Origin of the sequence: Luteibacter sp. dw_328 (genome assembly GCF_018449605.1) — a bacterium.
In the GTDB taxonomy this organism is placed as follows: domain Bacteria; phylum Pseudomonadota; class Gammaproteobacteria; order Xanthomonadales; family Rhodanobacteraceae; genus Luteibacter.
Genome location: NZ_JAAVUW010000004.1, coordinates 230,687 through 288,357, shown reverse-complemented (window position 1 = coordinate 288,357; position 57,671 = coordinate 230,687). Strand labels below are relative to the sequence as shown.

Annotated in this window: 49 protein-coding genes and 1 riboswitch (1 of these 50 cut by a window edge); of the genes, 30 read left to right on the top strand and 19 right to left on the bottom strand. The window is 65.5% G+C overall.

Translation table 11 applies throughout. The features are described from left to right. From HB634_RS11610 to HB634_RS11580, 7 genes are all read left to right on the top strand, one after another. Positions 1–163: the 3' portion of a xanthine dehydrogenase family protein molybdopterin-binding subunit gene (locus HB634_RS11610; RefSeq protein WP_255548511.1), read on the top strand. Its footprint begins 2,045 nt before the window's first position; only the last 163 of its 2,208 coding nucleotides appear in the window; its start codon lies beyond the left edge, outside the window; its stop codon occupies positions 161–163. A 66-nt stretch (positions 164–229) separates the two neighbouring features. Continuing rightward, on the top strand, positions 230–1,054 hold the full coding sequence (locus tag HB634_RS11605) for a cytochrome b/b6 domain-containing protein (RefSeq protein WP_213948678.1): 825 nt from the start codon (positions 230–232) through the stop codon (positions 1,052–1,054). Next, positions 1,047–1,802: a molybdopterin-binding protein gene (locus HB634_RS11600; RefSeq protein WP_213948677.1), complete on the top strand. Its 756-nt coding sequence runs from the start codon at positions 1,047–1,049 to the stop codon at positions 1,800–1,802. Before HB634_RS11605 ends, HB634_RS11600 begins: the two co-directional genes overlap by 8 nt. 168 nt (positions 1,803–1,970) lie before the next feature. After that, complete coding sequence (locus tag HB634_RS11595) at positions 1,971–2,375, top strand: HU family DNA-binding protein (protein ID WP_046968653.1); 405 nt, start codon at positions 1,971–1,973, stop codon at positions 2,373–2,375. A 155-nt stretch (positions 2,376–2,530) separates the two neighbouring features. Beyond that, a complete protein-coding gene (locus HB634_RS11590) occupies positions 2,531–2,917 on the top strand; it encodes a BlaI/MecI/CopY family transcriptional regulator (protein WP_063573372.1) in 387 nt (128 codons plus the stop codon). A 1-nt stretch (position 2,918) separates the two neighbouring features. Next, complete coding sequence (locus HB634_RS11585) at positions 2,919–4,613, top strand: M56 family metallopeptidase (RefSeq protein ID WP_213948676.1); 1,695 nt, start codon at positions 2,919–2,921, stop codon at positions 4,611–4,613. Between the two features lie 78 nt (positions 4,614–4,691). Then, entirely contained in the window at positions 4,692–5,357 is a 666-nt protein-coding gene (locus tag HB634_RS11580) for an HAD-IA family hydrolase (protein WP_213948675.1), read from the top strand. Positions 5,358–6,102: 745 nt separating this feature from the next. On the opposite strand, the gene HB634_RS11575 is transcribed toward HB634_RS11580, so the two are convergent. The 5 genes from HB634_RS11575 to HB634_RS11555 form a co-directional block, all read right to left on the bottom strand. Next, positions 6,103–7,557 carry a sulfite reductase subunit alpha gene (locus HB634_RS11575; RefSeq protein ID WP_345777490.1) on the bottom strand — a complete coding sequence of 485 codons (1,455 nt, stop codon included), beginning with the start codon at positions 7,555–7,557 and terminating at the stop codon, positions 6,103–6,105. Continuing rightward, the gene (locus HB634_RS11570) at positions 7,554–8,489 is read right to left on the bottom strand and encodes an FAD:protein FMN transferase (protein WP_255548546.1); all 936 of its coding nucleotides are present in this window, start codon (positions 8,487–8,489) and stop codon (positions 7,554–7,556) included. The genes HB634_RS11575 and HB634_RS11570 overlap by 4 nt, the downstream gene beginning before the upstream one ends. Before the next feature lie 98 nt (positions 8,490–8,587). After that, positions 8,588–9,397, bottom strand: coding sequence for a DUF4198 domain-containing protein (locus HB634_RS11565; protein WP_213948673.1), 810 nt, complete (start codon positions 9,395–9,397; stop codon positions 8,588–8,590). A 12-nt stretch (positions 9,398–9,409) separates the two neighbouring features. After that, positions 9,410–9,922, bottom strand: a complete 513-nt coding sequence (locus HB634_RS11560) for a DUF2271 domain-containing protein (protein ID WP_063573650.1) — start codon at positions 9,920–9,922, stop codon at positions 9,410–9,412. Positions 9,923–9,932: 10 nt separating this feature from the next. Beyond that, positions 9,933–10,556, bottom strand: coding sequence for a PepSY-associated TM helix domain-containing protein (locus HB634_RS11555; protein WP_213948672.1), 624 nt, complete (start codon positions 10,554–10,556; stop codon positions 9,933–9,935). 150 nt (positions 10,557–10,706) lie between these two features. Between HB634_RS11555 and HB634_RS11550 the strand changes: the two genes are divergently transcribed. The 5 genes from HB634_RS11550 to HB634_RS11530 are packed head-to-tail and all read left to right on the top strand — an operon-like array spanning position 10,707 to position 14,460. Then, complete coding sequence (locus HB634_RS11550; protein ID WP_063573648.1) at positions 10,707–11,381, top strand: response regulator; 675 nt, start codon at positions 10,707–10,709, stop codon at positions 11,379–11,381. Further along, positions 11,374–12,801, top strand: a complete 1,428-nt coding sequence (locus HB634_RS11545; RefSeq protein WP_213948671.1) for a sensor histidine kinase — start codon at positions 11,374–11,376, stop codon at positions 12,799–12,801. The genes HB634_RS11550 and HB634_RS11545 overlap by 8 nt, the downstream gene beginning before the upstream one ends. A 42-nt stretch (positions 12,802–12,843) precedes the next feature. Further along, positions 12,844–13,680 (top strand): alpha/beta fold hydrolase, encoded by an 837-nt coding sequence (locus HB634_RS11540; protein WP_063572312.1) that lies wholly within the window; start codon positions 12,844–12,846, stop codon positions 13,678–13,680. Between the two features lie 4 nt (positions 13,681–13,684). Further along, a complete protein-coding gene (locus HB634_RS11535) occupies positions 13,685–14,044 on the top strand; it encodes an EamA family transporter (protein ID WP_063572311.1) in 360 nt (119 codons plus the stop codon). Further along, the gene (locus tag HB634_RS11530) at positions 14,041–14,460 is read left to right on the top strand and encodes an EamA family transporter (protein ID WP_063572310.1); all 420 of its coding nucleotides are present in this window, start codon (positions 14,041–14,043) and stop codon (positions 14,458–14,460) included. The genes HB634_RS11535 and HB634_RS11530 overlap by 4 nt, the downstream gene beginning before the upstream one ends. Here the strand turns inward: HB634_RS11530 and HB634_RS11525 are convergent. The 4 genes from HB634_RS11525 to HB634_RS11510 form a co-directional block, all read right to left on the bottom strand. Then, positions 14,457–15,827, bottom strand: coding sequence for a hypothetical protein (locus HB634_RS11525; RefSeq protein WP_063572309.1), 1,371 nt, complete (start codon positions 15,825–15,827; stop codon positions 14,457–14,459). The genes HB634_RS11530 and HB634_RS11525 overlap by 4 nt on opposite strands. Before the next feature lie 122 nt (positions 15,828–15,949). Beyond that, complete coding sequence (gene tsaB, locus HB634_RS11520) at positions 15,950–16,639, bottom strand: tRNA (adenosine(37)-N6)-threonylcarbamoyltransferase complex dimerization subunit type 1 TsaB (RefSeq protein ID WP_063572308.1); 690 nt, start codon at positions 16,637–16,639, stop codon at positions 15,950–15,952. Next, positions 16,636–17,973 (bottom strand): cell envelope integrity protein CreD, encoded by a 1,338-nt coding sequence (gene creD / locus HB634_RS11515; RefSeq protein WP_063572307.1) that lies wholly within the window; start codon positions 17,971–17,973, stop codon positions 16,636–16,638. Before creD ends, tsaB begins: the two co-directional genes overlap by 4 nt. A 123-nt stretch (positions 17,974–18,096) precedes the next feature. Further along, positions 18,097–20,022 (bottom strand): ATP-dependent DNA helicase, encoded by a 1,926-nt coding sequence (locus tag HB634_RS11510; protein WP_213948670.1) that lies wholly within the window; start codon positions 20,020–20,022, stop codon positions 18,097–18,099. A gap of 79 nt (positions 20,023–20,101) precedes the next feature. Here HB634_RS11510 and HB634_RS11505 point away from each other — a divergent pair, with 79 nt between their 5' ends. Continuing rightward, positions 20,102–22,861: a valine--tRNA ligase gene (locus HB634_RS11505; protein ID WP_213948669.1), complete on the top strand. Its 2,760-nt coding sequence runs from the start codon at positions 20,102–20,104 to the stop codon at positions 22,859–22,861. A gap of 758 nt (positions 22,862–23,619) precedes the next feature. Here HB634_RS11505 and HB634_RS11500 read toward each other — a convergent pair. Next, a complete protein-coding gene (locus HB634_RS11500) occupies positions 23,620–24,042 on the bottom strand; it encodes a DNA polymerase III subunit chi (RefSeq protein WP_213948668.1) in 423 nt (140 codons plus the stop codon). 10 nt (positions 24,043–24,052) lie between these two features. Beyond that, entirely contained in the window at positions 24,053–25,543 is a 1,491-nt protein-coding gene (locus HB634_RS11495; protein ID WP_213948667.1) for a leucyl aminopeptidase, read from the bottom strand. 97 nt (positions 25,544–25,640) lie between these two features. Between HB634_RS11495 and lptF the strand changes: the two genes are divergently transcribed. Both lptF and lptG read left to right on the top strand, forming a co-directional pair. Then, on the top strand, positions 25,641–26,744 hold the full coding sequence (lptF, locus tag HB634_RS11490) for an LPS export ABC transporter permease LptF (RefSeq protein WP_063573714.1): 1,104 nt from the start codon (positions 25,641–25,643) through the stop codon (positions 26,742–26,744). After that, positions 26,744–27,841, top strand: a complete 1,098-nt coding sequence (gene lptG, locus HB634_RS11485; RefSeq protein ID WP_063573715.1) for an LPS export ABC transporter permease LptG — start codon at positions 26,744–26,746, stop codon at positions 27,839–27,841. The genes lptF and lptG overlap by 1 nt, the downstream gene beginning before the upstream one ends. Here the strand turns inward: lptG and HB634_RS11480 are convergent. Next, the gene (locus HB634_RS11480; RefSeq protein ID WP_213948666.1) at positions 27,825–31,340 is read right to left on the bottom strand and encodes an ATP-binding protein; all 3,516 of its coding nucleotides are present in this window, start codon (positions 31,338–31,340) and stop codon (positions 27,825–27,827) included. The genes lptG and HB634_RS11480 overlap by 17 nt on opposite strands. A gap of 116 nt (positions 31,341–31,456) precedes the next feature. Between HB634_RS11480 and HB634_RS11475 the strand changes: the two genes are divergently transcribed. The 5 genes from HB634_RS11475 (at position 31,457) to HB634_RS11455 (ending at position 36,057) form a co-directional block, all read left to right on the top strand. Then, entirely contained in the window at positions 31,457–32,848 is a 1,392-nt protein-coding gene (locus HB634_RS11475; RefSeq protein ID WP_213948665.1) for a GTPase, read from the top strand. A gap of 102 nt (positions 32,849–32,950) precedes the next feature. After that, positions 32,951–33,577: a YceI family protein gene (locus tag HB634_RS11470; protein WP_063573511.1), complete on the top strand. Its 627-nt coding sequence runs from the start codon at positions 32,951–32,953 to the stop codon at positions 33,575–33,577. Then, positions 33,561–34,145 carry a cytochrome b gene (locus tag HB634_RS11465; protein WP_063573510.1) on the top strand — a complete coding sequence of 195 codons (585 nt, stop codon included), beginning with the start codon at positions 33,561–33,563 and terminating at the stop codon, positions 34,143–34,145. The genes HB634_RS11470 and HB634_RS11465 overlap by 17 nt, the downstream gene beginning before the upstream one ends. Beyond that, the gene (locus HB634_RS11460; protein ID WP_063573509.1) at positions 34,142–34,705 is read left to right on the top strand and encodes a YceI family protein; all 564 of its coding nucleotides are present in this window, start codon (positions 34,142–34,144) and stop codon (positions 34,703–34,705) included. The genes HB634_RS11465 and HB634_RS11460 overlap by 4 nt, the downstream gene beginning before the upstream one ends. Before the next feature lie 101 nt (positions 34,706–34,806). Then, the gene (locus HB634_RS11455) at positions 34,807–36,057 is read left to right on the top strand and encodes a GTP-binding protein (protein ID WP_345777489.1); all 1,251 of its coding nucleotides are present in this window, start codon (positions 34,807–34,809) and stop codon (positions 36,055–36,057) included. 102 nt (positions 36,058–36,159) lie between these two features. Here HB634_RS11455 and HB634_RS11450 read toward each other — a convergent pair whose 3' ends face one another. After that, positions 36,160–36,390, bottom strand: a complete 231-nt coding sequence (locus tag HB634_RS11450; RefSeq protein ID WP_063574376.1) for a glutaredoxin family protein — start codon at positions 36,388–36,390, stop codon at positions 36,160–36,162. A gap of 74 nt (positions 36,391–36,464) precedes the next feature. On the opposite strand from HB634_RS11450, the gene HB634_RS11445 reads away from it, so the two are divergent. After that, complete coding sequence (locus HB634_RS11445) at positions 36,465–37,847, top strand: L-serine ammonia-lyase (protein WP_213948664.1); 1,383 nt, start codon at positions 36,465–36,467, stop codon at positions 37,845–37,847. A gap of 7 nt (positions 37,848–37,854) precedes the next feature. Here the strand turns inward: HB634_RS11445 and HB634_RS11440 are convergent, their stop codons facing one another. After that, positions 37,855–38,235 (bottom strand): hypothetical protein, encoded by a 381-nt coding sequence (locus HB634_RS11440; protein ID WP_063573531.1) that lies wholly within the window; start codon positions 38,233–38,235, stop codon positions 37,855–37,857. A gap of 159 nt (positions 38,236–38,394) precedes the next feature. Between HB634_RS11440 and HB634_RS11435 the strand changes: the two genes are divergently transcribed. Together HB634_RS11435 and HB634_RS11430 are read left to right on the top strand one after the other, a co-directional pair. Continuing rightward, positions 38,395–40,065, top strand: a complete 1,671-nt coding sequence (locus tag HB634_RS11435; RefSeq protein ID WP_213948663.1) for an APC family permease — start codon at positions 38,395–38,397, stop codon at positions 40,063–40,065. 193 nt (positions 40,066–40,258) lie between these two features. After that, complete coding sequence (locus tag HB634_RS11430) at positions 40,259–41,011, top strand: DUF3800 domain-containing protein (RefSeq protein ID WP_213948662.1); 753 nt, start codon at positions 40,259–40,261, stop codon at positions 41,009–41,011. 187 nt (positions 41,012–41,198) lie between these two features. On the opposite strand, the gene HB634_RS11425 is transcribed toward HB634_RS11430, so the two are convergent. From HB634_RS11425 to HB634_RS11415, 3 genes are read right to left on the bottom strand one after another with little or no spacing between them, the layout of a single operon-like run. Further along, entirely contained in the window at positions 41,199–42,266 is a 1,068-nt protein-coding gene (locus HB634_RS11425) for a homoserine dehydrogenase (protein WP_213948661.1), read from the bottom strand. Next, positions 42,263–43,456 carry a cystathionine gamma-synthase gene (gene metB / locus HB634_RS11420; RefSeq protein WP_213948660.1) on the bottom strand — a complete coding sequence of 398 codons (1,194 nt, stop codon included), beginning with the start codon at positions 43,454–43,456 and terminating at the stop codon, positions 42,263–42,265. Before metB ends, HB634_RS11425 begins: the two co-directional genes overlap by 4 nt. A gap of 3 nt (positions 43,457–43,459) precedes the next feature. After that, positions 43,460–44,497, bottom strand: a complete 1,038-nt coding sequence (locus HB634_RS11415) for a homoserine O-succinyltransferase (protein WP_213948659.1) — start codon at positions 44,495–44,497, stop codon at positions 43,460–43,462. 94 nt (positions 44,498–44,591) lie between these two features. Beyond that, positions 44,592–44,705, bottom strand: a riboswitch (SAM riboswitch). A gap of 239 nt (positions 44,706–44,944) precedes the next feature. Here HB634_RS11415 and HB634_RS11410 point away from each other — a divergent pair. Beyond that, complete coding sequence (locus HB634_RS11410; RefSeq protein ID WP_213948658.1) at positions 44,945–45,961, top strand: cysteine synthase A; 1,017 nt, start codon at positions 44,945–44,947, stop codon at positions 45,959–45,961. A gap of 216 nt (positions 45,962–46,177) precedes the next feature. Continuing rightward, positions 46,178–47,779, top strand: coding sequence for a peptide chain release factor 3 (locus HB634_RS11405; RefSeq protein WP_063574099.1), 1,602 nt, complete (start codon positions 46,178–46,180; stop codon positions 47,777–47,779). A 104-nt stretch (positions 47,780–47,883) separates the two neighbouring features. Here the strand turns inward: HB634_RS11405 and HB634_RS11400 are convergent, their stop codons facing one another. Beyond that, the gene (locus tag HB634_RS11400) at positions 47,884–49,545 is read right to left on the bottom strand and encodes an FAD-dependent oxidoreductase (protein ID WP_213948657.1); all 1,662 of its coding nucleotides are present in this window, start codon (positions 49,543–49,545) and stop codon (positions 47,884–47,886) included. A gap of 133 nt (positions 49,546–49,678) precedes the next feature. On the opposite strand from HB634_RS11400, the gene HB634_RS11395 reads away from it, so the two are divergent. The 5 genes from HB634_RS11395 (at position 49,679) to HB634_RS11375 (ending at position 56,705) form a co-directional block, all read left to right on the top strand. Next, entirely contained in the window at positions 49,679–50,584 is a 906-nt protein-coding gene (locus tag HB634_RS11395) for a CPBP family intramembrane glutamic endopeptidase (protein ID WP_213948656.1), read from the top strand. A gap of 74 nt (positions 50,585–50,658) precedes the next feature. Next, positions 50,659–54,312 (top strand): response regulator, encoded by a 3,654-nt coding sequence (locus tag HB634_RS11390; RefSeq protein WP_213948655.1) that lies wholly within the window; start codon positions 50,659–50,661, stop codon positions 54,310–54,312. Between the two features lies 1 nt (position 54,313). Further along, on the top strand, positions 54,314–55,153 hold the full coding sequence (locus HB634_RS11385) for a CheR family methyltransferase (protein WP_345777488.1): 840 nt from the start codon (positions 54,314–54,316) through the stop codon (positions 55,151–55,153). Beyond that, on the top strand, positions 55,150–55,719 hold the full coding sequence (locus tag HB634_RS11380) for a chemotaxis protein CheB (RefSeq protein WP_213948654.1): 570 nt from the start codon (positions 55,150–55,152) through the stop codon (positions 55,717–55,719). Before HB634_RS11385 ends, HB634_RS11380 begins: the two co-directional genes overlap by 4 nt. After that, positions 55,716–56,705, top strand: coding sequence for a diguanylate cyclase (locus HB634_RS11375; protein ID WP_213948653.1), 990 nt, complete (start codon positions 55,716–55,718; stop codon positions 56,703–56,705). Before HB634_RS11380 ends, HB634_RS11375 begins: the two co-directional genes overlap by 4 nt. 1 nt (position 56,706) lies before the next feature. On the opposite strand, the gene HB634_RS11370 is transcribed toward HB634_RS11375, so the two are convergent. Further along, the gene (locus HB634_RS11370) at positions 56,707–57,582 is read right to left on the bottom strand and encodes a LysR substrate-binding domain-containing protein (protein WP_213948652.1); all 876 of its coding nucleotides are present in this window, start codon (positions 57,580–57,582) and stop codon (positions 56,707–56,709) included. Positions 57,583–57,671: the final 89 nt, after the last annotated feature.

Below are 57,671 nucleotides of genomic sequence, written 5' to 3'. Positions count from 1 at the left end.
CGAACTCGACGATAAGGCCAACCCGCTGAAGATCAAGGGGCTGGGCGAAGTAGGCATCTCCGGAGCGGGTGCATGTATCGCCAACGCCGTATACAACGCGTGTGGCGTTCGCATCCGCGACTATCCGCTGACGCTCGACAAGGTACTCGCCGGCATGACCTGACCCCATGAAAGGTATTTCGCCGCCATAAGGTCATACTGTGTATCACCCGCCGTCGGGAGCCACGCCATGACCGCAAGCCTCGTCTACCGACATCGCTGGCCCGTGCGCGTGATGCACTGGATCAACGCCATCTGCCTCCTGGCGCTCCTGGGCAGTGGCCTGCAGATATTCAACGCGCACCCTTCGCTCTCCTGGGGCAACCGCTCCGATCCTGGCAAGGAGCTCCTGGCCCTGCGCTCTGGCCAGGATGCGGCGGGTAACGTTCGGGGGATGACCGTCATCGGTGGCCACGGTTTCGACACCACCGGTGTTTTGGGTGCATCCAAGGTCAACGGCGAATGGACCTCGAGGGGTTTCCCCACCTGGGCGACGATTCCTGGCCCGGGCTGGCTGGCCATGGGACGACGTTGGCATTTCTTCTTTGCGTGGCTGTTCGTGCTCAACGGGCTCGCCTATGTCGGATGGTCGCTGGCCAGCCGACATCTTTCCCGCGATCTCGTACCCGATCGTCGCGACTGGCGCGGTATCGGGCGCTCCATTGTCGACCACCTGCGATTTCGCCATCCCCAAGGGGAAGAGGCGCTGCGCTACAACATCCTGCAGCGCCTGGCCTACCTCGTGGCCATTTTCGTCTTCGGCGGCGGGATCGTTCTGATGGGGTTACTGATGTCACCACGCATGGACGCCGTGCTGGGCGGCCTGGTCGAGGCCGTCGGCGGTCGGCAGTCGGCGCGGACCATCCATTTCTTCATCGCGATGGGGTTCATCGCCTTCGTCGTCGTCCATGTCATCGAAGTGCTGATCAGCGGGCCCCTCAATCAGCTGCGCGGCATGATCACCGGCTGGTATCGCATTCGCAGTGACCGTCACGAGGAAGATCGCCATGGGTAACCGTCGTGGATTCCTGCGCACCGCCCTGCTGGCACTCGGTGGCGCCTCGCTTGCCGCCTGCGACCGGATATCGGAAAGCGAGACCGGCCCCCGCATCCTGGATAGCGCCGAGGCGGTCAACCGCCGCGTTCAACGCTTTCTTTCGCCGTCGAAGGCGCTCGCCCGCGAATACCCCGAGTCCGAGATTTCAGCGGTATTCAAGCCCAACGGCACGTTGATGCCGGACACGCCCCTCTACCAGGGATTGATGAAGGGCGACTTCGCCGACTACCGCCTCGAGGTCGACGGCATGGTAGACGCGCCCGCCCGCCTGTCGATCGCCGAACTCCAGGCGCTCGGCACGCGAACCCAGATCACCCGACACGACTGCGTCGAAGGCTGGAGCGCCATCGGCAAGTGGACGGGTACGCCACTGGCCGCCTTGCTCGACCACGTGAAGCCGCGCCCCACAGCGCGCTATGTCGTCTTCCATTGCTTCGACGACATGGAGGAAAACACTCCCTACTACGAGAGCGTCGACCTCGAAGAAGCCCGACATCCGCAAACACTGCTCGCCTACGGCATGAACGGCGGACCGCTTCCGGTCGCCCATGGCGCGCCGCTGCGGCTGCGCGTCGAGCGGCAACTGGGCTATAAACACGCGAAATACATCCGCCGGATCGAAGTGGTGGCCACCTTTGCGGAGGTCGGCGACGGCAACGGCGGTTACTGGGAAGACAACGGTTACGAGTGGTATGCAGGCATCTGATTCGCCGTTTTTCCGCAGTGCGTCACATGGGACCGTAAAAAAAGGGCTCCAAATGCAAAAAATCTTTGCAAACCCTATTTTCAGCGGGCCCAAGCAACGCTAGAGTGAGTCGCCCGCTGGGCACCGGCCGGAAAGGCCGCCTCATTCGATTCAGTGACAAGGATAACCATGGCCACGACCAAAAAAACGGCGGCGAAGAAGGCTGCCAAGGCTCCCGCCAAGGCTGCCGTGAAGGCTGCAAAGGCCCCGGCCGCACTCAAGCCGATCAAGGATCCGCTTTCGAAGTCCACGCTCGTCTCGCACATCGTCGAGCAGAGCGGCATTGACAGCAAGAGTGTGAAGGCCGTGCTGGCTTCGCTCGAAGGCGCGATCTCCGCGTCGGTCCACAAGAAGGGTGCTGGCACGTTCACGCTGCCCGGCCTGCTGAAGATCACCTCCGTTGCCGTCGCTGCCAAGCCGAAGCGCAAGGGCAAGGATCCGTTCACGGGTGAAGAGCGCTGGTTCGCAGCCAAGCCCGCCTCGGTCAAGGTCAAGGTCCGTCCGCTCAAGAAGCTCAAGGACGCGGCAGCCTGATCTTTCGCGGCGGCTGAGGCCACCGCGTTCGACGAGGTACCCGAAAGCCCCTGCCTTACGGCGGGGGCTTTTTTCGTGGCCCCTGCCAGATGTCATGCTTGACTACACGTGTCGCCAGGCGCACGCTGCCTACATCTGTAGTCAGGAGCGGCGGCATGAGCAGGAAAACCATCGGCGACCAGGAACTCGCCTTGCTTCAATACATCGGCGAGGCGCCCAAAAGCACGGTGGCGGAAGTCTGTGCCGGCTATGGCGAACCCCGCGGGCTCGCACGCTCTACCGTACTGACGATGATGGAACGGCTTCGCGCGAAGGGCTATCTCGGCCGCCGCAAGCTCGACGGCAGCTTCCGCTATAGCGCCACCAATGAATCCGGTGAGGTGATGAGCGGCGCGGTAGCCCGCTTCGTCGAAAAAACCCTGCAAGGCTCCGTCTCGCCTTTCGTCGCATGGATGTCCGAACGCGGACAGGTGAGCGATACCGAACTGGCCGAGCTCGAGGCACTGGTCGACACGCTGCAGTCTCGCCGGAAGGGCCGCTGACATGGATGCCGTCCTCGACACCCTGCTCTCCCGCCTGGCGCACGCTTCCGTACAGGCTCTCCTGCTCGCTGCCATCGTCTATGCGGTGTGCCGGGCCGTGCCATCGCTTTCTGCTGCGGCGCGTAGCACGCTGTGGTGGCTGCTCGGTGCGCAGCTCATCGCCGGCATCGCCTGCCCCACGCTGCTTGGCGTGCCGCTGCTTCCTGCCACCACTAACGGACCGGTCATGACCACGTCGGGCCTTGGTGACACCGGCCTTGCACCGGTTGCCATGGATACCGGCTGGACCTTCTCCTGGACGTACGCCCTCCTCGGCCTTTGGCTCCTCGCCGTCCTTGCCCAGTGTGCCGTCGCCGCCGTGCGCTGGCATCGTCTGCACGGCGTGGTTGGCCGCGCCATGTCGCACGACGACGTGCGCGTGGAGACGCTGTGCGCGCGCCGTGCGCGTGAACTCGGCCTGCGCCGTTCGCCTCGCCTGGCGGTTTCCGACGAAGTCGACTCACCCCAGGTGATCGGCCTCTGGCGTCCGACCATCCTGCTGCCGCTGGAAGATCGCCTGGGTGACGATGAGCTCGACATGGCCCTCATGCACGAGCTGGCACACGTCCGTCGTGGCGACCTGATGCTCGGCTGCATCCCGGCGGCGGCACGCACACTTTTCTTCTTCCACCCCCTGGTGCACTACGCGGTGCGTGAGTACGCGTTGTGCCGTGAAGCTGCGTGCGACGCCCTTGTCGTATCGCGTGGCCGCCAGGCGCCGAAGAGCTATGGGCGCCTCCTGCTCCGCCTGGGCGTCACCCCGCATCCGCACCATGCCTTGCCGGGCGCCTCGCCCACCTTCCAGACACTCAAAAGGAGACTCGACATGCTAGGTCACGCCACCGACGCGCCGCCGCGCATGCTCACCGTCTCGCTTGTGATCGCCATCGCCGCCATTGGGGTGATGCCCTGGCGCGTCGTTGCCGCGGACAGTGGCAGCAAACCCAGCGCTGTTTATGCCTCGGTCCCGCCGGTCCCGCCTGCCGCACCCGCCGCACCCGCTGCCCCCGCCGCACCCGCGGAATCCGCGCTGCCACCGTTGCCTCCCGCACCGCCGGCACCTCCTGCCCCGATCCAGCCCGTGGAGGGACGCAACGGCCAACCCTCGCATGCCCTGGTCTTCTTCGGCGACGATGTCAGCGTGATCGATGGCAGCAGTCATGACATCCGCCGTGCCGAATCGCAGCGCAACGGTTCCGACGACTACGTGTGGTTCCGCAACGGCGACCAGGCCTGGGTGCTACGCGACCCGGCCTACGTGAAGCGCATCACCACCGCGCTCCAGCGCAGTGCGAAGCCAGCCGACATGGGCAAGATGAGCGCGGACAAACAAGCCGCGATGGATAGTCAGCAGGCCATGCTCAATGAACAGATGGCCAAGCTCGGCGAACGCCAGGCCGAACTCGCCGTCCAGGAGACCGACCCAACCCGGCCGAGCGACCCCGGCGCCTATGCCGCTGGCCACGCCGCGCTGAGTCGCGAGCAGTCCGCCATCGCGCAGAAGATGGCCCAGATCGGCCAGCAGCGCGCGATCGAGGGCAAGACCCAGGCCGAATGGGGTCGTCGTCAGGCCGAAGCCGCGCGGCAGGCCACGAAGGAAGTGAATGACATCCTCGCCGAAGCCGTCCGCAATCACGTCGCCCAGGCTTCCCGCTGACGGAATCGACGCCCTCCGGTATGGTGAAACCCTTCACGCGTCCCCACGTGTTGAGTCTTTCCCTGTACCGGAGGCGTCATGCGACTTGAATCAGGCACGGTCATCGAGGCTCGTGCATTGCTGTTCGACATGGACGGCACGCTGATCGACTCGCGCGTCGTCGTCGAGAAAATCTGGAAACGCTGGTGCGATGAGAACGGCATCGACTGGCACGCCGTGCTGCCACGCCTGCACGGTGTGCGCATGATGGATTCGGTGAAGATGTTCGCCAAACCCGGCATGGATGTCGATGCCGTATTCCAGCGCCTGTATCGCGAAGAGGTCGAGGAAGTCGATGGCATCGTGCAGATTCCCGGTGCACACGCCCTCCTCGCTGCCCTGCCACCCGAAGCGTGGACCATCGTTACGTCGGCCGACACGGTGCTGGCCAAGGCCCGCCTGGGCGCCGCCGGCATCGTCCCGCCCCCGTTGATGGTCACCGGTGAGATCGTCACCAACGGCAAACCCGATCCCGAGGGTTACCTCCTCGGTGCGAAGCGCATGCACGCCGATCCGAAGGACACCCTGGTGTTCGAGGACGCCAAGGCCGGCATCGACGCGGGACTCGCCGCGGGCGCACGCGTCATCGCTATCGCCGGTGATCATCCGGAAGAGATTCCCGGGAACGTCGAATGGATTACCGACCTGACAGCGTTGCGTGTCGAGGGTGTCGTTGGTGGGAAGGTGCGTTTGCTTGTCGTCTGAACGATCCGGCGCCGTCTCTCTTGAAGGACAGCCGCTTTACGGCTCATGTATTGAGCGGCGTTCGCCGCCTCACGCTCGTGCTGTCGTGTGAGTCGCGGTCGGGTTGGCCCTTGGGGCCGCGGCGCGGCTCTTCGAGACGGGCCGTAGGTGGCGCGATCGCTTGCACGAAAACTGGGCGGCCCTCAGCTTAGGCGGCCCCAAGGGCCAACCCGACCGCGACACCGGACGTTGAGGTTGCGTGTGGCAAATGCGCAACGCCGCTTCGTCGCTCAAGGTCTAATGAGCGACCAGGCCGTTTTCTGTAGGAGCCGCTTCAGCGGCGAAACCTCAGGTTGTCAGACGTGCGAACGAGGCCTTGTGGTGATTGGCCGGACGGTTGAACGCCCGCATGATGCGATGCAATGCCTCGTTCGCGAAGATTGGCGCTGAGGGTTCGCCGATGAATCGGCTCCTACAAAAGCGCTGCGTTGACTGGTTGTTTGCTCGGCCCCACGCAACCTCGGCGTTCGGTGCCGCGAGGGGCAAGGCCCTTGGGGACGCCTAAGCTGAGGGCCGCTCAGTCCACATGGAATGCGAAAGAGGAGCTACGGCCCGTCTCGAAGAGCCGCGCCGCGGCCCCAAGGGCCTTGCCCCTCGCGGCTTCCGCCACGGACACAGGCGTGAGGCGGCGTAAGCCGCTGGTTACATGGGGCGCGTCGCGACCGTCCTTTCGCCGATGAATCGGCTCCTACAGAGCTGTCCGGCGTTAGTACACGTCACGCCGGTACCTGCCGCCAGCCGCCAGCTTCTCGACGAGGTCCTCGCCGAGGATGCCGCGCAACGCGGCGTCGACGCCCGGGGCCATGCCGGCGAGGCTGCCACAGACGTAGATGCTTGCGCCGTCGGCCACGTAGCGATGCACTTCGTCGGCCATGACCCGAAGGCGGTCCTGCACGTAGCGCGATCCACGCGACTGGCGTGACCAGACCAGGTCGAGGCGCTCGATGCTGCCCGCCTCGTGCCAGCGTTCCAGCTCGTCGACGTGCAGCCGGTCGGCCTCGGCATGACGCTCACCGAACAGCAGCCAGTTGCGCGTGTGGCCTTGGGCGATGCGCGCCTTGAGCAACGCGCGCAGGCCGGCGATGCCCGTACCGTTGCCTATGAAGATGGCCGGTCGACCGTCAGTCGGGGCGTGGAAGTTTTCGTTGCGGCGCACTCGCAGATCGACCATGTCGCCGACCGCGGCGTGCTCGGTCAGCCAGCCCGAGCCCAGGCCGAGCGTTCCGTCCGCCGCGCGCATTTGCCGGACGACGAGATGCAGGGCGCCGTCGGCAGGAACGGAGGCGATCGAGTATTCGCGATGCGGCAACGACACGGATTCGCCATTCGCCAGGCGCGGACCGATTTCGACCACGTCGCCGGCGTGCCAGTTCAGCATCGTGGCGTCGTCCGGTGCCAGCGCCAGGTGGAAACAGGGGCTGCCGACGCTGCCCGGATTGAGCAGCCTGCGTTCCAGCAGTCGCCACGACTGGTAGGCCGGCCGCGACCAGTCCGGTTGCGACGACAAGCCCGATAGCTGGGCAACGTGGTGCTGCCAATGTCGCAGCGCGCCCTCGTCGCCGTTGTCCACTTCGACGAGGTCGAACAGCGGCAACGCACCGCTCGCATGGAGCCAGTGTTCAAGATCGTGGCCGAACGCGCAGAAGTCTTCGTAATCGCGATCGCCCAGCGCGAGTACGCCATAGGCCAGTCCACGAAGCGGCAGCGGCGATGTCATTGCCTCGCGACGAAATGCGGTGGCCATGTCGGGTGCATCGCCCTCGCCCGTCGTGCTGACGACGAACAGTGCACGCGTGGCCTGGGTAAGCAGCGCTGGCGTCAGCGCTGCCATGTCACGCAGGTCGACGGTCAGGCCACCGTTGCGAAGCAGTTCGGCCGTGCGCTCCGCCAGCTCGCTGGCAAATCCCGTCTGCGACGCGTGCACGACGAGGATCGTCGCTGGCTTCGCGTCCGCCGACGCGACATCGATCGCAACCTCTTCGCGCTTCCCGCGCGCCAGCACGACGGTCATCGCCGCCCAGGCCACCCCGAGCGCACCCGCCCACCCTGCGCGCGGCAGCGACGCGGCATGGATGCCGGAAAAGTCATGCATCCCGGCAAACCCCAGGACAGAAGCGAGCAACAGCGCGCCGATAGCGATCTGACCGAACGTGGCTTTCACTGCTTTAGTGCTGCCGCGAAGGCCGGCGACATCCGTTCGCTGAACGTGCCGTCGTTACCATAGAGAATGAACAGTGCAGCGATACCATGCTCCTTCGCATAAACCATGCCTTCGTCCGGACCCAGCACCGTAAGCGTCGTGCCGAGCGGATCGGCGAGCATGCAGTCCACGGCAATGACACTGACCGACGCGACACGATGGGTCACCGGATAGCCGGTGCGGGGATCGATGTGGTGCGAGAAGAATGTGCCGCCACTTTCAAAGAAATGGCGGTAGTCGCCGGAGGTCGCGATCGCACGGTCCGTCATCGACACGATGCGCTCGACTTCGTCGGGATTGTCGACCGCCCCGGCCGCCGCCCCCGGCCGTTCGATGCCGACGTGCCAGTTTGAGCCATCGGGCTTGTGTCCACGGCCGCGCAGCTCGCCACCCACCTCCACGAGATAAGCATGCACACCGGCGCGGTCCAGGTAATGCGCCACCTGGTCCACACTGAACCCCTTGGCCACGGAAGACAGATCGACATACACGCCACCGGGCTGGAAGGCTCGGTGACCGGCATCGTCGAGCCGGATCTTCGCCCAACCCACCCGCGCCTTCGCCGCGGCGATCGCCGTGGCGTCGGGTGCCTCGCGCGGGCGCTTGTCCGGCCCGAATCCCCAGAGGTTCACCAGCGGTCCGACCGTCGGGTCGTAAGCACCGCCGGACGACTTCGCCAGGTCCAGCGCGTAGCGCAACACGGTGTAGAACTCCGGCGGCAAGGTCTGCCACGTACCGGCCGGCGCGCGATTGAACCGGCTCAGGTCCGAGTCCGCTTCGTAGGTGCTCATCTGCGCAACGACACGATCCACTTCGGCCTGGATGCCGCGCTCGATGGCGCGGTCATCCGCGCCATCCGGAAGTACGGCGTTGACCGACCAGGTCGTGCCCATGGTCTCGCCCTCGAAGCGGCGCACGTCCTTACCGAACGCCGTCCCCGAGACCAGCAACAAGACAAATAGCCATCCTCGCGCGCGGATACGCATGCGGATTACTGCGGCAGCACTTCAAGCGTCGCCGTATAACCCAGACGGCGCTGCTTCGCTTCCTTCACCGAGGTCTTGTCGTCCTCGCTGGAAGCGTTGACCCAGTACATGCCCGCGGCCGGCCAGGTAAAGGAGAATTTGCCATCCTTGTCCGTGGTGGTATCCATCTCATCGGGCGCATTGCGATAGCGCGTGGCGCCATTGATCGCGGCAACCTTGAGGTTCGCAGCGGGCTTGCCATCGAGCAGCAGCTGGAACGTGGCCTTCTCGCCGGCCATGAGGTCGTTCGGCTTCGTCACGGGGACGAGTTCGAGACCTTTGTTGGTCGGCTTCAGCGCACCGTCGCTGGGCGTACCCTGGGTGACGAAGGTTTCGACGCGCGAGGACATCTCGCTGACCTGCACGTTCTTCGCGTTGGCGGGGATCGCGGCTTTCAATTCGTCCGCCTTGCCGCGCCAACGCTTCTTCTGCCCGTCCACTTCGTAATTCGCGAACACACCCTGGTTGACCAGCGCCAGCCGGTAGGTACCCTTCTGCGGCACTGCCAGATCAAAGGTACTGCGGTATTTGCCGGTGCTCGCATTCTCCGGTTTTACCGTCGTGCCGTCCGGCGCGGTGATGACCAGTTGGTCGAGCTGGGCCGGGAAGTGGTCGGGGTAGTAAAGGTCGTTGGACACGGCAGCGTCCACCGTCACCCAGGCGTCGTCGCCGGAGATCACGGTGGCCGAAGGCACCATCCACATCTTGTGCGCCTGCGCGGCGAACGGCAGGACCAGGGCCGCGCAGAACGCGGCGCGAACGACTACATGTTTCATGGATAACTCCGGTTACGGATTGAGGTCGAGACTGATCTGGCCGAGTTCGTCCGTGCCCTTGGCGGACAAGTGCGTGGGCACCTTCACAGGCCAGTCGAAGGCGATGCGCTGCGCCTCGCGACCACCCACCTCGCGCGCGGCTTCCACCACCAGCTCGTAGTGGCCAGGCGCGAGCGCGCCCAGTGGCGGCTTGCCGTCGATGAAGCGCAACTGGTGCTGGCCCGCCGGGCGCGTCGCACCCGAAACGCCGTCGATCGGCATGGTCTGGTCGCGGCCGCTACGGCGCCACCACTGACGCATGTCTTTCAGCCATTTGGTGCCTTCGCCATCGGCCTTCTTCATGTCGTACCAGACCGCCAGGTTGGCGGCGACGCTGTGGTCCTCACGCTCAAGCCAGACGGCGACGTAGGGGCGGTGGTATTCGGCCACCTTCAGCTGGGGGATTTCTACGGTGAGATTCAGGTCGGCGGCGGCGACAGGTGCCGTCACGGCGACGCACAGAAGTATCGGAAGCAGACGACGCATGGCGGATCCGTCAGTGAATGAAGATGAGAGCGATAACCACCGGGAGCACGAGACCGAGGGCCACCATGGGCCAGGTCATGCGGCGCTGGCCGGCATGCATCTGCAGCAGGAGCAGGCCAGTGAGCGCAAAGACGACACAGGCGAGCGCGAAGATGTCGATGAACCAGCTCCACACCGGCCCGGTGTTGCGGCCCTTGTGCAGGTCGTTGACGTAGGCGAGCCAGCCGCGGTCGGTGGTCTCGTACTGAATCTCACCGGTTTCCCGGTCGATGCTCACCCAGCCATCGCCACCGGGGCGCGGCAGCGACACAGCCACCTCGTCGTCGCTCCAGTCTCCCGGCCGTCCTTCAACCGGCGCGCCGGTGTTGCCGGTGACGAAGGCCGCCACCGGCGTCGGCAGGGGCGCGGATTTCGGACGTCGTGCGACGAGTTGCGTGAGCAGGTCGGCGGGCAGCGTCGCGACGCGTCGCTCGACATGCGGTGAGGCTTCGATACGGGCGGCATGATTGAGCGTGAACCCGGTGACCGAGAACAGCAGGAGCACCACCAGCGAGATAGCCGAACTGATCCAGTGCCACCGGTGCAGGTGCTTGAGCCAGAACGCGCGGCGGTGCCGGTCGACGGTGTCGCGCATGCGTGGGAGGGCCCCTGAAGCCGTGGTCGGAAAGCGGGCCGATGTTAACAACAATGCGAATCGTTCGCAATTGGAGCAACGTGAACGGCTGCCGAAATCCTGCCGTGACAACATGCGTGCGCGCCCTTCCGAAGCGTATCCTTCCCGACCATGCGCATTCTCCTAGCCGAAGACGACGCCGCCATCGCCGCGGCCGTGCGTTCCTCCCTCGAACAAGGGGGGCACGCCGTCGACCATGTTTCCGATGGCGCCAGTGCCGATAACGCCCTGCGCGATCACGACTACGACCTGCTGGTGCTCGATCTGGGCTTGCCCATGCTCGATGGCAGCGAAGTGCTTGCACGCGCGCGTAAGCGCGGCGCCGTCCTTCCGGTGCTGGTGGTCACCGCACGCGAGGGCCTGAAGGAGCGCGTACGCGTACTCGACCTCGGCGCCGACGATTACCTTGTCAAGCCCTTCGCATTAGCCGAGTTCGACGCACGGGTGCGCGCCCTGCTCCGTCGGCGGACCAGTCATGGCACGCCTGAGTTCCGCATCGGTCGCCTGCGCCTGGATATCCCCGGTCACCGTGCGTGGATCGGCGAGGTGCCGCTGGACCTGACGGCACGCGAGTTCGGTCTGATCGAGGCGCTCGCCATCCGCGCCGACAAGGTCACCAGTCGCGCGCAACTGGTCGAAGCCCTTTGCAACTGGGACGAAGACCTGACCGACAACGGCCTGGACATCGCCCTGCATCGCTTGCGCCGCAAGCTGGGGGGCTCGGGTACCAGCGTTCGCACCATCCGCGGCCTGGGTTACCTGCTCGAAGAATCCGCGGATGCCTGAGCGTCGCCACGCGGGGTACCGTCCGTCCCGGCCCAGCCTGCGTCGTCGCCTGCTCACCTTCCTGCTGGTACCCGTCCTCGGCGTACTCCTGCTCGACGCGGTGATCGGCTATTTCGTCGCCCTGGCCTACTCCAACCGCGTGCACGACTCGGATCTCTCCGACTCGGCGCTGACCCTGTCCGAGATGATCGGTAACGATGCGCTACGCGGAGAACTCACCGCGCAGGCGCGCTTCCTGCTCGAATACGATCCGGACGGGCGCAACTACTACACGGTTTTCAGCGACCGGCACGGCCGGCTGATCGGCAATGCCGAACTCCCCGGCCCCGAAGGCAGCGTGCCCGCCGATGGCCCGCCGCGGCTCTACGACACAGCCTTGGGGCGCAAACCTTTGCGCGCGGCGGTCATGCGCGTGAGCAACCGCCACGAAGCGGGAGATGTCCTGACCATCACGGTGGCCGAGAGCCTGCGCGACCGGCATACCCGCGCGCGCGAAATCCTCTTCCTGACCCTGCCCATGCAGGCCCTGCTGATCGCGGCCGTACTGTGCCTGGTGTGGTTCGGTGTGAGCCACGGACTGCGCGTACTGGATCCACTGACCGCACGCCTGAGCCGGCGCGAGCACGACCTCGGCCCCATCGGCGAAGAAGACGTGCCGATCGAGATCCTTCCGCTCACCCGAACCATCGATGACCTGTTTGCACGCATGCGGAATATGCTCGGCCTGCAGGAGCGATTCATCGCCGACGCCGCGCACCAGTTGCGGACACCGTTGGCCGGTATCCAGTTGCACGTGGAATCTTTCGACGGCGCCACCGATGACACCCAACGCAGCCAAGCCCTGGGCCACGTACATCGCCTGGCTGCCCGCGCCGCCCGGACCTCGGCGCAGTTGCTTGCGCTCACCCGCACCCAGGCGCCAGACCTGCCCGATCACGACGGCATGGAGGTCATCGACCTGTCCACGGTGGTACCGGAGGCCGTGGCCATGCGCGTGCACCAGGCGCTCGCCCTGGGCGTGGACCTCGGCTACGAAGGCGGCGACGGCGCCTGCCTGGTCCGCGGCGACGCACTCCAGGTCCAGGAGATCATCGACAACCTCGTCGACAACGCGTTCCACTACGCCGGTCGCGGCTGCACCGTCACCGTGCTGCTCGGCCGCCACGTGGACGAGTTCGTGCTCGCCGTGGAGGACGACGGTCCCGGTGTTGCCGACGCCTTCCTTGCCCTGCTGGGCGAGCGGTTCTTCCGCGTCCCCGGTGGCGATGAGGACGGGACGGGTCTGGGCCTGGCCATCGTGGAGAGCATCGCCGAACGCCACGCGGCGCAGGTCGCCTTCCTGCGCGCGGCCTCGGGCGGGCTGCGCGTGGAGGTCCGCTTCCCCGCCGTGACAGGAAAGCCAACTGAAACCACGCACTGAGACCATGCTCTTCATGAGCAATCCAGGCTACGAGGCTTCGGCGTGAGCAGCACCGCGGAATTCCGGTTCGAAGGGGGGCGCGACGGCGTCCTGCTGATCCACGGCCTGACGGGCACGCCCACCGAAATGCGCATCCTTGGCAAGGGCTTGAACCGCGCGGGTTTCACTGTCGTCGGCGTGCGCCTGGCCGGCCATTGCGGCACCGAGGAAGACCTCCTCGCCACGACGTGGGAAGACTGGTACGCCAGCGTCGAAGCCGCCGCGGAGGAACTTCGCGGGCGGGTCGACCGCGTCTTCGTGGCCGGCCTGTCGATGGGCGCCCTGCTCGCCCTGCGCCTGGCTGCCGTTCGCCCCGACTGGGTCGATGGCGTGGGCGTGTTCGGCGCTACCTTCCGCTATGACGGCTGGTCGATCCCCTGGACAGGCCGATTCTCGTTCATGCTGCCGATGTTCAAGCGCCTGGGCATCGGCAAGAACCGCGTTTTCATCGAGCAACCCCCCTACGGCATCCGCGACGAGCGCCTGCGCGCGCAGGTCAGCGCCGCGATGTTCTCCGGCGATAGCGAAGCCGCCGGCCTCCCCGGCAATCCCTGGGACGCCCTGGCCGAGATGGTCGAACTGTCGCGCGACGTGCGTCGTCGCCTGCCCGATGTCGTCGCGCCCTGTTTTGTCGCGCATGCGGCGGACGACGATGTCGCGAGTGTCGCCAATGCGGACCTCGTCGCGCGTCGTGTTCGCGGACCGATCGAAATGCTCCTGCTCGGCGACAGCTACCACATGATCACGATCGACCGGGAGCGCCGCATGCTGATCGAGCGCACGGCGGATTTCTTCAGTCGCGTCGCCCGCGACGCACGACCTGCGCGCATGGCAGCCTGATCGGATGCATGGGCTGGCCCTGGCGCTGTGGATCGCCTATGTCCTGCTCGATACCGGTGGGCAACTGGCCTTCAAGGCGGCCGCCGTCGACGACCGCGCGGGCGATGGACTGGCACGCTGGCGCTACATGCTTGGGCGCGCATGGATATGGATCGGCATCGGCTGCTATGTGGCCGTGTTCATGGTCTGGATCGCCTTCCTGTCCCTGGTGCCGCTTTCCGAAGGCGTGCTGCTCGCCGCGATCAACATCGTCGCGATCATGGTGGCAGGGCGATTCCTCTTCCATGAGCGCCTGACTCCTTTGCGCGTTACCGGCATCCTGCTGGTAGCGGCGGGTGTCGCCATCGTCGGGGCCGGCTCGTGAAGCGCTTCTACCTCATTGGTTTTACGCTGCTGCTGGCCTTCGACACGCTCAACCTGCTCTGCTTCAAGGCGGCCGGCGCACATGCCCTGCCGCTGGAGATGAGCACGGCCTGGCTGCTCCGCGTGTTCTCGCACCCGTGGGTCTACGGCGCGATCGCCGGCTACATCGGCGCCTTCGTCACCTGGATGAGCCTGCTCAAGCACGCACCGATCGGCCCGGCGTTCGCCGCGTCGCACCTGGAAGTCGTCACCGCGATGGCGTTGTCGTGGTGGGTGTTCTCCGAACCGGTCACCCTCACGCAGATCGCCGGCGCAGGCGTCATCGTTGCCGGCATCGTCTGCCTGGCCCTTGCCGAAGGCAGCGCCAAGCCTGCAGGAACCGATTCATCAGCGAACGGGTGCTTGCCCAACACCTAGGTCGCGAGGAAGCGTTCGACCGTCACGCGGTCCGGATTGGAGCTCCCCGCGCCGTCACCGCTGAGTAGTTCGAAGGTCAGGTGATCGTCAGTGACATCGATGCCAAAGAAGATGAAATTGAAACCCTTCCGATCGAACGTGACGGTGTAGAACCCCTTGAGTGTGCCGGTTTCGTCGGGCTCGCCGAACGAGCGATCGAGTGCGCCCGACGGGAGGTGTCGCCCGATCACCGCCTTCTTGCTCTCGATCGTGCCGTCGTAATAGGGGCTTCCGATCACCGCGACGCCACCATGGCTGGAAGTCTGCAGGTGAATGGGCATGGCGATACCGTCCTTGGCGCCTATGCCACCGTAGTGAATCTCCAGCAGCTTGCCGCCATTGAAGCCCGGCGCGACATGTCCTGTGTCGTCCAACGCGACGAGCAACCCGACCTTGGGACTGCGCGTCATGATGGTCCCGGCGCCCCACAAGCCGGCTTCTCCCGACCAGGCCAGTTTCTCGATCTCGTTCCGGTCGGCGCTGTCACCGGCGACCACGAACTCGCCATTCGTTCCGAAGGCGGGATCGGGCTGGCCTGTCGGGAGCAGACGCAGAATCCGTGCATTTCCGCCGGACGTTGCCGTGCTCAGAACGATCTTTCCATCGTCCTGAAGTACGGCATCCGTGATCCGCCCGCGAGGGTTCAGGGGAACATCGACCAGCGCGTAACCCTTGCCGGCAAAGGCCGGGTCCAACCGGCCTGAAGCGCCGAAGCGAAACACGATGCCGCCGTACCGTCCTTCGACATTCTTCGTCGTCCCGACGAAGAAGAAGCCATCGTCCTGTGCGGGAAGCGCGAACCCCTTGACGACCCCCGGCTCGGCGGGCGGGCGAATGCCGTTCAGATTGACGTAGCCGTTGATGCCGAATGCCGCGTCGAGTTCACCGGTACCCGTCCTGCGCGTGAGCATCCACGTATCGCTTGCCTGCGACCTGAGCACCAGTACCGTGGCGCCGTCGGCCATCGGTAACGGTTGGGCACCCTGCAAGGTCTCTTCAGGCAACGGAGGCTCGACAACGACACCCTGCTCGCCAAACGAAAGGTCGAACTGGCCGGTGGGTGTAAGCCTTGCCAGGCCGTACTGCCAACCGGCACGCGGACTGATGACACGCGGGAGAAACCTCGACAACCAGGATCGCCACCCGCGCAGGGCTGGAAGGCAGCCCATGGCCAGCATGATATGTCCGTCTGTCGTCCGCCGCATGGCGCGAAGGAGCTCACTCCCGCCCGGCTCAACGTGATAACCGTCGACCTTGAGTTCGGTTTCCCCACCGTTGCCGAAGGACGTGTCGCTCTCGCCCTGCTTGCGCGTGTTGGAACCCTTCATGACGATCTCCTTTCGTCCTGGTGGCTATCCCTGGCACCCGGCGACGATTCATTCGCACCGGTACCCGCACGCTAAAACCAAACGGTGACATCCACCATAGCCCGAAGGTTGTAGGCGGTCGTTCAAGCCCGTCCCTGCTCCACCAACGTCAGCGCCACCTTATCCCTCAGATACACCGGCAAAGCCAGTTCCGGCGCCACAGCCTCGCCATCACGGAACGCCCGCGCCGCCACTTCGGCAACGTGCCGCGCCTGCGGAAAGCGCGCACCGTCCGCCGACCGGATCGGTGCGGCGATGCGTTCCCGGAGAATCGCCTCGTAGGTTGCCCAGCCCGTGCCGACAACGTGCCATGCCGTGGCCTCGGGCAAGATCAGCGCCGCAGCGGTATCCACCCGCTCGCGGTCGATCAGCGTGATGCTGCCATCGTCTTCGCGGCGCCATGCGGCGACATAGATCTCACCCATGCGCGCATCGATGACCGAAAGAATCGCGGCATCGTCTTCGGGGGCTTCCAGTGCCAGCGCCTGCAACGATGAGACGGTGACGACAGGCACGTCGAGAGCCATCGCCATGCCCTGGGCCAGCGACACACCAAGACGGACCCCGGTAAATGCGCCGGGGCCGCGGCCGACCGCGATGCCGTGGAGCGAGGTGCGACTCAGACCGGCTTCGGCGAGCAGCGCGTCCGCCATCGGCAGGACGAGTTCGGCGTGCCGGCGCGGCGCGATCTCACTGCGCTCGATCACCTCGTCACCGTGGACGAGGGCGACCGAGCAGGCTTCCGTGGAGGTTTCGATGGCAAGGAAGTTCATGGCGTTTCCGACGTGGGGTTGAGCGGCACGCCCTGGGCGTACCAGTCGATCCGGCGAGTCAGGTACATCAGCAGCGCGATGACTGCCACGAGCACGACCGAACCGATCAGCAGCGCGTACTGTTCCGCGCCGATCAGGCCATACAGTATGGCGTAAACCAGGGTGAGCACGCCGCCAAGCGCCAGTCCGGCCGCCCGAGCACGCAAGGCCGCCATCGCGTAGCCACCCACGATCAACACGACCGTCGCGGCGGCGACGGCGTAAGCCGGGCCGAATCCGATCTGTTCAGAAAGCGCCAGCAGAAGAACATAGAAGCTTGTCATCGCCGCACCGACCAGCAGGTATTGGACGGGATGGAGGCGCAGGCCCTTCAGTACTTCGAAAAGGAAGAAGGCCACGAAGGTCAGCGCAATGAACAGCAGGCCGTATTTGCCGGCGCGATCGTTCTGCTGGTACACCCCACCAGGCTGATAGAATTTCACGCCGAAGGCCGAGGGGGAGAGGCGTTCAGCCACCTCCGGGTTTGCCGCGTCCCAGTGCTGGCCATACGCACGGTTGAGGTCGAGGATTTTCCAGGAGGCATCGAAGCCGGTGGCCGTCACGCTGCGCCGGGTGGGCAGCAGCGAACCGGTGAAGCTGGGATCCGGCCATGACGAACGCATCTGTACGCTGTTCGTACGGGCCAGTGGCAGCGACGAGAAAGACTCCGTGCCGGCGACGCTGAGCTTGAGTTCGAATTCGACCGGCGCCTCGCGGTCCGGCTCGATAATGATGGGCGCCGCCAGCACCGTGTAAGGCCCCATGCGTGCGGTGGACGACGACAACCGCACCGCATGGCCATCGACGACGACCGAGGTAATGCCCTGCAGTCCGCGCGTATCGGCGATCAGCACGCGGACTTCCGCTTTGCCGGTGAACCAGGTGGACCCCGCTTCGGCGGCAAACCTTCGCAGATCGGCAGGAAGGAAATGACCACGGATGCTGACCTCGCCTGTGTACGTCGGCACCACGTACATGCCGGACGAACGCTTGTCGACGGTGAGATCGGCGACCGTGTCCAGGTCATCGGCCAGGACGATTTCCGTCCCGTCGACCACCTTCGCGACAGCGCCCGCGGCATCGTGGGTCTCCCGCTGCGTCGGCACGGCGAGCACGAGGCCGCCGATCACTTGCGGTCCGCCCCAGCCATCCGCGACGCGGCCGACGGCGGTATCCCGCATGGCCTGCCGTTCGCGCACCAGCCCATCGGCCTGCGTCAGCGGAATCAACATGAGCAGCGCGAGCAGCCCGATGCCAAGGACCTTGGCGGTAATCGATTGCATCCAGCGAAACATCGGTCTCTCCCTTCCTGATAGATGGGAACGATGCTGGGCCGGTCATGGGTGCGCCACCGGCGCCGGCCGTGGCGAAGCGCGGGCGAGGAGGGGCGAAATGGTGTCGACCAGGTCCGGGAGGAATCAGGCCTGGGAAGGAACCGGGGCGAAAAACGCCGTGACGTCGCCGAGCTCACGCGTGCGCGGCATGGGCGGCAGGCTGGCAAGAAACAGCCGTCCGTAGCCTTTGGTGCTGAGCCGCGGATCGCACAGCACCAGCACGCCGCGATCGTGCACGTCGCGGATCAGGCGCCCCGCACCCTGCTTGAGCGCGATGACGGCGGTGGGTACCTGCCAGCCCATGAAGGGATTGATGCCGGCTTCTTCGAGCGCTTCGAGCCGTGCCTGGAGCACGGGATCGTCCGGCATGGCGAAGGGAAGCTTGTCGATGACGACCACACTCAGGGCTTCGCCGGCGACATCCACGCCTTCCCAGAAGCTTGCCGCACCGAGCAGCACCCCCCGGCCGCTCGCGCGGAATTCCTCGAGCAGGCGATGTCTCGGTGCAGTGCCCTGTACGAACAACGGCCAGGGCACGCGACCTTCCAGCAGTTCCGCCGCACGACGCAGCGCACGGTGCGAGGTGAACAGGAGAAACGCGCGGCCGTCGGAGGCGTCCAGCACGGGGCGGATCGCCGCGATGACGCGGTCGGTGTAATCGCGTGCCGCGGGATCCGGGAGATCCTTCGGCAGATAGGCGAGCGCCTGGCGCTGATAGTCGAAGGGACTTTCGACATGCAGCGTCTGCGGGTCTTCGATGCCGAGCTGGCGGGCGAAGTGCGCGAAGTCACCGGCAATCGAAAGGGTGGCCGAGGTATGGATCCACGCGGCATCTGTCGCCATGCGCATCGCGCGCAGCGGCGTGGCGAGATCCAGCGGCGTCGCGTGCAAGGCGAAGCCCCGTGGCCAGGTTTCGTACCAGCGCACGTCGGAAGCGGAATGCTCTTCGGCAATGCGATCCAGGCGCAGACTGAGCATCTGCGCCCGTTCGAACACGTTGGCCAGCCCGCGCGAGCGCTCGCCGAGGGAGGAAAGCAGATCTGACAGTGCGGCCATGACGTCGCGCAGCTCGCCGAGAAGTTCGTGCACCACCTCGTCGCGGTCGAGCGCGCCAAAGGGACCACGCGACGGCAGCGGATCCATGGCCAGGCGCAGGCGCTTGATCAGATCCTGGACCACTTCCACCGGTTCGAGCAGCTGGCTGGTCGCGCCGGTGACGCCCTGCGCTTCAGCCAGCGCGTCCTGGGCGAGATCCGTCATCTGTCGCGCGCTGACACTCTGCGAGAAGAACTGACCGGCCAGCTCGGGAATCTGGTGCGCTTCGTCGAGGATGAAGGCATCGGCGCTCGGCAGAATTTCGCCGAAACCTTCCTGCTTCAGCGCGAGATCGGCCATCAGCAGATGGTGATTGACCACGACGATGTCGGCCTCCATGGCCTCGCGCCGGGCCTTGACCACATGGCAGTCCTCGAAGAACGGGCACTCCGTTCCCAGACAATTCTCAGGCGTTGAGGTGACGCGCGGCCATACCGGAGAGTCCTCCGGAATATCGATCATCTCCATGCGGTCGCCTCGCCGGGTGCGCGCCGACCAGGCGCGGATGGCGGAGAGTTGGCCGACCAGCTGGCGGTCCGGGTTGCCCTCGCGGACAGCCTGGTCGAGCCGGTACAGGCACAGGTAATTGGCCCGCCCCTTGAGCAGGCTGGTCTTGGCGCGGCTGCCCAGCACGGCGTGCACGCGCGGCAGGTCGCGGAAGAACAGCTGGTCCTGCAGGGCCTTGGTGCCGGTGGAAACAATGACCTTGCGCCCCGACATCAAGGCGGGGACCAGGTAGGCAAAGGTCTTGCCCGTGCCCGTGCCGGCTTCGGCGATCAGGACGTCGCGGTCCTCGATGGCCGTGGCCACCGCTCCGGCCATGCGCTCCTGCGCCTCGCGGGGCGCGAAACCGGGTACTTCACGGGCAAACGGGCCCTCCGCGCCGAGGATCGCGGCCACATCGGATGCAGTCATCGCTCAAGTATCGCCTACAATGGCAGTCTTTTCGTCTTCCAAAGCGCGCCCCTTCGCGGCGCGAGCCGAGAGCCCACGCATGGATAAGAGTTTCGAGCCCAGCCCGATCGAGTCGAAGTGGTACGCCCAGTGGGAGGCCAACGGCTATTTCAAGCCGTCGGGCAAGGGCACCCCCTACACGATCATGCTGCCGCCGCCCAACGTCACGGGCACGCTGCACATGGGTCATGCGTTCCAGCACACGATCATGGACACCCTGGTCCGCTACCACCGCATGCGCGGCTTCGACACGTTGTGGCAGCTGGGTACCGACCATGCCGGTATCGCGACGGAGATGGTGGTCACCCGCCAGCTCAACGCGGAAGGCAAGCAGCGCTCGGACTTCGACCGCGACGCGTTCATCAGCCGCGTGTGGGAATGGAAGGCCGAGTCGGGCGACACCATCGGCCGCCAGATGCGTCGCATGGGCGTCTCGGGCGACTGGAGCCGCGAAGTCTTCACCATGGATCCGGGCCCGTCGAAGGCTGTCGTCGAGACCTTCGTGCGCCTTCACGAGGAAGGCCTGATCTACCGTGGCCAGAAGCTGGTCAACTGGGACCCCGTGCTGAAAACCGCCATCTCCGACCTCGAAGTGGTCAGCGAGGAAGAAGACGGTTCGATGTGGTCGATCCGCTATCCGCTCGCCGATGGTTCGGGCGAACTTGTCGTCGCCACCACCCGCCCGGAAACCATGCTGGGTGACGTCGCCGTCGCCGTGCATCCGGAAGACGAGCGCTACGCGCACCTGATCGGCAAGATGCTTAACCTGCCGTTGTCCGATCGCCAGATCCCGATCATCGGCGACGACTACGTGGAGAAGGACTTCGGCACCGGCTGCGTGAAGATCACCCCGGCGCACGACTTCAACGACTACGCCATCGGCCTGCGTCACAACCTGCCGATGATCAACATCCTCACCGACGACGCGAAGATCAACGACGCAGCGCCGGAGAAGTACCGTGGCCTCGATCGCTACGTCGCGCGCAAGGCCGTGCTTGCCGACCTGGAAGTCGCCGAGCTGCTGGTCGAAACGAAGAAGCACAAGCTGCAGGTGCCGCGCGGCGACCGTACCGGCAAGGTCATCGAGCCGTACCTCACCTGGCAGTGGTTCGTGAAGATGGACACGCTCGCCGCTCGCGGCCTGCAGCTGGTCGAACAGGGCGACGTGAAGTTCGTCCCCGAGAACTGGATCAACACCTACCGCCACTGGCTTGCCAACATCCAGGACTGGTGCATCAGTCGCCAGCTGACCTGGGGGCACCAGATTCCGGCGTGGTACACGGCCGACGGCACGATCGTCGTGGCACACGACGAGACCGAGGCGAAGGTGAAGGCTGCGGAGCTCGGTTACACCGGCGCACTGCGCCGCGACCTCGACGTGCTGGAAACATGGTTCTCCTCGTCACTGTGGAGCCACTCCACGCTCGGCTGGCCCGATCCACAGGCGCAGGCCGAGCGCGGCTTCGAGCGCTACCTGCCGACCAACGTGCTGGTCACCGGTTTCGACATCATCTTCTTCTGGGTCGCCCGGATGATCATGATGACCGACCACTTCACCGGCGAAGTGCCGTTCAAGGACGTCTATGTCACCGGCCTGATCCGCGACAAGGACGGCCAGAAGATGTCCAAATCCAAGGGCAACGTGCTCGATCCGCTCGACCTCATCGACGGCATCACGCTGGACGATCTCGTGGCCAAGCGCACGAGCAGCCTGATGCAGCCGAAGATGGCCGAGAAGATCGAAAAGGCCACGCGCAAGGAGTTCGCCGAGGGCATTCCCGCCTTCGGTGCCGACGCGCTGCGCTTCACCTTCGCCTCGCTCGCCACGCATGGCCGCGACATCAAGTTCGATCTCGAGCGCGCGGCCGGCTACAAGGCTTTCGTCAACAAGCTGTGGAACGCCTCGCGCTTCGTGCTGATGAACCTCGGCGAGGACGCCAAGGTCGTTGCGACGAAACCGACGACCGAAGCCGAACGCTGGATCCTCACCCGTTTGCACGACACGCTCGCCACGGTGAAGGAGCAGCTCGCGGGCTACCGCTTCGATCTCGCCGCGCAGGCGCTGTACGAGTTCACCTGGAACGAGTTCTGCGACTGGTTCCTCGAGCTGTCCAAGCCGGCACTGAGCGGCAACGATGCCGCTGCGGTGGCGTCGACGCGCTACACGCTCGTCCACGTGCTTGAAACACTGCTCCGTGCGCTGCATCCGATCATCCCCTTCGTTACCGAGGAGATCTGGCAGAACGTGAGGCCGGTGCTCGGCATCGAAGGCGAAACCATCATGCTGCGCCCTTACCCCGAAGCCACGGACGTCGAAGCCGACGCCACGGCAACGGCCGAGATCGAATGGGTCAAGGACGTGCTCACCGGCGTCCGCCGTATTCGCGCCGAGATGAACATCTCGCCGGGCAAGGTCATTCCGCTGCTGTTCGCCGACGGCGACACCGCCGATCGTGGCCGCGCCGCGAAGTTCGCCGCACAGATCGCCTTCCTCGGACGGGTGGAAACGCCCGTCTGGGTCGACGGCGAAGAGCCCGCTGCTGCTGTCGGCGTGGTCGGCGGCATGCGCGTGCTGATTCCGCTGGAAGGGCTGATTGACGTGGGTGCCGAAAAGGCGCGTCTGGCCAAGGAAATCGCCCGCATCGAAGGCGAAGTCCGCAAGTGCGAAGCCAAGCTCGGCAACGCCAACTTCGTCGCCAACGCCCCTGCGGAAGTCGTCGAGCAGGAGCGCCAGCGCATCGCCGACTGGACCCACCAGGCACAGGCCATGCGCGAGCAGGCGTTGAAGCTCGGCGGCTAACTGAGACGGGGTCGGCTCACTCGCTTTGCGAGTGCGTGTTTCAAGCGGCTCGCGCGCCGCCGATTACGTCAGGGGTGAGGCGCAGAGCCTTCGGTGCCCACCCTCGCTGCTCAGACACGTCCTCCGCGTTTCGTACCGGAAAGGCCGCTGCGCGGCCGTGTACTTATTTGGCCTACGGCCGCTCCACTTGTGCGGAACTCGCCTCGAGGGTGGGCACCGAAGGCTCTCCCGCACCCTGAGGTTCGCGTGGTCGAGCCAAAGCGCGGCAGCATCGTCGGCAGCCTCGCAGCCACGCCAATGGAAGCGCAGACGCGAGGAAGGGGTTCGGCAACCGGGTATCAGCAACGGCTTCCGCATCGCCCGAGGCTCCGGGACCGGCCGGACCCGACGACGGCCCCACGCCAACGGCTCTCCTTCCACTCCACCGTATCGTCGTGAGAGACCTTGGTGTCCACCCTCGATGCGAGTTCCGCACAAGTGGAGCGGCCGTAGGCCAAATAGATACACGGGCCGCGTGAGCGGCCTTTCCTTCTCGAACGCGGAGGACGTGTCTGAGCAGCGAGGGTGGACACCAAGGTCTCCCCGCGAGACGCCCAAGTGTTGAGAGCGATGGCAACGCCGAGCCCCGCGAAGCCGAAGGCGAGCCATGGGCGAGGTGCTAGGTGCGAAAGCCGAGCGCCCGGGCCCCGGTAATGGGTGAAGAACCAAAAAAAATCCCGCCGAATGGCGGGATTTCTTAGACACCGGGACCCAAGGCCTCACATGTCGTGCTTGTTCACTTCGAAGCCGGCTTTCTTGTAGTCCGTCCACCGGCTACGCGACCCCTCGCGCTCCGCGGGGTCCGCCGCGACCACCTCAAGCACGCGGTCGAAACGCCCCGGCGCGCAAACCTCGCGCAGGTTGATCACCATGGGCCGGTCCGCCACCTCGACGCCCGGCGGCACGATCAGCACCGCCGTGTTCGCGTCATCGTCGTCACCGGCGAGCTGGTGCGGAATGAAGCTGTCCTCATCGAACGACCAAAGGTACTCGTCGATGGCCTCGGCCTGCTCGAAATCGCGGGTGAGGATAAGGGTCGGCTGCTGGGCCCCGAACGCGCGCTTGGCCAGTTCGCATACCAGCAGCAGGGGATCCTCGCGAAACCGCGGTTTATCGATCAGGTAGAAGTCGGCGCGCGGCATACGGTCGGGATCAGCCGGCTGCGACGCGGTCGAGCAGCCACTGCGTCAGCAGCGCCACCGGACGACCCGTGGCCATGCCCTTGCGACCCTCGTCCCACGCCGTGCCGGCGATGTCGAGATGCGCCCAGCGACGGCCTTCGGTGAAGCGTGCCAGGAAGCAACCCGCGGTGATGGCGCCGGCGTACTTGCCACCGATGTTCGCCACATCGGCGAAGCCCGAGTCGAGCTGGCTCTGGTAATCGTCCCAGAGCGGCAGGCGCCAGGCGCGATCCAGCGTCGATTCGCCGGCGGCGAGCAGCTCGGCCGAGAGCGATTCGTCCTTGGTCATCAGTCCGCTGGCGTGCTTGCCGAGGGCGACGACGCAGGCACCGGTGAGGGTGGCGGCATCGATCATGGTGTGCGGATCGAAGCGCTTGCCGGCATAGGTCAACGCGTCGCAGAGAATCAGACGGCCCTCGGCGTCGGTATTGAGCACTTCGATGGTGATGCCCGACAGGCTGGTCAGGACATCGCCCGGGCGGTAGCTGTCACCGTCCGGCATGTTTTCCACGGCGGGAACCACGCAGACGAGGTTGACCGCCAGCTTGAGCTTCACGGCCGCGACGAAGGCACCGAGCACGCCGGCGGCACCGCACATGTCGAACTTCATCTCTTCCATGCCCGGACCCGGCTTCAGGCTGACACCACCGGTGTCGAAGGTGATGCCCTTGCCGACGAAGGCGTAGGGACGCTCGCCGTCCTTGCCACCGTTCCACTGGAGGATGACCAGACGCGGCGCGTTGGCCGATCCCCGGGCCACGGCCAGCAACGAGCCGAAGCCCTCACGCTCCATGTCGGCACGATCGAGGGATTCGAAGGTCACGCCTTCGTGGGCATCGGCAAAGGCTTTGGCCTGGTCGGCGATGTAATCGGGATTGCAGATGTTCGGCGGCAGGTTGCCGAGTTCCTTGGCATAGCGGACGCCTTCGGCGATCGCACGGGCTTCGGCCAGGCCAGCCTCACCGTCGGCGGGGCCGACGAGGGTCATCGTGGCGAGCTCCGGCAGGGCCTTGTCGCGCGGCTTCACTGTCGCGGTGTAGCGGTAGGCGGCATGGTCCGTGGCCAGGGCAGCCACGCGCAGGCGCCAGGCGGCATCGCGGCCCGGGACCTCGACTTCGGGCAGCCAGTTGACGGCCTCCGTGACCGGCAGCCGGCCGACGGCGCGGGCGGCCTCCAGGATCACCCGCTGGTAGCGGGCGGCGTCGAAGGTTTTCTGCGCACCGAGGCCCACGACCAGCACGCGGGCAGCGGCGACGCCGGCCGGGTGGAGCAGCGTGACGAGGTTGCCGACCTTGCCGGTGATATCGCCGGCTTCGACGAGGCGCTTGATCGCCCCGCCCGCCGCGGTGTCGATCCGCGCGGCGGCGCTGGTCAGGACACCGTTCTCGTAGACGCCGACCACCGCGACCGGGGTCGCCGTGGATTCGGGAGCATTGGAACCGAGGCTGAACTGAACCGTCATAGCTAACTGTCCTGCAAAAGCCCGCCGGGGCCCGGACAGGCTAGACTTGTGGTTTGCCGGCCAGGACTGACGCGGCACGAACCGCCAATTCTACCAAATGCTCAGCATCCTCGACCGATACTTCCTGCGCGAACTTGCCTACGGTGTCATTGCGACCGCCGTGGTCCTGCTCGTCATCTTTGCGGGTGGCGCCTTCGCCACGGTGCTGCAGAAGGTGGCCAACGGCAGTATCCAGCCCAGTGTGATGTTCGAGGTACTCGGCCTGCAGATGGTCGACCTGCTCTCCACCCTGCTGCCCATGTCGGTCTTCCTGGGCACCCTCACGGCGCTGGGCCGGATGTACCGCGAGAGCGAAATGCACGTGCTGGCATCGTCCGGCATGGGCCCGCGGGGCCTGCTGCGCCCCGTCACCCTGCTCGCCGTCATCGCCACCATCGTGGTTGGCGTGGTCTCGCTCTGGCTGGGGCCGCTCTCGGCCCGCTCGGCCGACACGATCATCGCCGCCGCGAACAAATCCGTGATCGCCGCCGGACTCGACGCTGGGCGCTTCACGGAACTTCCGGGCAAGGGCGGCATCATTTTCGTCGACACGCTCAGCCGCGACGGTACGGTTCTGGGCAAGACCTTCATCGCCACCGACCGCGTCGACAGCGACAATCGGCCGCAGGTGCGCGTGGTCAATGCGAAGAGCGGCCGCATGTACCAGGAAAGCGACGGCGTGAATCGCTTCCTCGCCCTGTACGACGGTTGGCAGTTCGAGATCCCGCTGGGCATGGACAACTGGCGCCGTATGAAATACGAGCGAAACGACCTCTCGCTGTCGAACATCTCCGACGATGACGACGACACCGATCCGGCGCATGAATCGACCACGACCGACCTGTTCAGGACACCCACGGCCGATGGCCTGGGCGAACTGGTCTCGCGCTTCGCCGCGCCGGTCAGCACCCTGGTGTTGATGATGATGGTGCTGCCGATGTCCCGGCAGGCACCCCGCGATGCGCGCTACGGACGCCTGTTGATCGCGGTGCTCGCCTACTTCCTCTACGTGATCTGGCAGCTGATCGCGCGCACCCAGATCATCAAGGGGCACCTGCATACCTCGGCGCCGATCTGGGTCCTCCATATCATCGTCTTCGGCGTGGCGGCGTGGTTCTTCTGGCGGCAGAACTCGCCGCGCCAGACAAAGGCGATCGCGTAATGGCCACGCTGACCATCAAGCGGGCCGACCGTCTCATCGGCATGACCGTGCTCGGCACCCTGCTCCTGGTCTGGTTGGTCCTGACCGGTTTCGACGCGCTGACCCAGTTCGTGCGCCAGCTTGGCAACATCGGCAAGAACGGCTTCACGCTCTACGACGCCATCGCCTACATCATGCTGACGGTGCCCCGGCGCCTCTACCAGATGTTCAGCAACGCCGCCCTCATCGGCGGCCTGCTCGGCCTTGGCAGCCTGGCCGCCACCGGCGAGCTCACCGCCCTGCGTGCGGCAGGCATGTCGAAGCTGCGCATCGCGGCCTCGGCGGCTGGCGTCATCGCCATTCTGACCGTCGGTGTGGTCGTGATGGGCGAGACGGCGGGGCCTTACGGCGACCAGCACGCACAGGCCATCCAGGTACGCATGCGCTCGAGCAATCTCGGTGCAACGGCCAGCGGACTGTGGGCACGCGACGGCGGCAAGATCATCAACGCCAAGTCGGCCATTGCCTTGCAGGAAGAAGACCGTACCACCGTCAAGCTGGTGGATGTGCGCGTGTACACCTTCACTCCCGACGGTCAGGTGCTGGAGTTTTCGCACGGCGACAGCGCCATCCATGACGGCAACCGCTGGGTCATGACCAACGTCCGCACCACCACGCTGGACGAAAAAGGCACGCATGCCACCGAACTGGCAACGCAGACCTGGGCATCGCATCTCAATCCGCACGTGCTCGAGCAGTCGGTCATCCACCCCGAGTACCTCTCGATGGCCGACCTTCGCCGGAACATGCGCTACCTCGAAGCCAACGGGCAGAATCCGGGCGCTTACGCCGTCGCTTTCTGGGGGCGCGCGTTGTTCGCGGTGAACACGCTGATCCTGGTCCTGTGCGCGATGCCTTTCGCCTTCGGCTCGCTGCGCTCGGGCGGCTTCGGCAAACGCCTGTTCCTTGGTGTGATCATGGCGATCGGCTGGTACTTCCTGCAGGGTGCCATGGTCAACTTTGGCACCGTGTACGGACTGCCACCCCTGTTGGCTAACCTGTTACCCACGGGGCTGTTGGTCATCGGCGCACTCACCTACTTCAGGCGATTCGGCTAGCCGGTTCCTGCGCCGGCAACGACACCGCGTCGAGCACGGCGTCCAGTTCTTCACCGGTCATCGGCTTGCGCAAAAGCGCATTCATGCCGGCATCGCGAATCGCTTTCATTTCGTCCCCGGCCGACCGTGCCGTCACTGCCACGATGGGAAGGCTTGCGAGTCGAGCCATGCGACGCACCATGCGCGCCACCTGGAAGCCATCGACCAGCGGAAGGTCGAGATCCAGCAGGACAGCGTCGTACGTATTCCTCGACACTTCGGCCATGGCCGCCAGACCGTCGCCCACGATGGTGACGCGATGCCCACGCTGGCCGAGCAGACCCGCCATGACAGCGGCAATCACCGCGTCGTCCTCGACAAGAAGCAGCCGTCGGCTGGTACTTGTCCGCTGCGCCGAGGGCGACATGGCGCGACGACGCCCTTCGCATGCACACGCTCGTAGCGGAAGTCTCACGATGAACTGGCTGCCCACACCGGGCTGACTCTCGACGACGATGTTTCCGCCCATGAGTGTGCATAGCTCGTGGCAGATGGCCAGCCCCAGTCCCGAGCCCTGGGCACGCTCTGGCGAGCCACCCTGCTCGAAACGCGAGAAAAGGCGACCGCGCAACTCGTCTGAAATACCCGGCCCCGTGTCGGTCACCGACATCGCCAGTGTCTGGTTGTCGCGGCGAAGGTGAACGTCCACCGAGCCGGTGTGGGTGAACTTCAGCGCGTTGTTGACCAGGTTCTGCAGGATCTGGCGCAGCCGAATGGCGTCGCCGCGAATCGTGATCGGTACGTCGGGATCGATGTGTACCGAAAGCGCCAGGCCCTTTTCCCGTGCACTCCCCGAGGCCAGGGCGATGACTTCGTCCGCCAGCGCATGGACAGCCACGCACTCGACTTCCAGCAACAGGCGCCTGGACTCGATCCGGGTGATATCGAGCGCGTCGTTGACCAGCCGTAGCAAGGTCGTACCCGAACGGCGCACGGCATCGACGTAACTACGCTGCGTCTCGTCCAGTGGCGTTCTCGCCATGAGCTCGGCCATGCCGAGTACGCCCGTCATGGGCGTTCTGATCTCGTGCCCCAGCGTGGCCATGAATTCGGTTTTCGCGGCATTGGCTTCTTCGGCCAGGCGTTGCTGTTGCTCGGCGAGCCGGAGCCGAAGTGCCTGCCGCACGCGACGACGCGCCGCGACCATACCCCCGCCCACGAGCACCAGGACGACCACGGCGTAGATCAACCACGCCCACCACCGTTGCCACGGTGGGGCATCCACGATGATCGTCAGGGGTACCGGCACGCCAGCCATTTCGTGTTCCGCGCCGGAAACGGACAGGCGATGCGTGCCGGGACTCAACGGACCGAACGTACGCTCGCCTTGCTTGCCCGTTCGCAGCAATGCGGTCGTGCCCTCGTGATCGAGGGCGAAATCGATGTGGTTCCGCTCCGGATTTACATAGGACAAGGCACGTGTGCGCACGGCGAGGTCACGGTCATTCCAGGCGAGATGCAGTGTGTTCTCGACGATCGGCAGGGAGCGACGGGTGCCACCGCGCGACACACTGGCACCGAGCACGACAATGACGGGTCGGCGCGGGTGGTCGCGCTGCTGGTCGGGCCGGAAGCCGACCAGACCGCCCAACGTCGCGCCATACATGGTGCCGTCCGCCAGCAACACGGTCGTCGCGTTGGTGAATTCCCCATTGGCAAGGCCATCGGCCAGCCCGAAAGGACGAAAGCTTCCCGGCACGCGATCGAATCGCCAGACGCCCGTCTGTCCATAGAGCCACAGACGGCCCATCAGGTCCTTGCGCACGTTGAGGATGTCTGCCGACGGGAAGCCCTGCGCACCACCGAGGCTTCGTTCCAGACGTGCTCGACTACCGTCCCAGACGTAATGCTCCAGCGCGGCGGGACGAACGATCCAGAAGCCGTCACCATCGGGCTCGAAGGCACTGACACGCCCCGGCGCCACACCCTCGACGTAGCGCATCTGCCCGACCGCGCGATCCAGACGAGCCAGACCGGCGGCACTGGCCTGCCAGAGATCCCCGTCGACCATCTCGATCTGCCTCGTATCGGCGCCGCCTCGCCGCGCCTCGGCGAATGGCACCGCGGTGGCGGCGGCAAGAGCCGGATCCAGTGCGAACAGCCCCTGACCGACCGCCGCCACGTACACCGTGCCGTCCGCCGCGGCGGCCATCGACGTCACGGCATGGTCGATCGTGCCGCGAAACAGAGGCCGTACGACGCCGGCGGACGCGACCGACAACCCGTCCACGCCACCCGCCAGAAGGCGTCCATCCGCCAGTTCGAGCAGGCTCTGCACCCGCGCGGCACCCAGGTCGAAACCGCCCGAGGCCCGCCCTGTCGACGGATCGAAACGACGGATCCAGCCGCGGAATCCACCGACCCATAGCTCCCGATCGCCATGGGCCGCGACCGCCGTCACGGCGCGGCCAGGAAAACTCCAGGGGTCCGTCGCGACGTGCGCGAATCGCGTGAAGTCTTCCCAACCGGGGCCCAGATAGGCCACCCCGCCGTCGCTGAGCGCAAACCACAGGCCGTGTTCTCGGTCCTCGATCATGTCGCTCACGGTGCGACCGGGAAGCCCGCCCGGTGCGGTCCATGAGTCGGCGATGACGTGCCGCCGTCCGAGGCGGTCGATCATGGACAGGCCGTCGAGGGTGGCGATCCAGACAGTGTCATGGCTGTCGACCAGCGCGCCGCGCACGTGCTGCGACGCCACGCGCGTATCGCGCGAGATGCGCCCGTCTCCGGTGAGGCGATAGAGTCCGGCGTCGCTCGCGAACGTCAACTCACTGCCCCTGCCGGCGATGCGAGTGACCCGCGGCGCGGCACCATCGGCGAACGGCACGGGCCGCGGTAGCCCATCGCGGTCGATGACGTCCACGCCGGACTCCCCGGCCACCCAGACGCGGCCATCGTCCGATGCGTACAACGCCCGAATCGTCGTCGACGACCTGTCTGGGCCCATCGCCAGGTGCTCGAAGCCGCTGCCATCGGGCCGCATGCGGTCGAGGCCCTTCGACGTAGCCACCCAGATCGATCCGTCTTTGGACTGCGTCACGGCGCGCACGTCGTCGTCCGACAGACCGTCCCGCCATTGCACGAAGCCACCGGTGACGGGGTCGTAACGCGCCAGACCGACGTCGGGACCACCGATCCAGATGCGATCGTCGCGATCCACGTAGAGCGCCGACAGCGCACTGACCGGCATCGGATGGGCTCGTTCGGCACCGATGCCGGGTGCGATGAACTCAACGCCATCGAAGCGTGCAAGCCCCAGCGCGGTCGCTACCCAGATAAAGCCGCGGGCGTCCTGCGCCACGGCCTTCACCTTGCTACTGGGCAGGCCTTCGTGCAGCCCGAAGCCGCGAAACTGAGGAGTGGGAACCGGTGGCATGGCCGTATCGGCCATGACGGGGGTGACAACGGCCAGAAAGACCGCGGCCACGAGAATCCATCTCGCGAAGAGCGTGTGGTGCATACGCTTTATTCCTTGTTCGATCCCGATGATGCCATAGCTTCGTCGAGGCAGAACAGGCGCAATGGACTGATTATCCGTAGGCATTCGCCGGGGCACTTGCCTCTAGAATGCCGGGCATGTCACGCCGACTTCGTACCCTGATCGCGGCCATCGGCATCGCCGCCTTCGCCTGGCTGCTCTTCGCCGCGCTGGAGCGCGCGCTATCGCTGGCGCAGCGTTTCATGAGCCTGCCCGAGGGCCTACGCTGGGTGATCGGGGGCCTCCTTGCCCTGATGGTCGTCCTTGGCGCGGCCGCGGCCGTGTGGCTGCTGCGTCCGCGCAAACCGCGTGCCCCGATCATTGCGCCCGATCGTGCATCGCTGGAGTCGCGCATCGCCGTCCTCCGCGAATCGGACGCCAACGTTGAGGAACTTCGTAGCGAACTCGACGAACTCGACCGTCGTCGGCTGTCCTCCTCGATCTACCTCGCCGTTTTCGGCGAGATCTCCACCGGCAAGTCGACGCTGATCGCCGCACTGGTGCCGGGGTCGACGCCGGCCAGCGACGTGCGCGGCGGAACCACCCGGGAGGTCACCCATTACGAAGGCAACGCACCGACGGGCGAGCACTGGACGGTGGCGGATGTGCCGGGCTCGGCCGAGGCCGAGGGTAACGATCGCGAACGCGTGGCGCGCGAGGAGGCCCTGCGTGCGCACGCGGTACTTTACGTCTGCGCAGGCGACCTCACCCGAACCCAGGCGGCGGAACTTCGCTGGCTGGGTGATTTCGGCAAGCCCTTGCTGCTTGTCGTCAACAAGGTGGATCAATGGACCAGCGGAGAACGCGAACAGTTGATCGCGCGCCTGCGCGAACGAAGCGAAGGTATTCCTGACGCGATCCTCCTCGTCAGTGCACGCCATGCCGATCTCGGCTCGTTGCCAGACGCCCTTCGCCGTCTGCTCGCGCCGGGCGCGGCGGCGCTCGAAGGCCAGCGCGAAAATGCGGTACTCGCAGGTTTGCACGAGCGCACCAGCGAAACGGAAGCCCTGTGGCGCGCCGCGGAAGCCGAGCGCATCGTGCACCGCTACGCGCGGCGTGCCGTCGTCGGCGCGATGGCTGCCGTGGCGCCGGGCACGGACCTGGTCATCCAGGGCGCCCTGGCGGCCGGCCTCGTCCGCGCCTTGGCCGGGTTGTACGGCGTTCGGGTCACCGAGGTTGAAATCGAGGACCTGTTGCGCCAGGTCCGCCTCACCCTGCGAACGGGAACCACCGTGGTCCTCGCCGTCGCTGGCAACGCGATGAAAGCGTTTCCCGGCCTCGGCACGCTGGGCGGGGGCGTGTTGCACGCCTTTGCCTACGCCTTGATCTTCGACAGCCTTGGCCGGGCGCTTGCCGCGAGCCTCGCGGAACGCCACGCCCTGGACCAGGCGGACGCCGGTGCGCGCCTGCACGACCTGCTTGCCGATGCAGGCACCTCCCGCCTGCGCCGGCTCGCCGAACTGACCGGCGACGCGCTACGGGATCGCTGAGTGAACGATGCGTTCCCGGCGCATGGGCTGACAAGGCGTCCGCCGTCGGCCACACTGCTCGTCATTGGCCCCTAGCGGCCCCGTCGGAACAGGCCCTTACGCATGCGTCTTGCCGGTTTCCTCCTCCTCTTCGGCCTGGCTGTCGTGCCAGTCGCCGCACGCGCCGAAGCGCTCAGCTATCACATCGATCCGGTACACAGCCAGGTCGTGTTCAACGTCGAGCACAACGGCTTCTCGCGCTCGTTCGGACGTCTGCGCGTCACCGACGGCACGATCCTCTTCGATCGCGACGACTGGTCGAAGTCGTCCGTCGACGCCACGATCGACGCCACCTCGGTGGACATGGGCGACGCCGACTGGGACAAGGCCGTCCAGGGAAGCGACCTGCTGGACACCGCCCACGCACGCACGGCGCACTATGTCAGCGATACCGTCGAAAAGAAAAACGACGACGAAGGCGTCGTCCACGGCAAGCTGACGCTTCGCGGCGTGACGCTGCCACTCGACATCCCGTTCCGGGTCAATCGCATCGGCAAGACCATCTATGGCCTGCATACGGTGGCCGGCTTTTCCGCGCAGATATCGATCGATCGCACGGCGTACGGCATGACATCCAATCGCAACTCGATCGGCACTAACGTATCCGTGTGGCTCGAAATCGAAGCGATTCGCGGCGGCGAGCGCACTTCATCCAACGACAAGGAAAAAACCGATGCCCCTGCGCAGTGACCACACCCGCTGGAGCACGGCCGCCAAGACCTTTCACTGGGTGATGGCGCTGCTGATCCTGGGCAATGGCGCATTCGCCCTCTGGATGGACGGCCTCAAGCCGTCGTTGCAAAAGATCAACATGTTCGCCCTGCACAAGTCGATCGGCCTTACCGTACTCGCCCTGTTCCTGCTGCGCGTGCTCTGGCGCGCCATCGACCGTCGGCCGGCCGACGTGCCCGCACCGCATTGGCAGCACCTCGCCGCGAAGACGGTGCACGGTTTCCTCTACCTGCTGATCGCGGCGATCCCGTTGTCGGGCTGGGCGTTCAACTCCGCCCACGGCTTCCCGCTGCAGTATTTCAAGCAGTTCAATCTTCCGGCACTGGTGGAAAAGAACCCGGGGCTGTCCGATACGCTGGGGACAGTCCACGTCTACCTGTTCTGGTTTCTGTTACTGGTGCTCGTCGCCCATGTCGGCGGCGCGCTCAAGCATCACTTCATCGACCGCGACGACACGCTCCGCCGCATGCTGCCGTTCGGCCGTGCGAAGCGGGCGCCCCCTACCTCTTCCGGAGACACGCCATGACCCTGACCACCCGCCGCCTGTCCGCACTTGCCTTCGCGCTCGCTCTTCCCCTCGCCGCTTCCGCGGCCGATTACAACGTGGGCCCGGGCAGCACGCTCGGTTTCAGCGGCAAGTTCCAGGGCCAGCAGTTCGACGGCACGTTCGGCAAGTTCACCGCCTCCACGATCAGCTACGACGCCGCTAACCTGGCTGCCTCGAAGTTCGATGTCACGGTGGATATGTCCACGGCAAAGACCGGTGACGGCGATCGCGACAATGCGCTGCCGGGTTCCGATTTCTTCGACACGAAGAAGTTCGCCACCGCGCACTACGTCACCACGGGCTTCAGCAAGAACGCGAAGGGCGACGTTATCGCCAACGGTAACCTCACGCTGCACGGCGTGACCAAGCCGGTCGCTCTCAAGGTCGCCTTCTCGCCGAATGCCGGCGGCGCGCGCCTCTCCGTCACGGGCACGCTGAAGCGTCTCGATTTCGGCGTCGGCAGCGGCGAGTACAAGGACACCTCGACCATCGCCGACGAAGTCCTCGTCAACGGTTCGCTTAACCTGCTGCCGAAGTAACCCGGACCGTGGCGGGCTTCCGCGAACGCTTTCGCGGTCTCGCCGGCCGCCTCCGCCGCCGCGCGCCCAGCGCAATGGCAGCGGAGGCGCGAGGCGGATCCGTGGCGGCGAGCCTGCGCGGGTTGCTCGACGATCCTTCCGTCCCGGCCAACGTGCGCGAGGCCATGGCCGCGGACTTCCGACGTGTCCAGACCATGCTCGAACGCCTGGAACGCGAAGAACTGCACGTAGCGGTGTTCGGCCGGGTCTCTGCCGGCAAGTCCGCGCTGGGCAACGCCCTGCTCGGTCGCGACGCCTTTGCGGTCGGCGTGCTCCACGGCACGACCACCGAGGCGGATGCGGCACGCCTGGACGAGGCGAGTGCCGCGGGCCTCGTGCTCATCGACACGCCCGGTATCAACGAACTCGGCGGCGAAGCGCGAGAGAAACTCGCTTTCGAAGTCGCCGAGGTCAGCGACCTGATCGTCTTCGTTGCCGACGGCGACCTCACGCGCGAAGAGCGAGACGCGCTGCGCACCCTGGCGTCGACGCGGCGTCCCCTGCTGCTCGTACTGAACAAGGCCGACCGTTATTCCGATGAAGAACGCGAGGGTCTGCTCGAACAGCTACGCCAGCACGGTGCCGGACTGGTCCGACGCGAAGACGTGATCGCCGTTGCGGCACGACCCAGCCCGCGCGATGTCATCGAAACGGATGTGCAAGGTCATGAACGGCAAACCGTCGTAGCCGCCGCTACCGATGTCATGGCACTGAAGTCACGCCTGCTTGCCATTGCCGAGCGCGAAGGCAAAACCTTGTCGGCCATCAATGCGGGTTTGTTCGCCGGACGCCTAACCGACCAGGTGACCGAGCGTGTTGCCGCCACGCGGCGCGATGTCGCCTCCGGCGTCATCCGGCAGTACTGCATCGCCAAGTCCGTGGCGGTGGCACTCAATCCCGTTCCGGTCGCCGACCTGCTCCTGGCGGGTGGGCTGGATGCGGCAATGGTCGTGCAGTTGGGCCGGGTCTATGGCTTGCCGCTCACGCGTACCGAATCGGGACGTCTCGTCGCCGTCATCACCACGCAGCTTGCCGCGCTGATGGGCGCCGTGTGGGGCGTGCAACTGGTAGCGTCCGCCCTGAAGGGACTCAGCGGCGGCCTGTCCGTCGTCGTCACTGCCGCTGCCCAGGGTGCCTTGGGCTGGTATGCGACCGTACTGATAGGACGCGCCGCTGAGCATTACCTCATCACGGGCAAGTCCTGGGGCGAACACGGCGCCAAACGCGCGGTCGCCGACATCGTGGCCAGCCTCGACCGCGACTCCATCCTGCGCGAAGCGCGCGAGGAAATCCTCCGCCACCTGCGTCAATGACGACCCGTGGAACCTGTCCACCTCTCGTGTAGGAGCCGATTCATCGGCGAAAAGCCAACGGAGCGGTGACGCCGTACGCTCCATTCGCCGATGAATCGGCTCCTACCGAAGCGCTACGAAGGCCTTCACCGCCTCGGCGTCGAACGGCCAGTCCAGCTCGACGCCATCCCCTCGTTGCAGCACCGGCACCCGCGCCCCATAGCGCGCCTCCAGAGCCTCGTCCTCATCGATCCACACCGAGACGAACTCCGGAAAACGCGCCTGCGCCAGCACCTCCAACGCGAGGTCGCAAAGGTGACAGTCGTCTCGCTGGAAGAGGGTGAAGTCGGACATGCGCAGGTGTATGGGGTCAGTGGCGGGCAGGCGTAGAATAGCCGGCTACTCCCCGTAGCCAACTCCCCTAAGCCATGGCAGTCAGCGTTTTCGACCTCTTCAAGATCGGTATCGGTCCGTCCTCCTCCCATACCGTGGGGCCGATGCGCGCCGGCGCACGCTTTGCCGAACACTGGCTTGCCGAGAAGGGCGTGCTCGAGCGCGTAGCGCGCGTGCGCTGCGAGCTGTTCGGCTCGCTGGCGATGACCGGCCGCGGCCACGGCACCGACAAGGCCGTCCTGCTCGGCTTCGAAGGCGAGTGGCCGGACAAGGTCAACCCCGACGAGATCCCGGCCACGCTGGAGCGCATTCGCTCCAGTAAGCGCATTCGCATCCTGGGCCGTCACGAGATCGACTTCGACGAAAAGGCCGACCTGGTCTTCAACAAGCGCCAGAAGCTCCCCTTCCACACCAACGGCATGCGCTTCTCGGCCTACGACGCCGACGGCAACGAACTGGCCACGCGCGACTATTACTCGGTCGGCGGCGGTTTCGTGGTCAATCCGGACGAAGCTGCCGAAGACCGCATCGTGGCGGACACCAGCGAGCAGCCCTTCCCCTTCAGCAGTGGCGACCAGATGCTCGCCCTGTGCGAGGAAAACGGCCTGACCATTGCCCAGCTGATGATGCGCAACGAGAGCATCTGGCGCCCCGAAGCGGAAACCCGCGCTGGCCTGCTGGTCATCTGGAAGGCGATGCAGGACTGCGTTTCGCGCGGTCTGCGCTCGCCGGGCACCCTGCCAGGCGGACTGAAGGTCCAGCGCCGTGCACCGTCGATGGTCGCCGAACTGCGTTCGCAGCCGGAAGCCGCGCTGCGCGACCCGCTCACCATTCTCGACTGGGTGAATCTGTACGCGCTGGCGGTGAACGAAGAGAACGCCGCCGGCGGCAGCGTGGTTACCGCGCCGACCAATGGCGCAGCGGGCATCGTCCCCGCCGTTTTGCACTATTACCGGCACTTCTGCCCGAACGCCTCGGAAGACGGCGTGATTGAGTTTCTCCTCACGGCCGGGGCCATTGGCATCCTCTACAAGGAAAACGCCTCGATCTCCGGCGCGGAGGTGGGTTGCCAGGGCGAGGTGGGCGTGGCCTGCTCGATGGCCGCTGGCGGTCTTACCGCCGCCCTGGGTGGCAGTGTGCGCCAGGTCGAGAATGCCGCCGAGATCGGCATGGAGCACAACCTGGGCCTCACCTGCGACCCCATCGGTGGTCTGGTGCAGATTCCCTGCATCGAGCGCAATGCCATGGGCGCGGTCAAGGCGATCAACGCCAGCCGCATGTCGCTCAAGAGCGACGGCAAGCATCACGTATCGCTGGACAAGGTCATCGCCACCATGCGCGACACCGGCCGCGACATGAAGGACAAGTACAAGGAAACCTCCCGCGGGGGATTAGCCGTCAACGTTATTGAGTGCTGAGGCGGCCCTACCGGGTCGGGCACATCCGGGGCAGCCGGTCGACGGTCTCGACACGGACCGGCTCGTCCTGTCCCCACCAGTTGGCGACCGCCGTGTAGCAGATGCGCAGCTTGCCGCGACGGGTGTCGAAGCGCTGCTTACTGGTATAGGCGAAGCACGATACCGAGGCCAGGTGCCCCAGTTCGCGCATCGTAATGGCGCACCGCCGCACGGATTCGACAGGGTCCTCGCCAGGGTAGAGAGTGAAGTAAAAACCCTTGGCGGTACGGTCGTAGGACTCTGAATCGATCAGCCGGCCTTTGTCGTTCCATTGCTCATCGGCTGCGGCAACGCCGCATACCGAAATGGCAATGAACAACACGCCGCTGGCGACCACCTTCGAACGCATCCGAACCCCTTCATCCCTACCGCGTCGGCCAGTGTATATCGACGAGAGCCCGGTTTGGCGAGGGCGTCCGCTGGCTGACATGCGGAGCCGGGGCTGTCATCATCCCGCCCTTGTGCCGCCATGGGCCGGGTTCCCCCGTCCCGTCCGACCGGAGTCATCATGTCCCACCACGCTATCCGCCGCGATGTCGGCGCTTTCGCCCTGATGCTGACCGGCCTGGGCTCGATCATCGGCTCAGGCTGGCTCTTCGGCGCCTGGCACGCTGCCCAGCTTGCTGGCCCCGGCGCGGTGTACGCCTGGATCATCGGCGCCGTCATCATCCTGTTCATCGCCCTCACCTATGCGGAACTGGGCGCGATGTTCCCCGAGTCCGGCGGCATGGTGCGCTACGGCCACTACTCGCATGGCTCGCTGGTCGGCTTCATCGCTGGCTGGGCCAACTGGATCGCCATCGTCTCGGTCATCCCGGTCGAGGCCGAAGCCTCCGTCCAGTACATGGCCTCCTGGCCGTGGGAATGGGCGCAATGGACCAAGGGCCTGTACGTGGTAACCAACGGCCACGGCGAGCTGACACCGCCCGGCCTGGCCATTGCCGCGGTGCTGGTCCTGGTCTATTTCTTCCTGAACTTCTGGAGCGTGAAGCTGTTCGCCAAGAGCAACACGGCGATCACCATCTTCAAGCTCGTCGTGCCGGCGGCCACGGGCATCGCGCTCATCTGCACCAGCTACAACCCGGGCAACTTCCACATCGGCGCCAATGGCGGCACGCACGCCATCGACATCTCGTCGATCCTTACGGCCGTCGCCATCTCCGGCATCGTCTTCAGCTTCAACGGCTTCCAGAGTCCGGTAAACCTGGCCGGTGAAGCGCGCAACCCAGGGCGTAACGTACCGTTCGCCGTGATCGGCTCGATCCTGCTGGCCACCGTGGTCTACGTGCTGCTGCAGATTGCCTTCATCGGCGCCGTGCCGCCCGACCAGCTCGGCAAAGGCTGGGCCGGTCTCGAGTACGCTTCGCCGTTCGCCCAGCTGGCCACTGCGCTGATGATCAACTGGATGGCGATCCTGCTCTATGCGGACGCCTTCGTGAGCCCCAGCGGCACCGGCGCCACGTACACGGCGACCACCGCACGAATGATCTACGCCATGGAGCGTAACGGCCAGCTGCCGAAGATCTTCGGCCACATCCATCCGCGCTTCGGCATTCCGCGTCCAGCCATGTGGCTGAACCTGGTGGTGAGCTTCCTCTTCCTGTTCTTCTTCCGCGGCTGGGGCACGCTGGCAGCGGTGATCTCGGTGGCGACGATCATTTCGTACCTCACCGGCCCGGTCAGCGTCATGACCCTGCGTCGCACGGCGCCGGAAATGAAGCGCCCCCTGCGCATCCCCGGCCTGCCCTTACTCGCCGCGCTCGCCTTCATCTTCGCCACCGAGTTGCTGTACTGGGCGAAGTGGCCGCTCACGGGCGAGATCATCCTGCTGGTGGTCGTCGCCTTGCCGCTGTACTTCTATTACACCGCCAAGAGTGGCTGGGAAGACTTCAGGCGCCACATGGCCGGTGCGTGGTGGCTGATCGCCTACCTGCCGACCATTGCGCTGGTTTCCTATGCGGGCAGCACCACGTTCGGCGGCCACAACTACATCCCGTACGGCTACGACCTCGCCGTCGTCGCCGTGATCGGCGTCGTCTTCTACTTCTGGGGTATCTCCGCCGGTTGGCGTACGCCGATGGTCGAAGCCGCCCGCTTCAACCACGATGAGATGCACGGCGATGACCCGGTGATTCCGCCGAGTGCGGATGATGCGGCCAGGGCTAGCGGCCAGCGTTGAGAAAAATGAAACCGCCCTTCGGGGCGGTTTTTTTGTGTCCTCGCCCAGGACTGAGCTGCCCAAGGGATACCTGACAGAAAGCACCGATCGAACGCGACTCCCAACGCACAGATACCTTCTTTCGACAGTGACTGACCATCGTCACGCTGCACGGCTCTTACCGCAGCGACAAGGAAGGCATCACGTGTACCTCATGTACGTCGATGAGAGCGGCGACCCCGGCATCACCAACTCGCCTACGCGTTACTTCACACTGTCCGGGCTGGTTATCAACGAAACGCGCTGGCAGTCCGCGATGGGACGAGTTGCAGACTTCAGACAGCGCATGCGCTCCGCCTTTGGTCTCCAGGTGCGTGAGGAGATTCATTCGGCGAGGTTCATCACTAGCCCCGGGCCATTGGTCAGGATTCCAAGGCATGATCGCCTGGCCATCCTCCGCCACTTCGCAGACGAACTGGCGAGAATGTCCGAGCTGTCGGTCATCAACGTGGTTGTGGACAAACAAGACAAGCCGACGACCTACGATGTTTTCGAACACGCATGGCGAGCGCTTGTGCAGCGGTTTGAGAACACCCTCATACACAACAATTTTCCCAACGCCATGACGAAGGGGGAGTGCGGGATGGTTTTTGCCGACGGACAGCCCTCGGCAAAGCTGATCGCGATGTACACAAGGATGCGCGACTACAATCCTGTCCCCAATCAGACGGGGGGTGGCTACAGGAACATCGTAATGAGAAAAATCATCGAAGACCCGTGCTTTCGGGACTCCGCTCACTCGCTCTTGATTCAGGCGGCAGATCTCGTTGCTTTTCTGCTGTACCAGCAGGAGCAGCCGAACCAGTACATGCGAAAATCGGGCGGCGCTGGATATTTTTCACGCCTGACACCGATCTTGTGCCGACGTGCCAGCCCCCGAGATCCGCAGGGCATCGTGCGGCTATAAAAAAGGGGCGCTTGAGAGCGCCCCGGAGAGATCCTAGTAGGTGGACCGGCCACCGGTCAGATCTCGCAATGAAATCTACTCTTGCATAGGGCGTCTTGCAAGGTCATCGCGAGCTTCGGCGGCAAAGCTGACGTAAACGCGCGGTCTCGACTGACACGCACTCCGCATACATGGAAGGTCCGAACCACTACAAGGCGAGCACATCTCCCAGCAACGCCTGCGCCGTAATCTCCGGACCAGCGCCTGGCCCCTGAATCACCAGGGGCGTCGCGTGATAGCGCGTGGTGGTCAACGCGAACTGATTGTCCGTACCTGACAGACGCGATGCCGGATGCTCGGAGCCTATTTCGAACAAGCCGACGCGGGCACGACCGCGTTGATTCAGGCGTGCGAGATAGCGCAGCACCTTGCCATTCGCCTTGGCAACCGCCTGGCGCTGACGTAGCGGCTCGTCCAGCTCTTCGAGGCGATCGAGGAACGTTTTCGTGTCGAGCGTGCGAAGCGCTTCGGGTACGAGGCTTTCGATTTCCACTTCCTCGCTACCCAACGAGAAGCCTGCGTTGCGCGCGATGATCAGAAGCTTGCGCGCCACGTCTTCGCCCGAAAGATCGGAGCGCGGATCCGGCTCGGTGAAACCGAGGCGACGCGCATCCCGAAGCAAGGCGGAGAACGGACGACTACCGTCGTACTGGTTGAACAGCCACGAGAGCGAGCCAGAGAAGACACCTTCCAGCGTGAGCAGGCTGTCACCGCATTGGCGCAGGCGACGCAGGGTCGACAACACTGGCAGCCCAGCTCCGACCGTAGCGGCGTCGCCATACACGCTGCCATTCGCCGCGGCGGCCTGGAGGGCACGCCATCCCGACAACTGGCCGCCGGCGAGCGCCTTGTTCGCGGTGACGACGTGATATCCCGCCGCCAGCCACTCAGCGTGACGGCTGGCTTCGATGGCGCAGGCCGTGGCATCGATCACCACCTTGCGCGCTGCGCCGCTTTGGTCGAGCGCGGCCAGGAGCGGCGCATTCTCGCGCCCGTCTCTTCCCTTGCTCAGCCGTTCGGCCACGTCGGCAGGAACCAGGCCATCCGCAAGCACGTGCTGGCGACGCGAATTCGCCGCGCCCACCAATCGCAAGGAGCGTGCCGCCGGCGTGGCCAACAAAGTGAGCAAGGCTCGCCCGACGACACCGGTGCCAAGCAGCACGACGGCTGTTCGCGGAGGAACCGCGGCCAGAGGCGATGCGACCACCGCGTTCATGCGCCGACCTTGCGTTTCGACGTGACCGAAGCAACCGCGGCAGCGCGAGCGAGCGCGGCATCGAGGTCGGCCAGCAAGTCGTCACCGTCTTCGATACCCACGGACAGACGCAGGAGGCTGTCCGAGATGCCCGCCACAACGCGGGCTTCGGGCGCCATGGACGCATGCGTCATGGTGGCCGGATGGGCGACGAGGCTTTCCACACCGCCCAGTGATTCCGCCAGCGAGAAGTAACGCAGACCGTCCACGAAGGCTTCGATCGCATCGTTGCCGCCAGCAATCTCAAAGCTCAGCATCGCACCGAAACCCTTCTGCTGCCGCTGTGCCAAGGCATGACCCGGGTGCGAAGCGAGACCGGGGTAGTACACGCGCGATACGGCATCGTGACTGTCCAGGCGCGCGGCGATGCGATGGGCGTTCTCTTCGTGTGCGCGCAGGCGAACCGCGAGGGTACGGACGCCGCGCAGCGTCAGGAAGCTATCGAACGGCGAGCCGGTGAGCCCGTTGCAGTTGCCCCACCACTTCAGCTGTTCGGCGACCGCCTGGTCCGCCGCGATGACGGCGCCGCCAACCACGTCGCTATGACCGTTGATGTACTTCGTGGTCGAGTGCACGACGATGTCGGCACCGAGCTTGAGTGGTTGCTGTAAGGCAGGCGAGAGGAAGGTGTTGTCGACAACGACGAGTGCGCCCACCGCGTGCGCCGCCTGCGACACGTGGCGCACGTCGGTGATCCGCAGCAGCGGGTTCGACGGCGTTTCGATCCAGACCAGCGCCGGCTTCGAAGCGAGGCCGTCGGCGAGCGCGGTCGGGTCGGTGAAGTCGACGAAGCGGACGCTGAAGCGGCCCTTCTTCGCCCAGGCATCGAGCAGGCGCCACGTACCGCCGTAGCAATCGTGCGCAGCAAGGACCAGCGCGCCGGCGGGAACCAGTTCGAGTGCGAGTGCCACGGCGGACATGCCGCTGCCGGTGACGACGGCGCCCGCACCTTCCTCGAGTTCGGTCAATGCTTCGCCGAGCAGGTCGCGCGTCGGGTTACCGCTGCGCGAATAGTCGTAAGCGCGCTTGCGGCCGAAGCCCTCGAAGGCGTAGTTGGTGGAAAGGTGCAAGGGCGGCACGACAGCGCCGTGCTGCGTATCGGATTCGATGCCGGCGCGCACGGCGCGGGTACAAAGACGGGAATCGGTCATGACTTAGTGGTCTCCGCGACAGTCGTTGAGTGCGTGACGCAGCACGGGAGCGAGCTGCACGGTTTCTTTCAGGAAAGCGTCGTGGCCGTAAGGCGATTCCACGACTTCGAGGGTGGCGGTGCCGGCAAGACGGCGCTGCAGTTCGCACAGGTCCGCCAATGGCACGAGACGATCGGAAGGAAAGCCGACCAGGGTCGTGGGTGCTGCGACGCGTTCCGGCGCGACGTCGTGCAGATCGATCGACTCGGACAGCGCAAGGAAACGTTCCGCCTCGAAACGCTCGACGAAGCGGCGGCCGGCGTGCTCGAGGTAATCCTCCACCGGAAAGTGGAAGCGACCATCACGCAGTTCCGGCCCGGCGGCAAAACGGCGGGAGAACTCTTCGCTACCCCGATACGTCGTCATGGCGAGCTGACGTGCGAGGGCGAGTGCTTCGTCGGTACGGCCGGACTCCACGCCGAGGCGGACGATGCTGCGCTGGATCGAACGCTGCGCCGTGGACAGCGGGTGCGGACGGTGAGCGCCGGCAAGAAGGATGAGCGACTTCAGCTTATCCGGATGGTTCGCCGCGAACGCGAGGCCGGTCATCGCACCGTAGGAGGAACCCACGAACGCGTGCACGCGACCGATGCCGAGCTCGTCCACGAGGACCGCAAGCGCGGCGGCCTGGTCTTCGCTCGACACCGAGTCGGCACCGCCGAGATCGGCAGGTACCAGCCAGTCGATCGCCAGCACGCGGTAATGATCGAGGTCGACGGCGGCGCCGCGACCGACCAGTTCCTGCCACCAGCCGCTGGACCGCTCGCGACCGGTGCATACATCGCGGTCGGCCGAGATACCGCCCTGGACGATGATCGTCGGGGCGTGGGCTGCGCCGCACCAGAGGTAATGGACGTCCACCTCGACAGCGTCGCTGCCGTACTTCGGCGTGAACGACACCCGGCGGGTACCACGCTGCTCGGTGAGATCGGCCGCACTGCGCGGCGCGGGGCAAACGACCGCTTCGGGGAGGGAGATCACGGTGAGGGGCTCTGCTGACATGTCCGGGTTCCTGCGTTCGGGATCGAGCCCCGCGGGGAACCGGCAGTCGGAGGTGCCTCTTTAGCGGATGCGCGAACGCCTGCCCGCCAAGGACATCCCATCTATCGGCTGACGTGAAGACACGCCCCGCAGGAGTTGGCACCGTCGCGGAAATCCGCAGGTTGCCCCGGCTTCAAAGGGCCTGTCCCTCAGCCGGTCTCGATGAGTGAAACCGAAGATACGCCCGGACCAGGACACTGTCAACAGACGTTTAGACGTCCAGATGTCTAGAAGTCCTTGTGTCCGGATATGTGCATATCGGTGAATGCTTGCGGGAAAGCCCTTGTAGGAGCCGATTCATCGGCGAACAGGCATGTCTACGTAGCCAGGTCTGTTCGCCGATGAATCGGCTCCTACAGAGGGAGCGCCAGCGGCCACGAGGGTCCACGAAGGCGTTAGCATGGACCCATGACCACCCATGCCAGCTTCGCCGCCGCCATCGGCAATACGCCCCTCCTTCGGCTCCGCCACGCCTCGGAGGCGACCGGCTGCGAGATCCTCGCCAAAGCCGAGTTCCTGAACCCGGGCGGCTCCGTGAAGGACCGCACGGCGCTCGGCCTGCTGGACGATGCCGAGCGACAGGGCCTGCTGGCACCGGGTGCCACGCTGGTCGAGGGAACGGCCGGAAACACCGGTATCGGACTGGCCCTGCTGGGCGCCAGCCGCGGGTACCGCACCCTCGTCGTCATGCCCGACACGCAGAGCAGGGAGAAGATCGACGCGCTCCACGTCGCCGGCGCCCAGGTGCGCCTGGTGCCCGTGGTTCCGTTCACGGATCCCGGCCACTACGCCCGGACCGCCCGCCGACTGGCCGAGGAGATGAACGCCGCGACCCCTGGCAGCGCCTGGTTCGCCAACCAGTTCGACAACACCGCCAATCGCGACTGGCACGAGGCCCACACCGGACGGGAGATCTGGGAGCAGACCGGCGGCCGGATCGACGGCTTCGTCTGTGCGGCGGGCACCGGGGGCACCATCGCCGGTGTCGGCCGGGCCCTGAAGAGCCGCCGCCCCGATATCCGCATCGCCCTTGCCGACCCCGCCGGCTCGATCTTCGCCCGCTACGTCCAGACGGGCGAGCTGATGGGCGAAGGAACCTCGATCAGCGAAGGCATCGGCAACAGCCGTATCACTGCCAATTTCGAGGGCGCGCCGATCGACCTCGCCTGGTCGATCCCTGACGATGAGTCGGTCCCCCTGCTTCACGACCTGCTCCACCGCGAGGGCTACTGCGTGGGCGGCTCCAGCGGCGTGAACGTGGCCGGCGCCATCCGCCTGGCCCGCGAGCTCGGCCCGGGCCACACCATCGTCACGGTCCTCTGCGACGGCGGCATGCGTTACCAGGCCAAGCTGTTCAACCCGACGTTCCTGCGCAGCAAGGGCATCCCGGTGCCGGGCTGGCTGGATGAGGCCTTTCCGGGCTGACGAACGGCCTTTCCGAGGTGGCCGCAAATCCCTGTAGGAGCCGATTCATCGGCGATTGGGTGCTCGCCTCATCCTGGATCCTCGCCTCATCCCGGCCCGCTGCCGCGGGATCGCCGATGAATCGGCTCCTACATAGAGCCTCGCCGCTGAGGCGGCTCGCGCAGGTCAATTCGCTGATAGAATAAGCGGTTAGCCTATCGATCCCGGCCTGAAGACATGTCCTCACACCTCACCGAAACCCGCCGTCGGCGCAGCTTCGCCATCGTCAGTCACCCTGACGCGGGAAAAACGACGCTCACCGAAAAGCTGCTGCTGTTCGGCGGCGCGATCCAGATGGCCGGCTCCGTGAAGAGCCGCAAGGCCGCGCGCCACGCCACCTCGGACTGGATGGCGCTGGAAAAGGAACGCGGCATCTCGGTGACCTCGTCGGTCATGCAGTTCCCGTACGACGACGCCATCGTGAACCTGCTCGACACCCCGGGCCACGCGGACTTCTCCGAAGATACCTATCGCGTGCTGACCGCGGTCGACTCGGCGCTGATGGTGATCGACTGCGCCAAGGGCGTCGAGGAACGGACCATCAAGCTGATGGAAGTCTGCCGCCTGCGCGACACGCCGATCATGACCTTCATCAACAAGCTCGATCGCGAGGGCCGCTCGCCGATCGAACTGCTCGACGAAGTCGAATCGGTGCTCGGCATCGCCTGTGCACCACTCACCTGGCCGATCGGCATGGGTTCGCGCCTGAAGGGCGTGTATCACGTGCTGCTCGACGAAGTGCATGTGTTCGAGCCGGGCAAGAACGCCACGCGACAGGAGTCGACCATCTTCAAGGGACTCGACCACCCGGGACTCGCCGAACGCATCGGTCAGTCCGCGCTGGACGAACTACGCGAAGAACTCGAACTGGTGATCGGCGCCTCGAATCCGTTCGACATCGAAGCCTATCTTGCTGGCAAGCAGACACCGGTTTTCTTCGGCTCGGCCGTGAACAACTTCGGCGTGCAGCTGCTGCTCGACTTCTTCGTCGAACACGCGCCGTCGCCACGCCCGCGCGACACGCTCACGCGTGAAGTAAAGCCCGACGAAGAGAAGCTCACCGGCTTCGTCTTCAAGATCCAGGCGAACATGGATCCGGCGCACCGCGACCGCGTCGCCTTCATGCGCGTGTGCTCGGGCACGTACACCGCCGGCATGAAAATGCAGCAGACCCGCACCGGCAAGGAAGTTCGCATCGCCAACGCACTCACCTTCATGGCTTCCGACCGCGAAATCGTGGAGCGCGCCTATCCGGGTGATGTCATCGGCCTGCACAACCACGGAAGCATCACCATCGGTGACACGTTCACCGAAGGCGAAGCACTCTCGTTCACCGGCATCCCCAACTTCGCGCCGGAGCTTTTCCGTCGCGCGCGCCTGCGCGATCCGATGAAGATGAAGGCGCTGCAGAAGGGTCTCGCACAGCTCTCCGAAGAAGGGGCCACGCAGTTCTTCCGTCCGCTGATGTCGAACGACCTCATCCTCGGCGCGGTCGGCGTCCTCCAGTTCGACGTCGTCGCGTACCGCCTGAAAGACGAATACAACGTGGACTCCGCGTTCGAACAGGTCGGCGTCTCCACCGCGCGGTGGATTCATTGCGACGACCCCAAGAAGCTCGAGGAATTCCGGGAAAAGAATGCTGGCAACCTGGCCATCGACGGCGCGGGCGAACTGGTCTATCTCGCACCGACGCGCGTGAACCTGCAGCTCGCCCAGGAACGCTGGCCCACGGTGCGCTTCGCCGCCACGCGCGAACACGCCGCCTCGGTCGACGTGTAACAACGAAGCTGTAGGAGCCGATTCATCGGCGATCCCGCGATAGCGGGCAAGGGTAGCGCGAGCACCCAATCGCCGCTGAAGCGGCTCCTACAAAGAGCTGGCGGTTACAAGGGTGCGGGGTTGAGGAAGCGGTGGATCGCTTGCACGACCACCGAACCTTCGCCCACGCCCGAAGCGACACGCTTCACGGAACCGGAGCGGACGTCGCCAACGGCGAAGACGCCGCGCAGCGTCGTCGCATACGGCGAAGGCGTGGCATAGCCGTCCGCATCGCGACCGGTGAGCACGAAGCCCTTCTTGTCGAGATCCAGGCAACCCTGCAACCAGGCGGTGTTCGGTTCGGCTCCGATCATCACGAACAGGGCACCGATCTTCTTGCGCTCCTGCGTGCCATCGACCTCGCACGCCCAGCCGACTTCCCGGAGATACGTGTCGCCGTCGAGGTGGTCGATCTGGCAGTGCGCGTGCAGGGTGATTCGTGGCGACTGCAGGATACGCTGCACGAGATAGTCGGACATGGTCGCCGCCAGCCCGTTGCCTCGCACGAGGATATGAACGTGCGCGACGGTGCGCGCCAGGAACATGGCGGCCTGGCCCGCACTGTTCCCCCCACCGACCACGGCAACCTCCTCGCCCGCGCATAACTGCGCCTCCATGGCGGTCGCCGCATAGTGGATGCCCTGCCCTTCGAAACGCTCGTAGTCGACATGCTCGAGCTTCCGATAACGAGCGCCGGTGGCGATGACGATGGAACGGGCCGAGGCGACGCTGCCGTCGTCGAGGCTGAGCCGGTAGGGGTGCCGACCACAGTCCACGCTTTCCACCGAGCGTGCAATGGCCATGTGCGCGCCGAACTTCATCGCCTGGACCTGCGCTCGGCCGGACAGTGCCTGGCCCGAGATGCCGGTCGGAAAACCAAGGTAGTTTTCGATCTTCGAACTGGTGCCCGCCTGCCCGCCCGGTGCGAGCGCCTCGATGACCAGGGTATCCAGGCCCTCCGAAGCGGCGTAGACAGCCGCGGCCAGCCCAGCCGGACCGGCGCCAACCACGACCACGTCATGCACGTGATCCTTGTCCAGCTCGATGCTGATGCCGAGGTCGTCCGCGAGTGCGCCATTGGTCGGACAGCGCAGCACGCGCCGGTCCGGCATGATCACCACTGGGCATTCACTGGGATCGAGTCCGAATCCGTCGAGCAGGTGCCTGGCGTCCTCGTCGATGTCCGTGTCGAGCAGTCGGTAGGGGTAACCGTTGCGGATGAGGAAGCTGCGCAGGCGCGCGGTGTCCGCGGCGTGGGCCGAGCCGGCCAGGATGACACCGCCCTGGCCACTCTGGATGAGCCCCACGCGACGCAGGATGAAGGCGCGCATGATGATTTCGCCGATATCCGGCTCACCGGAAACCAGCTTGCGGAAGGCGCCGGGATTCATGCGCACCAGGCGAGTCTCAGCCGCCGTCCGGCCATTGACCATGATCTTGCGTTCGCTGAAGAGATCCACCTCGCCCGTGAACTGGTTGGGACCATGCACCACGAAGACGTTCGGCGTGCCGTCCTCGGCCGTGTCGTAGACCTCGATGCTGCCCTCGATGACGAAGAAATAATCGACGCGGCGTTCGCCCCGGCGGAACAGCATGGTGCCGGCGGGCACGACCTCCTCGACGCCGTACTTCACCAGCCGTGCGGACATTTCCTCGTTGAGGTGAGGAAATGTCTGCTCACGCCGGTTCATCGGACTCGACGGATCGTTTTCGGACGGTATGGCCATCGTGCAATTCCAGTGGGTATCGGGCGCGACAGCCCGCGGCTGCCACGTTAGCGGACGTACCGCCGGCCTTCTTGTATCGGAGCACCATCATGCCTGCGTAGACTGCGGCCGCAAGCCCCACGTCGAGACATCCATGTTCGCCGCCGAGACCGTCGTCACACCATCGGGCCGCCTGGCCCACCTGCTCCGATCCCCGCCGGGCAGGCTCATCGTCTTCTTCACGTTGCTGAAGACGTTCCAATGGATCGGGCGCCCTGTGTGGAGTGCACTCGGGTTGCCGCCCGGCTTCGTCGCTTTTCGCGATACCACGCTGCTGATGGAGTTCCTGCGGCTGTGGCCGTTCATGCTGGCGTACGGGTTGCTGGCAAGGGTGGTGGAGCGACGCAGGCTCGACGAACTCGCGCCCGGCAAGGCGGTCCCCCACCTGCTCATGGGACTTCTCGGCGGTGCGCTCTGCTTCTCCCTGGTCGTCGCCGCGCTATGGGCCTTGGGCGCCTTCGTCGTCGTCGGCCTGAACCACGATGTCGACTGGGTCGGGCCCATCCTCGTCATGGGCGCAGGCGCGGGTATCGGCGAAGAGATCGTCAGTCGCGGCGTGCTCTTCCGCATCATCGAGGAAGGCCTAGGCACCTGGGCGGCTCTGCTGATTTCAGCCGCCGTGTTCGGCGGCCTGCACCTGTGGAACCCCAACGCGACCCCGTGGAGTGCCCTGGCCATCGCGCTCGAGGCCGGCCTGCTTTTTGGCCTGCTCTACCACGTGACCCGGTCGCTCTGGGTCTGCATGGGCGCCCATGCCGCCTGGAACGTCGCCCAGGGGCCGTTCTACGGTATCCCTGTCTCGGGTTTCGAACAGCGCGGCCTGCTCGCCTCGCACATGCAGGGGCCCACCTGGCTCACGGGAGGCGCATTCGGCGCCGAAGCGTCCATCGTCGCCCTGTGCATCTGTTCGATCGTAACCTCCGTATGTCTTGCCGTGGCGGTCCGCCGCGGCAGCCTGGTGCCGCCGCCGTGGCGAAGGCCTGGCCCTCAACCCGGCTGAGCAAAGGCCGTTAAAGTGCAGAACGCCACGGAACGATGGCATTGTTACTTCCTGAACCCCCAATCGGTCACCGCATGTCCTCCAACGAAAAGAAGCGCAGCTGGCTCGCCGACCAACCCCTGCAGCGAAAGATCGTCATCGCCATCGGTGCCCTGCTGGCCCTCTTCGTGGCGGCCTGCGTCGCCAACCTCGCCTCCCTCTGGCGGGAGAACGACACCCGGGGCTGGTCCACGCATACCTACGTGGTGCTGATTACCCTGGCCGACGTGAACGACGATGCCCAGTCGCGCCAGGTCGCGGCCCGCGGCTACCTGCTCAACCAGTCCGATGCCGAGTATTCCGACTTCGAGACCGCCGACCGCGATCTCATAAAGAGCATGGCCACGCTGCGCCAGCTGACCGCCGACAATCCACTGCAGCAGTCCCGCATCGACCGACTGCAGGACATGCTCGACCGCTGGAAGGTCGAGGTGACCAAGTACGCCCTCGAGCCCACCCGCGCCATCGGTAACGCCGCCACGCCCGAAGGCGCCCTGGCCCGCGAGTCGATCCGCCATGACTACCTCGGCCATCGCACCGTCCTGATGACCGACGTGCGCAAGCTGATCGATGAAATGTCGGCCACGGAACGCGTGCTGCTCGACAAACGTAACGGCGCGCTGGACGACGTGCTCACCGCGACCAAGTACATCGACATCCTCTCGCTGCTGGCTTGCCTGGCCTTCGGCCTTTTCGTGATCGGGATGACCTTCCGCCTGATCACCCGGCCGATCGTCCGCATGACGGAACTGATGTCGCGCCTTGCCGCGCACGACCACGGCATCGAAGTGCGCCAGCTCACCCGCCGCGACGAAATCGGCGAGATCGCACGCGCCTTGCAGGTGTTCAAGGAGATGGCGATCGAGACGGCCGGACAGACCTGGCTGAAGTCCACGGTGACGGCGATCTCCAACAAGCTGCAGGCCACCACCACGTACCGTGAGTTCGCCGACGTACTGGTGACCGAACTGGTTCCGGTGATGAAGGCCGGACTGGGTGTTTTCTACCTGTTCCGCGAAGACACCGCACGCCTCGAACGCCTTGGAACCTATGGTTTCAAGGAACGCCGCCACGTCACCGCCGACTACGGGCTGGGCGAGGGCCTGGTCGGGCAGGCGGCCGTCGAGCGGCGCACGATCGTGCTGCAGGATGTTCCCGACGACTACACCCGCATCCATTCGGGCACGGGCGAAGGTGCGCCCCGCAGTATCGTGGTGCTGCCGATCAGCTCGCGCGACGGCCTGCTCGGTGTCGTGGAGATCGGCAGCTTCGCGCACCTCACCCCACTCGAAGGTCGCCTGCTCGAAGAGCTCATGCCGATCGTCGCGCTTTCGCTGGAAAACCTCGGTCGCGCCCTCAGCACGCACGCGCTGCTCGAGCAGACCCAGAGCCAGGCCGACGAGCTGCGTGCCTCAGAGGAGGCCTTGCGTAGCCAGCAGGAAGACCTGCGCTCGACCAACGAGGAACTGAAGACCAAGACCACCGAGCTGCAGGAACAGTCGCAGCGACTGGTCGCATCCGAAGAAGAACTGCGTGTACAGACCGAGGAACTGCACGCCTCGAACGAAGAACTGCGCGAGAAGAGCGTCACCCTCAACGATCAGAAAGACGCTCTGGAAGCACTCCAGAAGGACACCCAGGACAAGGCCGAGGAGCTGGCCCGCGCCAGCCAGTACAAGTCCGAGTTCCTCGCCAACATGTCGCATGAGCTGCGCACGCCGCTCAACAGCCTGCTGATTCTCTCGCGTAGCCTGGCCGACAACGACGAGGAGAACCTCTCCGGTGAACAGGTCGAGTCGGCGCGGATCATCCATGACGCCGGTTCCAATCTGCTACGGCTGATCAACGACATCCTCGACCTTTCCAAGGTCGAGGCCGGCAAGATGGAACTGGTGGTCGACGCCTTCCCGCTCGCCGATCTGGCGAGGACCCTGGCCCGCACGTTCAACCACGTGGCCCAGGAAAAGAAGCTGGCGTTCAGCGTGGAGGTGGCGTCGGGACTACCCGCCAGTATTCGCACGGACGGCGCCAAGCTCGAGCAGATCGCCAACAACCTGCTCAGCAACGCGTTCAAGTTCACCGCCGCCGGCACGGTCGGCCTGCATGTCTCGCGTCCGGCGGCGGGAGCCGACCTGCCGTCCGGCCTGGTTCCGGCCACGACGATTGCCATCACGGTGAGCGATACCGGCATCGGTATTCCCGCCGACAAGATGCAGCGTGTGTTCCATGCGTTCGAGCAGGTCGACGCCAGCACCAGTCGCCAGTACGGCGGCACGGGGTTGGGCCTGGCCATCTCCCGTCGCATCGCGATGCTCCTGGGTGGCGACATCGTCCTGGCCAGCGAGCCGGGTCACGGCAGCACGTTTACCGTCTATCTGCCCGAAGACGCCCCCGACACGGGCCGTACGGCGGACGCCGTTCCGCTCCAGCAGGCCGCTGCCGAAGCAACTCTGCCGCTCTCACCCGGCCTGCTCGCCGACACCATCGCCGACGATCGCCTGTCGCTCAGCCCCGGTGACACCGTCATCCTCGTGGTCGAGGACGATCCCGCCTTCGCCCGGATCCTTGCCGACATGGTCCACCGCAAGGGTCACCGCGTCCTGGCCGCCGGCGACGGCGAGTCCGGTCTCGCGCTTGCGAAGCGGTATCGCCCCACGGGCATCCTGCTGGACGTCATGCTCCCCGGCATGGATGGCTGGACGGTCATCGAGCGCCTGAAGAACGATGGCGCCACCCGACACATTCCCGTGCACTTCATTTCGGCAACCGACGATGCCACGCGCGGGCTCGAACTCGGCGCCGTCGGCTTCCTCACCAAGCCGGTCAGCCGCGAATCGATCGCGAGCGCCTTCGACCGCATGCTGCACTTCGCCGAGGGGCGCACCCGCCACCTGCTCGTGATCGACGACGACGCCAGCGCGCGCACGGCCGTACGCACCCTGCTCAAGGACGACTCGGTCGTGATCGAGGAAGCCGGCTCGGCCGAGGAAGCACTCGAGAAGACGACGCATACCGCCTTCGACTGCATCGTGCTCGACCTCGGCCTTCCCGGCATGTCCGGCATCGAGTTCCTCGAACATCTCGCGCGCGGCGGACATACGCCACCGGTCGTCGTTTATTCGGGCCGCGACCTCAGCCGCGAAGAGAGCATGAAGATCCGCCAGTACACAGACAGCATCGTGGTGAAGGGCGCGCGTTCGCCGGACCGCCTGCTCGACGAGGTCAGCCTGTTCCTGCATTCGATCCGCCACGGTGGCGGTGCGCGCGACGAAGCCACGACGGCGGCGGGAGGCGTGGACGAGGCCAGCCTGCGCGGTCGCCGGCTGCTGCTTGTCGATGACGACATGCGGAATCTTTTCGCCTTGTCGAAGGTGCTGCGTGCCAAGGGCATCGACGTGGTCATGGCCCAGGATGGGCAGAAGGCACTCGATACGATCGACACCGACAAGGGCATCGAGCTGGTCCTCATGGACATCATGATGCCGGTGATGGATGGCTACGACACGATGCGCGCCATCCGTGCACGACCCGACGTCGCGCAGGTGCCGATCATCGCGCTCACTGCCAAGGCCATGCGCGGTGACCGTGAAAAATGCCTCGACGCCGGCGCCAACGATTACCTGTCCAAGCCGATCGATGTCGACCGCCTGCTGTCGATGATCCGCGTGTGGCTGCCGACCAGGAGCTGAGGTGGACGTCGAAGACATCGAGATCCAGCTCTTCGTGCGCGCCATGCAACTGCGCCACGGCTACGACTTCAGCGAGTACGCGCCTGCCTCGCTGAAGCGCCGTGTGCAACAGCTTGTACGCACGCACGACGCGTCTTCGATCAGCGAGCTCAACAGTCGTCTGTTGCACGAGGAAGGGTTCGTCGCTCGTGTCATCGAGGGCCTGTCCGTTCCGGTCTCGGAGATGTTCCGCGACCCGCTGGTGTTCCGTACGCTGCGTGACAAGGTGTTTCCCGTACTGGCCTCGTATCCGGAGATCAATATCTGGCAGGCTGGCTGCGCGCACGGGCAGGAGGTCTATTCGCTGGCCATTCTTCTTGAAGAGGCCGGGTTGTACGAGCGCTCGCGAATCTACGCCACGGATTTCAACGACGCGGCGCTGGCCATCGCGGCAGACGGCATCTATGCCACGCGCGAGGCCCGCGACTGGTCGCGCAACTACATTGAAGCGGGCGGAAGCCATTCGTTGAGCGATTACTACAGCGCGCGCTACGACTTCATCAAGCTCGACCAGCGGCTCCGTCGCAACGTCACGTTCTTCAACCACAACCTGGTCACCGACGAAGTGTTCTGCGAAGCGCACCTCATTCTGTGCCGGAACGTGCTCATCTATTTCACAAACACCTTGCAGGACCGCACGCTCGGCCTGTTCCGCGACAGCCTGGTGCGCGGCGGTTTCCTCTGCCTGGGCACCCGCGAGAACATCGACTTCTCACCGGCCGCCGCGGGCTTCGGCGACGTGGACCACGCGCTGCGTATCTACCAGGTCGGCGGTCCCGGTGCGAGGGCGCTGAGCCGATGAAGAAACGACAGGCCATCGTGATCGGCTGCAGCGCCGGGGGCCTCACCGCCTTGCAATCCGTGTTGCCCGGCCTCGACGCGCGGCTGGGCGTGCCCATCATCATCTGCTGTCATACCGGTTCGGCTGACGTGACCATTCTGGTCGATCTGCTTGACCGCCATGCCAGCCTGCCCGTGGTCGAGGCCAGCGAGAGGGCCCCCGCCGACCCCGGCGTGATTCATGTGGCGCCGAGCGGTTACCACCTGATGGTGGAACCGAACTTTCATTTCTCGCTCAGCGTCGATGCCAAGGTCGCCTACGCGCGGCCGTCCATCGACGTCCTTTTCGAAACGGCCGCGGACGCCTGGCACGATGGCCTGATCGCCGTCCTGCTGACCGGCGCCAACTCCGATGGTGCCCAGGGACTGGTCGCCGTACGTCGTGCCGGTGGCTTTGCCCTCGTGCAGGATCCCCTCACTGCGGAAGCGGATGTCATGCCCCTCGCGGGCCTGGAGGCGGCAGGCGCCGATGCGTGCCTGCCCCTCGATGCCATCGCGGCCAAGCTCAACGAACTGTGCCTTCCATGAATACGAATCGTCCCAAGATCCTCGTCGTCGACGACACCCCCGCCAACCTCGTCGCCATGCGACGGCTTCTCGCCCGCGCGGATGCCGATATCTACGAAGCCGCCAGTGGCAATGACGCGCTCGCCCTGTGCCTGGACCACCAGTTCGCGCTCGTCCTGCTGGACGTGAACATGCCGGAGATGGACGGCTTCGAGGTGGCCCAGTTCATCTCCGAGAGCGACCACCTCAGCGAGACGCCCATCATCTTCGTCACCGCGGCCTACGCGGATGACATCAACCGCATCAAGGGCTATACGGCGGGCGCGGTCGATTACATCGCCAAGCCGATCAACGATGTCATCCTGCAATCGAAGGTGAAGATCTTCCTCGAGCTCTATCGTGCCCGCGCACTGCTGCAGCAGGCGCTGGACGAGTTGTCGCTGCGCAACCAGCAGCTCACCACCGAGGTGGCCGAGCGCACGCGCATGGAGCAACTGGTTCGCCACCAGGCAACCCACGATGCATTGACCGGCCTGCCCAACCGCATTCTCTTCCGTGAGCGACTGGAGCATGCCATTGTCGCGGGCGACGCGGACGGTGGTTCCTTCGCGCTGGCGTACATCGACATCGACGGCTTCAAAGGCGTCAACGACGCCCATGGGCACGCGGCTGGCGATGCCCTGCTGAAGGCGATCTCGGGTCGACTCGACGGCCGCACGCGCGAGTCGGATACCGTCGCGCGCCTGGGTGGCGACGAGTTCGCCGTCCTTCTCAATGACGCTGCCGACGCGCAGGCGGCGCTGGCGCGCTGCCAGACGCTTTGCGACGCGATCGCCGAACCGTACACGCTCGAGGTCAGCGGGTCGCGCCTGGGCGTCACTATCGGTGCGAGCATCGGCGTGACCCTGTTCCTCCCCGGCGACGCCTACGACCGCATCGTCGTCGCCGCCGATTCGGCGATGTACGACGCCAAGCGATCCGGCAAGAACCGTTGCGTGCTTGGCTGAGTCAGAGACCGGCCAGGAACGCTTCCAGGACAGCTCCCCTGTAGCGCTGCCGATGCAACAGGATCGACAGCGTCCGCTTCAGGTCGAGGAACGGGGTCGGCAGGACCACCAGCCGCTCCATCGTCACCGCGTCCGCAATCGCCACCTCGGGCAGGCAGGCGATACCGAGGCCGGCGATCACCGCTTGCTTGATCGCCTCGGACTGGTCGAGCTCGAGCACGACCTTCCCTACGGGCAAGGCCGCCAGTGCCTGCTCGCTGAGGGCACGCGTCGCGGACCCGCGCTCTCGTAGTACCCAGCGCTCGCCTGCGAAGTGCTCGCGCTTCAGGCGGGCCTTTCCAGCGAGCGGATGATCGGGACGGCCGCAAACGACGAGCCGGTCCTCCCGCCACGGACGGGATTCGATCGCCGGGTGATTGACCGGCCCCTCGACGCAACCGATGTCGAAATCGTGATCGAGCACCCCCTGCGCGATGCGTGCGGTGTTGGCGACACCCAGCCGCAGTGCGACGCCAGGATGCCCGCTCGCGAACGCGCCGAGCAGGTCGCCGACCAGGTAATTGCCTACCGTATTGCTCGCACCGATCCCGATTTCGCCGGTGAGCTCCGCCACCGAACCCTCGGCACGGCGGCCGAACTCGGCATGGCGTTCGATCAGCTCGCGCGCCAGCGGCAGAAGTTCGCGGCCGCGGTCGTTCAGTCGAAGGCGCCCACGCTCGCGCGCAAACAGCGGTAAACCGATCTGCCGTTCCATCTCGGCAAGCGCCATGCTCGCCGCGGGCTGACTCAGGAACAGGCGCTCGCTGGCGGCCCGCACACTGCCCGTCGTGGCAATGGCGACGAAGACCTCGAGCTGGCGCGGACTGATCGCATGCATAAGTAATGCTTATACACCCGATCAGGCATTTTCAATATTCTTATCCACGGCGGCGCCGGACAATGGCTCATCGCCCAAAGGATCGACCC

What these genes read in the sequence shown, in the direction of transcription:
- HB634_RS11605 (WP_213948678.1), top strand. Translation starts at nt 230, where the DNA reads ATGACCGCAAGCCTCGTCTACCGACATCGCTGGCCCGTGCGCGTGATG.
- HB634_RS11600 (WP_213948677.1), top strand. Translation starts at nt 1,047, where the DNA reads ATGGGTAACCGTCGTGGATTCCTGCGCACCGCCCTGCTGGCACTCGGT.
- HB634_RS11595 (WP_046968653.1), top strand. Translation starts at nt 1,971, where the DNA reads ATGGCCACGACCAAAAAAACGGCGGCGAAGAAGGCTGCCAAGGCTCCC.
- HB634_RS11590 (WP_063573372.1), top strand. Translation starts at nt 2,531, where the DNA reads ATGAGCAGGAAAACCATCGGCGACCAGGAACTCGCCTTGCTTCAATAC.
- HB634_RS11585 (WP_213948676.1), top strand. Translation starts at nt 2,919, where the DNA reads ATGGATGCCGTCCTCGACACCCTGCTCTCCCGCCTGGCGCACGCTTCC.
- HB634_RS11580 (WP_213948675.1), top strand. Translation starts at nt 4,692, where the DNA reads ATGCGACTTGAATCAGGCACGGTCATCGAGGCTCGTGCATTGCTGTTC.
- HB634_RS11570 (WP_255548546.1), bottom strand. Translation starts at nt 8,489, where the DNA reads ATGGGCACGACCTGGTCGGTCAACGCCGTACTTCCGGATGGCGCGGAT.
- HB634_RS11565 (WP_213948673.1), bottom strand. Translation starts at nt 9,397, where the DNA reads ATGAAACATGTAGTCGTTCGCGCCGCGTTCTGCGCGGCCCTGGTCCTG.
- HB634_RS11560 (WP_063573650.1), bottom strand. Translation starts at nt 9,922, where the DNA reads ATGCGTCGTCTGCTTCCGATACTTCTGTGCGTCGCCGTGACGGCACCT.
- HB634_RS11555 (WP_213948672.1), bottom strand. Translation starts at nt 10,556, where the DNA reads ATGCGCGACACCGTCGACCGGCACCGCCGCGCGTTCTGGCTCAAGCAC.
- HB634_RS11550 (WP_063573648.1), top strand. Translation starts at nt 10,707, where the DNA reads ATGCGCATTCTCCTAGCCGAAGACGACGCCGCCATCGCCGCGGCCGTG.
- HB634_RS11545 (WP_213948671.1), top strand. Translation starts at nt 11,374, where the DNA reads ATGCCTGAGCGTCGCCACGCGGGGTACCGTCCGTCCCGGCCCAGCCTG.
- HB634_RS11535 (WP_063572311.1), top strand. Translation starts at nt 13,685, where the DNA reads ATGCATGGGCTGGCCCTGGCGCTGTGGATCGCCTATGTCCTGCTCGAT.
- HB634_RS11525 (WP_063572309.1), bottom strand. Translation starts at nt 15,827, where the DNA reads ATGAAGGGTTCCAACACGCGCAAGCAGGGCGAGAGCGACACGTCCTTC.
- tsaB (WP_063572308.1), bottom strand. Translation starts at nt 16,639, where the DNA reads ATGAACTTCCTTGCCATCGAAACCTCCACGGAAGCCTGCTCGGTCGCC.
- creD (WP_063572307.1), bottom strand. Translation starts at nt 17,973, where the DNA reads ATGTTTCGCTGGATGCAATCGATTACCGCCAAGGTCCTTGGCATCGGG.
- HB634_RS11510 (WP_213948670.1), bottom strand. Translation starts at nt 20,022, where the DNA reads ATGACTGCATCCGATGTGGCCGCGATCCTCGGCGCGGAGGGCCCGTTT.
- HB634_RS11505 (WP_213948669.1), top strand. Translation starts at nt 20,102, where the DNA reads ATGGATAAGAGTTTCGAGCCCAGCCCGATCGAGTCGAAGTGGTACGCC.
- HB634_RS11500 (WP_213948668.1), bottom strand. Translation starts at nt 24,042, where the DNA reads ATGCCGCGCGCCGACTTCTACCTGATCGATAAACCGCGGTTTCGCGAG.
- HB634_RS11495 (WP_213948667.1), bottom strand. Translation starts at nt 25,543, where the DNA reads ATGACGGTTCAGTTCAGCCTCGGTTCCAATGCTCCCGAATCCACGGCG.
- lptF (WP_063573714.1), top strand. Translation starts at nt 25,641, where the DNA reads ATGCTCAGCATCCTCGACCGATACTTCCTGCGCGAACTTGCCTACGGT.
- lptG (WP_063573715.1), top strand. Translation starts at nt 26,744, where the DNA reads ATGGCCACGCTGACCATCAAGCGGGCCGACCGTCTCATCGGCATGACC.
- HB634_RS11480 (WP_213948666.1), bottom strand. Translation starts at nt 31,340, where the DNA reads ATGCACCACACGCTCTTCGCGAGATGGATTCTCGTGGCCGCGGTCTTT.
- HB634_RS11475 (WP_213948665.1), top strand. Translation starts at nt 31,457, where the DNA reads ATGTCACGCCGACTTCGTACCCTGATCGCGGCCATCGGCATCGCCGCC.
- HB634_RS11470 (WP_063573511.1), top strand. Translation starts at nt 32,951, where the DNA reads ATGCGTCTTGCCGGTTTCCTCCTCCTCTTCGGCCTGGCTGTCGTGCCA.
- HB634_RS11465 (WP_063573510.1), top strand. Translation starts at nt 33,561, where the DNA reads ATGCCCCTGCGCAGTGACCACACCCGCTGGAGCACGGCCGCCAAGACC.
- HB634_RS11460 (WP_063573509.1), top strand. Translation starts at nt 34,142, where the DNA reads ATGACCCTGACCACCCGCCGCCTGTCCGCACTTGCCTTCGCGCTCGCT.
- HB634_RS11450 (WP_063574376.1), bottom strand. Translation starts at nt 36,390, where the DNA reads ATGTCCGACTTCACCCTCTTCCAGCGAGACGACTGTCACCTTTGCGAC.
- HB634_RS11445 (WP_213948664.1), top strand. Translation starts at nt 36,465, where the DNA reads ATGGCAGTCAGCGTTTTCGACCTCTTCAAGATCGGTATCGGTCCGTCC.
- HB634_RS11440 (WP_063573531.1), bottom strand. Translation starts at nt 38,235, where the DNA reads ATGCGTTCGAAGGTGGTCGCCAGCGGCGTGTTGTTCATTGCCATTTCG.
- HB634_RS11435 (WP_213948663.1), top strand. Translation starts at nt 38,395, where the DNA reads ATGTCCCACCACGCTATCCGCCGCGATGTCGGCGCTTTCGCCCTGATG.
- HB634_RS11430 (WP_213948662.1), top strand. Translation starts at nt 40,259, where the DNA reads ATGTACGTCGATGAGAGCGGCGACCCCGGCATCACCAACTCGCCTACG.
- HB634_RS11425 (WP_213948661.1), bottom strand. Translation starts at nt 42,266, where the DNA reads ATGAACGCGGTGGTCGCATCGCCTCTGGCCGCGGTTCCTCCGCGAACA.
- metB (WP_213948660.1), bottom strand. Translation starts at nt 43,456, where the DNA reads ATGACCGATTCCCGTCTTTGTACCCGCGCCGTGCGCGCCGGCATCGAA.
- HB634_RS11415 (WP_213948659.1), bottom strand. Translation starts at nt 44,497, where the DNA reads ATGTCAGCAGAGCCCCTCACCGTGATCTCCCTCCCCGAAGCGGTCGTT.
- HB634_RS11410 (WP_213948658.1), top strand. Translation starts at nt 44,945, where the DNA reads ATGACCACCCATGCCAGCTTCGCCGCCGCCATCGGCAATACGCCCCTC.
- HB634_RS11405 (WP_063574099.1), top strand. Translation starts at nt 46,178, where the DNA reads ATGTCCTCACACCTCACCGAAACCCGCCGTCGGCGCAGCTTCGCCATC.
- HB634_RS11400 (WP_213948657.1), bottom strand. Translation starts at nt 49,545, where the DNA reads ATGGCCATACCGTCCGAAAACGATCCGTCGAGTCCGATGAACCGGCGT.
- HB634_RS11395 (WP_213948656.1), top strand. Translation starts at nt 49,679, where the DNA reads ATGTTCGCCGCCGAGACCGTCGTCACACCATCGGGCCGCCTGGCCCAC.
- HB634_RS11390 (WP_213948655.1), top strand. Translation starts at nt 50,659, where the DNA reads ATGTCCTCCAACGAAAAGAAGCGCAGCTGGCTCGCCGACCAACCCCTG.
- HB634_RS11380 (WP_213948654.1), top strand. Translation starts at nt 55,150, where the DNA reads ATGAAGAAACGACAGGCCATCGTGATCGGCTGCAGCGCCGGGGGCCTC.
- HB634_RS11375 (WP_213948653.1), top strand. Translation starts at nt 55,716, where the DNA reads ATGAATACGAATCGTCCCAAGATCCTCGTCGTCGACGACACCCCCGCC.
- HB634_RS11370 (WP_213948652.1), bottom strand. Translation starts at nt 57,582, where the DNA reads ATGCATGCGATCAGTCCGCGCCAGCTCGAGGTCTTCGTCGCCATTGCC.